Genomic DNA, 55,828 nt, shown 5'->3' with positions numbered 1-55,828 from the left:
GCCGCGCCGGTTACCTGGTCAGCACTGCCGGCGACGGCAATGGCATGCGCCAGTTGCTGGAGCGCGAGCACGTCGATCTGATCGTGCTCGACCTCAACCTGCCGCGCGAAGACGGCCTGACCCTGTGCCGCGACCTGCGCGCGCGCTCGAGCACGCCGGTGATCATGCTCACCGCGCGCAGCGAGCCGATCGATCGCGTGCTGGGGTTGGAAATGGGCGCCGACGACTATCTGGCCAAGCCGTTCGAACCGCGCGAACTGCTCGCCCGCATCCGCAACGTGCTGCGCCGTACCGAGGCGCTGCCGGCCAACCTCGAGCCGCTGGCGATCCGCCGTGCACGATTCTCCAGCTGGATCTTCGATCTCGAACATCGCCATCTGGTCGATCCCGATGGGCGCGTGGTGGTGTTGTCCGGCGCGGAGTTCCGCCTGCTGCGCGTGTTCGTCGGCCACGCCAACAAGGTGCTCTCGCGCGAGCAGCTGGTGTCGCTGAGCAGTGGCCGCAATTACGAGTCGCAGGACCGCGCCATCGATCTGCAGGTCAGCCGGTTGCGCAACAAGCTGGCCGATGACGGCGGCAGCGACGGTCTCATCAAGACCGTGCGCAACGAAGGCTATGTACTCGCTGCGGCGGTGACCCTGGAATGAACCGCCTGCGGCGCTTTTTCGCCTCGATGGTCGGGCGGCTGTTCGTCATCCTGCTGCTGGGCATGAGCGTGGCCGCGGTCGGTGCCACCATGCTGGCCAGCACCAAGCGCCAGCAGGAGTTCGAACGGCAGAACCTCAACCGCATCGCCGACCGCCTGCAGGGGTTCGTGAACCTGCTCGATGGCAACCCGGAGCTGCGCGAGCGGCTGCTCGGCAGCGGTGGGCCGAGCGTGCGCCAACTCCCTGAGGGCGCGCGCATCGGCCGGCCTGATGCCGCGCTGATGGAAATCCTGGATGACCGGCCCGGCCCCGTCGCCAGCAGCCAGGTCGCCTTCACCTCGTTCCGTTCCTGTCTGCCGCGGCTGCCCGAACTGCTGCCGCCGCCGCCGCGCGACAAGGAAAAGATGCGGCATCCGCCGCGTGAGCGCGACCCGGCCTTCATCCCGCCCAAGTGCCGCGTGGTGACCCTGCAGCTGACCGACGGCACGCCGCTGCGGCTGGCGCTGGATTCCCCGGCCGTCGCACACAACGGTGTGCTCGCCGTCGACCCGCTGTTCCTGACCCTGCTGGTGATCGCGATCGCGATCCTGGCGTATATCGTGGCGCGCATGGCCAGTGCGCCGCTGCAGCGGTTGGCCGATGCCGCCGCGGCGCTGGGCGATGACCTGCAGGGCGCGCCGATGCCGGTGACTGGTCCGCTGGAAGTGCGCCGCGCCGCCGAAGCGTTCAACGCCATGCAGAAACGCCTGCAGCGCCACCTCGGCGAGCGCACCCAGATGCTGGCGGCGATCACCCATGACCTGCAGACCCCGGTGACCCGGTTGCGGCTGCGCTTGGAGAACGTCACCGATGAAGCCCTGCGCGAGCGTCTGATCGGCGATCTGGGGGCGATGCAGGCACTGATCCGCGAGGGACTGGAGCTGGCACGCAGCGCAGAGAGCGCCGAGCAGCGCGCCGCGCTGGATCTGGACTCGCTGCTGGAGAGCATCGTCGAGGACGCCGTCGAGGCCGGCGCCGATGTGCACTTTGAACAGCCCAGCGGCGCAGTGCTGATGCTGCGGCCACTGGCCATGCATCGCCTGTTCTCCAACCTGGTCGACAACGCAGTGATGTACGGCCAGACCGCGCGGGTGCGGGTGGAGCAGGCCGGGCAGGACGTGGTGGTGCGCATCCGCGACGGTGGTCCTGGCCTGGCCGAGGACGAGCTGGACGCGGTCTTCGATCCGTTCGTGCGGCTGGAAACCTCGCGCTCGCGCCAGACCGGCGGCGCTGGGCTCGGGCTGACCATCGCCCGCGCACTGGCCGAAAAGGACGGGGCGACGCTGCACCTGCGCAATCATCCCCAAGGGGGGCTGGAGGCGATCGTGCGCTGGTCCTCACCGGCACGTGCAGCGGCGGGGCCGCGCGGGGGCTGAGTCCAGCTCCCCCAAGGCGCCCGGTTTTGCCTACTATGGGCGTCTCTTTCCAGCGTCTCCCCCATGAGAGCGTACGACTCTGCCAGCCATCGCGCTGGTGCACGGCCGTTCCCCCCATGCACACGGCACCTGCCCAAGGCTGATCCACACGGATGAGCGAGCGGGGGGGCAGGATCCGGTGGCGGCCGGTACAACTGAGTATTCCAGGCATGCCAACCCTGCAGGCGGCCGCACTGTGGCTGTTGCTGCTGTGCGCGCTGCCGTGGTCGCTGTCGGCGCAGGACGGCCCACCGCCGTTGCGCGATTACGCCATCGACGTGTGGACCTCCCGCAACGGCCTGCCGCACAACTCACTGCGCGATATCGCGCAGACCCCGGAGGGCCACCTGTGGTTCGCCACCTGGGAAGGGTTGGTCCGCTACAACGGCCTGGATTTCACCGTCTTCGACCGCAGTACCACGCCGGGCCTGCGCGACAACGGGGTAGGCGGGCTGCTGGTCGACCGTAGTGGTGGGCTGTGGATCAGTGATTCGCGTGGCAACGTGACCCGGCGCGGCGCGGACGGGCGCTGGCAGGTCTGGGAGCACCGCGCCGATACACCGCAGGTGTTGATCCAGGCGATGCAGATGGACAGCCATGGGCGTCTTTGGCTGCTGTACGAAGGCAAGGGGATCGCCAGCCTTGGCCCGGACGGCCGCATCGACTACCAACCGCCACCGGCCGACGTGCCGCTGGCGATGAGCTTCACCAAACTGGTCGTGGATGCCCAGGACCGGGTCTGGGTCGGTACGTTGGATGGACTGGTTGTGCGTGACAACGATGGTGTCCTGCGCCGGGCGCCGGAGAGCTTCGGGCTGGGCCGTGGTCTGGTCTGGCCCTATCGCGCCCCGGATGGGGTGATGTGGGTGGTCGCCGGCGAGCGCATCTATCGCATGCAGGATGGCGTGCCGCAGTTGCAGCACCGTCTGCCCGGCGTGACCCATATCACCGCGATGCTGCAGGACCGGCATGGTGACCTGTGGCTGGGTACCGAGAACCAGGGCCTGCTGCGCTTGTCGCGGCATGGACTGGAGCGGCTGCCGGCCGGGCTGTCGCTACCCGGCGGGCGGGTGGTCAGCCTGCGTGAGGATGCCGAAGGCAGTATCTGGGTGGGGGCCAATGGTGGGTTGTACCGCCTGCGCGAAACCCTGTTCAGCAGCTTCACCGAGCGCGACGGACTCAGTGGCGATTACGTGCGCACCGTTTTCGAGGATCGCCAACGGCAGCTCTGGATCGGCAGTGCACGCGGCCTTGACCGTCGCGATGCCCAAGGGACGTTCATTCCGGTGCCACTGCGCAACAACGTCGGCAAGAGCCCCTCGGTGCTGAGCCTGGCCCAGGACCGCAACGGCGACCTGTGGGTGGGCACTTTCGGCGACGGCATCTTCCGGGTCGGCGAGAACGGACAGCAGCGACGTACGTATGGCAGCGCCGACGGGCTGCTCGGCGGCAACATCCGCGCGATCAGCATCGACCGCGACGGGGTGATCTGGGCCGGCACCCAGAAGGGCGTGGTACGCATCGTTGCGGACAAGGCCGAGCCGGTGGCCATTCCCGGCATGCCCACCGGCCTGACCACCGCGTTGGCCCACGATGCCGAGGGCGCACTGTGGATCGGCACCATCGAGGGCATCCGTGTACTGCGCGGCAACCGTGTGCAGGCGATCGATCTGGAGGCACTGGGCGGAGGCCGCAGTGTGTTCGGGTTCCAGCAGATCGGCGATGCGATGTGGATCAGCACCGATCGCGGGCTGTACCGCTACCAGGAAGGCACGCTGGCGCGGGTCGGCCTGGAGCAGGGCATGCCGGTGGATACGGTCTTCCAGCTGATTCCCGATCGCGTGGGCAATGTCTGGATCAGCAGCAACCGCGGCGTACTGCGGACCGACATGGCCATGCTCAACGCGGTCGCCGACGGTCGCGCCGCACGGGTCGAGGTGGAGCACTACAACGAGATCGACGGCATGGCCAACTCACAGGCCAATGGCAGCTCGGGGCCTTCGGCGATCCTGTGCCAGGACGGCACGTTCTGGGTGGTCACGGCTGGCGGTCTGAGCACGGTTGATCCCCTGCGCCTGCAGCGATTCCGCGAGCGCCTGGCGCCGCCGGCGGTGATCGAAAGCGTCCTGGTCGATGGCGCGCCGTTGCATTGGCAGGGCAGCAATCACAACACCATCCCGGGGGGCCGACGTCTCAGCGTGAGCTATGTGGGGCTGAGCTATCTGCTCTCCGAGCGTATCCGCTACCGCACGCGTCTGGAGGGCTTGGACAAGGGCTGGGTCGAGCGCGGGCAGCAACGCAGTGTGGAGTTCATCGGCCTGCCGCCCGGCGATTACACCCTGCATGTGTCGGCCGCGCATCCCGGCGGTGCCTGGAGTGATAGTGAAGCGGTGTGGGAATTCACGGTCGAACCGTTCCTGTGGCAACGGCACAGCGTGCAGCTGATCGCCGCGCTGCTGTTGCTGGCCGGGCTGGTCGCGCTGTACCGCTACCTGATCAATCGCTACAAGGCCAGCAACGTACGCTTGGCGCGGTTGGTGCAGGACGCCACGCTGGATCTGCAGGCACAGACGGTCAATCTGCAGGCCCTGAACCAGGAGAAGACCGAACTGGCTGATCGCCTGGCGGTCCAGGCCGAGGCGTTCGAGCGCCAGGCGCGCGAAGATGCCTTGACCGGGCTGCCGAACCGGCGTGCGTTCGATGAGGCACTGGCGCGCGATTTCGCGCGCTCACAACGCAGCCACCACCCCTTGTGCCTGGTGGTGCTGGACATCGATCACTTCAAGGAAGTGAACGACCGGCACAGTCATTCGGTGGGCGATGTGGTGCTGGTGGAAGTGGCACGGCTGCTGGCCTCGGCCTGTCGGGACTCGGATATGCCCGCACGCACCGGTGGCGAAGAATTCGCGCTGCTGCTCAATGACACCCGTCTGGATGAAGCGGCCCAGGTCTGCGCGCGGCTGCGCGGGCTGTTCCACGATCATCCGGACTGGGCAGGGATTGCGGGGCTGAAGGTGACCTTCAGTGCGGGGCTTGTCGAACTGGATGCTGCCGACCGCACGCCGATGCTGTTGTACCAGCGCGCCGACCGCGCCCTGTATCGGGCAAAAAGCGAAGGGCGCGACAGGACCGCTATCGGTTGACGATCTGCGCGCCAGCCGGCGACCGTGCGCCGCGGGTGCGCGGCCTCAGGGACGCGGCCAGCTGTTGGCGACCTTGCAGAACAGCTTGGCGGTCTGCTCGGTGTCGTACACCGCACTGTGCGCCTCGTCGGCATCCCAGCCCAGCCCGGCCGCCGTGGCCGCACGTGCCAGCACGGTCTGGCCGTAGGCGATACCGCCCAGGGTCACCGTGTCGAACACACTGAAGGGATGGAACGGGTTGCGTTTGTGCCCGGTGCGATTGACCGCGGCATTGACGAAACCCAGGTCGAAGTGGGCGTTGTGCCCGACCAGGATCGCGCGTTGGCAACCGTACTTTTTCATCGCCGCCCGGATCGGGGTGAAGATGTGGTCCAGCGCATCGCGCTCGACCTTAGCCAGCCGGAACGGGTGATCCAGGATGATCCCGGTGATCTCCAGCGACTTCGGATCGATCTCAAGGCCGTCGGCCGGCACCACGTGGGCGCTGGCGGTCTGTCCGGGATAGAGCAGACCGTTGTCGTCCATCTCGATGGGAACGGCGGCGATCTCCAGCAGGGCGTGGCGATCGGAGTCGAAACCACCTGTCTCCACGTCCACCACCACCGGCAGGAAGCCGCGGAAGCGGGTCGCCATCAGGCGTTGGGCAGCAGCGGGCGGTGCGTCGGCAGCTGCCGGCGCGTCGGAGCGGGGGAGGTCGTCAGTCATCGCGCCAGTTTAGCAGAGCGGCCTGTACGCCCCCGCGCTCAGGCCAGGGCAGGCGACCGCCCGCGCCCGCGGCGCAGCAGCTGATCCAGGCTCAACGGGCCGGCACCCTGCACGGCCAGAGGCAGCAGCATGGCCATGAACAGTAGTGGCAGTTTGAAGTTGCCAAAGCCCTGATCGGTAATGACATAGCCCATCGCCAGCTCGGCCAGTCCATTCCAGTGCATCGGCCAGTGCACCGCGGCGGTGGCGACCACGGTCAGCACCAGCAGGCAGCTGGCCGCCAGGCGGGTCCCCAGCCCCAACAGCAGACAGGCTGCGCCGACCAGCTCGAACCAGGTGGCCAGCTGCCAGTTGAGGGTGGCCGGCAGTTGGTCGAACGGAAACGGGAAGGCCTGCTGCAGGTCCTCGAACCAGTTCTGGCCGCGCAGTTTTTCGTGGCCGGATTCGAAATATTCCCAGCCCATCAGCAAGCGCAAGCCGAGCGGGGCCAACCACGGACCGAGACGATCCAGCCGGTCGCGCAGGGCGACCAGATGCAGTGACTTCATGGAGGTACTTCCTTGGTGGTGGGGTCAGGAAACGGGCGCAGCAGGCCCGATCACGCCGCTGTCGCGGAACTGGCGCAGTAGGGCGGCGCCGGGCAGGAGCAGCGCATCGGACGCCATGCCGTGCGCCTGCGCAAGCTGCTCCAGGTAAGTGGTGCCGGTACTGCCGGGATGCTGACCGATCAGCTCCAGCAGCTGCGCGGCCATCGGGCTGACCGCGGCGAAGCGGACCTGTCCATCGGGTTCGCGCCGGACCAGCAGCCCGGTCGGCTCGGGGCCGGGCTGCGCGGGCGCGTCATCGGTGCCGAGCCGGTGTACCGGCCAGCGATAGAGCAGTGGCCAGGCCAGGGGGGAGCGCTGCAGCGCCGCGTGCATCGGGTCCAGGCCGGGTGTGGACGGGAAGGGGGGCGCGTCCAACTGGTAGAGGGCCGTTTCCACCCACTCGTAATGGGCCAGTTCGGCCAGTGCCGGATGCGGCAGCGTGGGCTGGTGCTGCAACCACTGCACGAACTCGGCGGCCAGTTCGGTGAACAACGGCGTCTGCGCCGGGTGACTGGCAAGGAAGCGCCGGACCAGGGTGGCCCATGCCGCGTCCCCCAGCAACTGCACGCAGACCGGGAAGCCGTTGCCGATCACGCCCAATACGTTGTTGAAGACCAACCGCTGGTAGACGCCCAGCCGGCGCGGGTCCATGCCGTCGGGCGCGGCGAAACGGTCCGGGTCCCGCAGATGCGCGGTGAACGCTCTCTGCTGTGCGTGCAGGCGTGCCGGGGTGTCAGTCATGTCCGTTCCCGGCATGAGCGGCCATCAGCTGGCGGATGTGCTGCAGTTCGCCGCGCAGTTCGGCATATGGCGGGAAATTGAAATCACGCTCCAGCAGCGTCGGGCGGGCACCGATGCGCGCATAGGTGCGGGCGAGCAGGTCCCAGACCGGATCGATCACCGCGCTGCCGTGGGTATCGATCTTCAGATCGGGCGCCTCGTCCAGATGGCCGGCCACATGCAGGCAGACGATGCGCGCGGCGGGCAGCCCGGCGATGAACGCATCGGCGTCGTAGCCGTGGTTGCAGGCGTTGACGTAGACGTTGTTGACGTCCAGCAGCAGATCGCAATCGGCCTCGGCCAGCACGGCGTTGGTGAAGGCCAGTTCGTCCATGGCCGGTTCCGGGGCGAGGTAGTAGGACACGTTCTCCACTGCGATGCGCCGGCCCAGCAGGTCCTGCACGCGGGCGATGCGTGATGCGGTATGGCGTACGGCTTCGTCGGTGAAGGGAATCGGCAGGAGGTCGTAGAGGTGACCGTCATCGCTGCAGTAGCTCAGGTGCTCGCTGTACAGCGGCACGCTGTGCCGCGCCAGGAAGCGTCCTACCTGTTCCAGCAGCACGGTATCCAGCGGCGCGGTGCTGCCCAGCGAAAGTGACAGCCCATGGCAGGTGAGCGGGTGGCGCGTGGCCAGCTCGGCCAGCGCATCACCGGCCGGGCCACCCACGCCGATCCAGTTTTCCGGCGCGCATTCAAGGAAGTCGACATCGCCGGCAGGCGCATCGCGCAGGTCCTGCAGCAGGGCGCGACGCAAGCCAAGGCCGCTCGCCGCCGCATGCAGCGGCGACCGGCCCATGCCAGGGGTGAGTGCGTCAGTGCTTGGCACCGCACTTGCCTTCGCCGCACTTGCCTTCCGCCGCTTTCTTGTCACCAGCGGCCTTGACCTTCGCATCGGCGGCCTTGCCCTTGTCGGCGCCGCACTTGCCTTCCCCACACTTGCCTTCGGCCGCCTTGGCGCCGGCGGTCGCGGTCTTGCCGCCCGCGGTGGTAGCGGCCTTGTCGGCATGCGCACCGCACTTGCCCTCGCCACACTTGCCTTCAGCCGCCTTGCTCGCCGCTTGGCCGGCCACCAGGTAGCCCTGGGCCAGGTCGGTCATGCTCAATGCGGACGCCGAGGCGGTGACGCCCAGGCCCGCGGCCAGCGCGGTGGCCGCCAACAACGACAGCGATCGGGTGGGTGTGCTCATCGAGTGGATCTCCTTGGAATGGGCCGGGGCCCGGGATGGCTGCGTGGGGGCAGCAGGTGCGGCCATGGTGGCCCGGCCCGGCTCATCGAATCCTCACACAGGATTCAACGTTTCGTGAAGTGCAGCGCGTCATTCCCGAAGCGCCCGGACGCCCCGGCAATAAAAAAGCCGCCACCCGAAGGCAGCGGCTTTGCTTTCCGTTTTTGAAGCACGCGCTCAGACGTGATCGGTACTGCTCGTCTCGTCGCGCTTCTCGCGCGGCGGCAGCGCCTGCTCGCCATGCACCAGGAACCACACGTTCTCGGCGATGTTGGTGGCATGGTCGCCCACGCGCTCCAGGTTCTTGGCCATGAACAACAGGTGCGTGCACGGGGTGATGTTGCGCGGGTCTTCCATCATGTACGTCAGCAGCTCGCGGAACAGCGCGGTGTACTGCGCATCCAGACGGGCATCATCGTCGCGCAGCTCCAGCGCCGCGGCGGCGTCGTTGTCGCGGTAGGCCTCGATCGCGCGGCGCACCTGCTGTGCGGCCAGCCGGCCCAGGGCGCGCAGCCCCTGGATCTGCGGCAGCGGCGGCACCTTGCTCAGGGCGATCGAGCGCTTGGCCACGTTCGCCGCGTAATCGCCGATGCGTTCGATATCGGCCGGGATGCGCAGGCCGGCCAGGATTTCGCGCAGGTCGCGTGCCATCGGCCCGCGCAGCGCAAGGCGCATCACGTCGTGGCTGATGTGCTGCTCAAGCTGGTCGATGGCTTCATCGTTGGCGATGATGCGCTGGGCGGCGTTCTCGTCGCGCTTCTCGATGACGTCCATGGACGCTTCGAGCTGGGCGACGGCCATCTCGCCCATGCGCACGATCTCGGCCACCAGGCGCTGCTGTTCTTCGTCGTAGCTCTTGACGATGTGGTCGTTGGGAATGCTCATGCTGTTCTATCCAGGGTTCGTGGGCCGGAATCAGCCGAAGCGGCCGGTGATGTAGTCTTCGGTCTGCTGCTTGGTGGGCTGCGAGAAGATCACTTCGGTGCGGTCGTGCTCGATCAGGTCGCCCAGGTACATGAAGGCGGTGTAATCGGACACGCGCGCGGCCTGCTGCATGTTGTGGGTGACGATCACGATGGTGTAATCGTGCTTGAGCTCTTCGACCAGCTGCTCGATGCGGCTGGTGGAGATCGGGTCCAGCGCCGAGGTCGGCTCGTCGAGCAGCAGCACGTCCGGGCGCAGGGCCACGGCGCGGGCGATGCACAGGCGCTGCTGCTGGCCACCGGACAGGCCCAGCGCGCTCTGGTTGAGCTTGTCCTTCACCTCGTCCCACAGCGCGCCCTGGCGCAAAGCCTGCTCGACGCGGTCGGTCATCTCCGACTTGGAGAGCTTCTCGTGGTGGCGGATGCCGTAGGCCACGTTCTCGAAGATGGTCATCGGGAACGGCACCGGCTTCTGGAACACCATGCCGACCTTGCTGCGCAGGCGGTTCATCGGGTACTTCGGCGAGAGGATGTTCTCACCATCGAGCAACACTTCACCGCGCGCTTCCAGCTTGGGGTACAGCGCATAGATGCGGTTGAAGATGCGCAGCAGCGTGGACTTGCCGCAGCCGGAGGGACCGATCAGCGCGGTGACGCGCTTTTCCGGAATCTCCAGGTCGATGCCCTTCAGCGCATGGAACTTGTCGTAGTAGAAATCCAGCCCGCGTGCGGCCAGCTTGATCGGCGCCGGGGTGTGCAGGTTTTCATGCGAGGCCGGGACCACGATGCGCTGCATCGGCACGGCGTTGGAGAGATCGTTCATGGCGATGTCCGTGGAAAGGTCAGTCATGGGAGATACGGTTGCGCAGCAGGATGCCGCGCGCGGAAAGGCTGACCAGCAGCACGAACACGGTCAGCACCAGCGCGCCGGCCCAGGCCAGCACCTGCCAGGATTCGTACGGGCTGCCGGCGAACTGGTTCATCACCACCGGCACCGAGGCCATCGGCTGGAACACGTTGCTGTTCCAGTATTGGTTGCCGAAGGCGGTGAACAGCAGCGGGGCGGTCTCGCCGGAGATTCGGGCCAGGGCCAGCAGGATGCCGGTCACGATGCCGGCGGCGGCGCTGCGGTACAGCACCTGCACCGTCACCTTCCACTGCGGGATGCCCAGCGACAGGGCCGCTTCACGCATCTGCGAAGGCACCAGGCGCAGCATTTCATCGGTGGTACGCACCACCACCGGCAGCACGATGAAGGCCAGCGAGAGTGCACCGGCGAAGGCGGAGAACTGCCCGCCGGTCTGCATCACGTACAGGGTGTAGACGAACAGACCCAGCACGATCGACGGTGCCGAGAGCAGGATGTCGTTGACGAAGCGCACCACCGTGCCGGCCTTGCGGAAGTTGCCGTACTCGGCCAGCCAGGTGCCGGCCAGCACGCCCAGCGGGGTGCCGATCGCGATCGCCAGGCCACACATGACAGCGCTGCCGAAGAAGGCATTGGCCAGGCCGCCTTCCTGCATCGGCGGCGGTGTCATCTTGGTGAACAGGTCCAGATTGATGCCGGCCAGGCCCTTGGAAGCCAGCGTCCACAGGATCCAGCCGAGGAAGAACAGGCCGAACAATGCGGTCAGGCAGGACATCAGCAGCGCGACCACGTTGACGATGCGGCGGCGCAGGTACAACGGTTGAGCGTTGGCGGTGGACATCAGTTGCCCTCCTTGCGGGCCAGGCGCATCAGCATCAGGCGGGCGATCGCCAGCACCACGAAGGTCACGATGAACAGGACGAAGCCGAGCAGCAGCAGCGCCGAGCGGTAGGTTTCAGTGGCTTCGCCGAAATCGTTGGCGATCAGCGCGGCAATGGTGGTGCCCGGCTCGAGCAGCGAAGGCGACAGGCGTACGCTGTTGCCGATCACGAAGGCCACCGCCATGGTTTCACCCAGGGCGCGGCCGAGGCCGAGGAAGATGCCGCCGATCACCGCCGAGCGGGTGTAGGGCAGCACGATGTCCCAGCTCACTTCCCACTTGGTGGAACCCAGTGCATACGCCGATTCCTTCAGGCGGGTCGGCACGGTCAGGAACACTTCGCGCATCACCGAGGAGATGAAGGGGATCACCATGATCGCCAGCACGAAGCCGGCGGTGAGCACACCGATGCCCAGCGGCGGGCCCTGGAACAAGGGGCCGATGATCGGCATCGTGCCCAGGTGATCATTGAGGAACGGAGTGACGTACTCGGTCATCACCGGGACCAGCACGAACAGGCCCCACATGCCGTAGATGATCGAGGGGATACCGGCCAGCAGTTCGATGGCGGTACCGACCGGGCCACGCAGCCAGCGCGGGGCGACCTCGGTCAGGAAGAAGGCGATACCGAAGCTCACCGGGACAGCGATGACCATCGCGATCAGGGCAGTGACCAGGGTGCCGTAGATCGGTGCGAGCGCACCGAATTTGTTCTCGACCGGATTCCATTCGGAGGAGTAGAAGAAGCTCAGGCCCTGCTCCTGCAGGGCATGGCGGCCGCCCCACAGCATCGAGAGCGCGGCGCAGGCCAGGGCGACCAGCACCAGGATGACGGTGGCGATCAGTACCCAACGGAACAGTTTGTCGTTGCGGGCATCACGCAGGTCGCGAAGAGACGGTGCGGGAACAGGCTGGGCGATGGCATTCATGGCTGAGGCGGGGGCCCGAGAAGAGAAGAGGTAGTGCCGGGCGATGCCCGGCATCACGTTCGGAGCGTGGTGCCGCCGGGCAGGGCCCGGCGCTAGGATCGGTCAGGCCCGCGCCAGGCGCGGGCCTGCCTGGTTCACTTGAACTCGCTGGTCCAGTACGCCTCGATCTGGGTGACCAGCTCGGCCGGCAGCGGCACGTAGTGCAGTTCGTTGGCCTGGGCCTGGCCCTTCTCGAAGGCCCACTTGAAGAACGCCAGGGTGTCCTTGCTGCGCTGGGCATCCTTGGGCTGCTTGTGCATCAGCATGAAGTTGGTGGCGGTGATCGGCCATGCCTGGTCGCCCGGGGCATTGGTGATGACCAGGTTGAAGTCCTTGGCGCTGGCCCAGTCGGCGCTGGCGGCTGCCGCGGCGAAGGTTTCCGCGCTCGGCTGCACCCAGTTGCCGGCGGCGTTCTGCATCGAGGCGTACGGCATGCCGTTCTGCAGCGCGTAGGCCAGCTCGACGTAGCCGATCGAGCCCTTGATCTGCTTCACGTACGAGGCCACGCCTTCATTGCCCTTGCCACCCACGCCGTCCGGCCACTGCACCGAGGTGCCTTCGCCGACCTTGCTCTTCCAGTCCGGGCTGACCTTGGACAGGTAGTTGGAGAAGTTGAAGGTGGTGCCCGAGCCATCCGAACGGTGCACCAGGGTGATCTTGCCGTCGGGCAGTTTGACGCCCGGGTTGGCAGCGACGATCGCCGGGTCGTTCCAGGTCTTGACCTTGCCCAGGAAAATGTCGGCCAGCAGGGCGCCGCTCAGGCGCAGCTTGCCGGCTTCCAGGCCGTCGATGTTGACCACCGGGACCACGCCGCCGATGGCCGACGGGAACTGACCAAGACCGGCCTGGGCAAGTTCTTCGCTGCTCAGCGGCTTGTCGGAGGAACCGAAGTCAACGGTGCCGGCCTTGATCTGGGCGATGCCGCCACCCGAACCGATCGACTGGTAGTTGATCTTGGCGCCGGTGGCGGCGTTGTAGTCGGCCGACCACTTGGACACCAGCGGGAAGATGAAGGATGCACCGGCGCCGGAAATCTCGGCGGTGAGGCGGTCGCCAGCCGCCGGGGCAGCGGCTGGCGCGTCGGTGGCCGGCGCGGCGGCCTGGCCTTCAGCGCCTGGCTTGCAGGCGGAAAGGCCCAGCGCGATGGCCAGGGAAAGGGCGGCAATGCTGGCCGTGTGCAGTTTCATGCGTCACTCCATAGCGGGATAAGAGCCGGTCTTTCCGGCGACGCGACTATGAAATGATGTTTTTGTTACAGCTTGATGACGCCGTGACCGGGCGCACGCAAAGCCTTGCGGCACAAGGGGAAGGCGTGCGGGGGCGGGCAACAAAAAGGCGCGGAACCTTGCGGTCCGCGCCCGATGGCGCCGGAAGGGGGAGAGAGGTCCCTCCGGCGCCATTGCCTCGTTGTGCGTACCGACCAAGGGTCGGTACCTACCGCCAGTTCACCACCGTGGGTGGTGGCTTCCTCAATACTTCAGGTTCTGCGACCAGTAGGTCTCGATCTGCTTGACCAGGGTGTCCGGCAGCGGCACGTAGTCGAGCTGCTTGGCCTGGGCATCGCCGCTCTTGTAGATCCAGCGGAAGAATTCCTGGGTGGCCTTGGCGTTGGCGACGTTCTTGGGCTGCTTGCGGACCAGGATGAAGTTGGTGGCGGTGATCGGCCACGCATCGGCGCCCGGGGCGTTGGTCATGACCAGGTAGAAGTCCTTCGAGCTGGCCCAGTCGGCGCTGGCGGCAGCGGCGGCGAAGGAGGTGTCGCTCGGCAGCACGATCTTGCCCGAGGCGTTCTTCATCGCAGCGTAGGACATCTTGTTCTGCAGTGCGTAGGACAGTTCGACGTAGCCGATGCCGCCCTTGATCTGCTTCACGTAGGCGGCGACGCCTTCGTTGCCCTTGCCGCCGATGCCGACCGGCCACTGGACCGAGGTGCCTTCACCGACCTTGGTCTTCCACTCCGGGTTGACCTTGGAGAGGTAGTTGACGAAGTTGAAGGTGGTGCCCGAACCGTCCGAGCGGTGCACGACGGTGATCTTGCCGTCGGGCAGCTTCACGCCCGGGTTCAGCGCGGCGATCGCCGGGTCGTTCCAGGTCTTGATCTTGCCGAGGAAGATGTTGCCCAGGGTCGGGCCATCCAGCTTCAGCGCGCCCGGGGCGATGCCGGCCACGTTGATCACCGGGACCACGCCGCCGATGACCGACGGGAACTGGGCCAGACCGGCCGCAGCCAGTTCTTCCGGCTTCAGCGGGGCATCGGAGGAACCGAAATCAACGGTCGCGGCCTTGATCTGGGCGATGCCACCACCGGAACCGATGGACTGGTAGTTGACCTTCTTGCCGGTCGCGGTGCTGTAGTCGGCCGACCACTTGGACATGACCGGGTAGATGAACGAGGCGCCCGCGCCGGTCACATCGGCGGCATTGGCGGCGAACACGGACGACGCAGCGAGGACGGCAACGGCGGCGCGCGATTTGAAGGCGTGGATCACGGGGTGGCTCCTGGGATGGATGAAGGTGCGGGGTGTCCCGCCCGGTGCTCATTCCATAACCATTCGATGACAGCGCAGCGACTGTCATATGACTGCCTTGTGACATGCATCCTGGGATGCGCGTCACAACGGCTGCAGGGCCTCCGGAACCGCATAACGGCGCCCGTCATAACGCAGCACGTGGCGCTGTGCGTCCACCGGCGTGTCCTGGTCGCGGCACTGCTCGCCGTCCATCCAGCTGTGCGTGGTGACCCGGCGTTCGCGCAGGATGAGGTCGGCCAAGCCGTGTCTGCCCGTGGGCCCCACGGCGACGGTGCGCGATACGTCGATGGATTCACCCGCGCAGCGGGTGTCCCACTCGGCCTGGAAACGACGCAGCACCATCGGTGGGCCAAGCGTGCGCAGCGTGTCTGCCTGCACCGCCAGCAGATGCAACTGTTCTTCGCTGAAAGGATTGGGCCCGGAACCATTGCGCCGCTGCACGCGCAGGCCGAACGCGAGGGTGTCCGGCGCAAGCTGGTAGCGCGCGGTATCCAGGCGCATCCCGTCGAAGAAGACCGCGTCGCTGTCGAGTGCGCCGGACAGCACCGTCCACGCGCGCGTGGCGAGGGTGTCGCTGTCGATCACCAGCACCTCCACGTCGCCATCGCGGGCGTCGTGGTCGCCGCCGTCGCGCCAGACCGGCGTGGCCACCAGGGTCAACTCCGGGCGTGCCGGCCAACGCCGGCAGACGCTGGCGGCAGTGTCACGGCTGTAGCCGGGGCGATCGGGCAGCGCATTGTCCGCCCGCACCACGTAGGCCTCCTGCGCGGCCGCCTGGGCATCATGACAGTCCTGCGCCTGGGCGGGCAGGGCGCCGGCACCGCAGGCGGCGGCCAGCAACAGCGACAGTGCGATACGCATCAGGTTCCATCCATGGGGGCAAAGGGCGCCCCAGCATACCCGCGCATGGGTGTAGCCCCCCCCGATGGGGCACGAAAAAAGGCGCAGCCGAAGCTGCGCCTTTGTGTCACACGCGTGTTGCAGGACTTACCAGAAGAACTGCAGGCGCGCTTCGAGGATATTCGGGTCGTCGTTGACGAAGGTACGGGCGGTGGAGCTGTACTTCTTGCTGTCCACCATCACGTAGTTCAGCGCGAACTTCGTGTTGGAGCGCCAGTAGTAGTTCACGCCCACGGTCCAGATGTCCATCTTGCCGCCCAGCACGCCATCGACGATCGGCGCGCGACCGGCCACCGGGTTCGCGCGCAGGTTGCCGTCGTTGAGGTCCATGTGGTCGTAACGTGCACCCAGCTGCCACATGCCACGACCCGGCTCGTCCGGCAGGCCGGTGGTCGGGGTGCCGCCCTTGTAACCCCAGGTTTCGCCGGTGATGTTCCACAGGCCGCTGACGTAGTAGCCGTCGCTGGTGTAGTTGTCGCGGGTGTAACGCTTGGCCTTGCTGGTGTAGTACTCGGCCTGGGCCTTGAACGGGCCGCCGATGTACATCGCTTCGGCACCGATCGTGCTGACGCGGTCGGTATCAACCAGGTTGCCGCTGTCCACCAGCCGCACCGTGGCCAGATCGGCGTTCGGACGGGCACGCACCCGCAACGTGTCGGCGTCGGTGTCGTAGTCGACGTAGCTCAGGCCGAAGTGCAGGACCTGGCCCTTTTCATTGATCGGGGCCCAGGTGCCGCGCGCGCCGTAGCCGCTGCCATGGGCGAGGTTGCGGGTCAGCTCGCGGCCGAAGGCGCTGGCGGTGACGGACCAGTTGTTGTCACCGATGCTGTACGCACCACCGAGGCGACGGGCCACGGCGTAGGTGTTGGTGACCGCGGCCTTGGAGATGAAGTCGTTGTTTTTGGTGCTGGACAGTTCTTCCAGGCTGTTGGGCTGCTTGAACTGGCCGAACTGCACGAAGTGGTTGGCGTTGCCGGCCAGCTTGTACTTCAGGTTGGTGTCCAGGAACTTGTCGGCCTTGGCGTCGTAGCCCACCACCCATTCCACGTTGCCCGGGCCCTTGCCCTTGAGCACCAGCTCGGCACGGCGCAGCTCGAATTCGCTGTTCTTGCCGTTGGCCGCATCGCCGCCGTTGAGGTCGGCCACATCGTTGTCGAACCAGTTGCCGTCAGCCTGGACCAGGCCTTCGAACGTGATTTCCGAACCGCCGATCACATCAATGGCCACTTCAGCGTGAGCGGCCGGAACGAACAGCGCAGCCGCCACGGCCGCAGTAAGAAGTTGGCGATGCAGTTTCATGGAAGGAGCCTTGCAGGCAGGTGGGAAGATGCTGCGCAGGCTAATTAGTGAAGATTGCGTAAATGTGACAGTTTCGGACAAACCGTCATCGCCCGCATCCCAAGCGGCGTCAGGGGCTGCTATTGATGCCCGGCGCAGATGACCGGCGGGTTGCGTCCATATGGCAGTCCGCCCCCCGTTCAGGCGGCGGTCTTTTCCTTGAAACGGCACAGGTCGCGGATCACGCATTGCGGGCAGTCCGGCTTGCGTGCCTTGCACACGTAACGGCCATGCAGAATCAGCCAGTGATGCGCGTCGAGCAGGAACTCGGCCGGGATCACCTTGACCAGCAGATCCTCCACCGCACGCACGTCCTTGCCCGGCGCCAGGCCGGTGCGATTGGAAACGCGGAAGATGTGGGTATCCACCGCCATCACCGGTTCACCGAACGCGGTGTTGAGCACGACATTGGCAGTCTTGCGACCGACACCCGGCAGCGCCTCGAGCGCGGCGCGATCGCGCGGCACTTCGCCGCCGTGCTGTTCCACCAACATCGCGCAGGCCGCAATCACGTTCTTCGCTTTGGCGTTGTAAAGACCGATGGTGGCGATGTACTTCTTCAAGCCGTCTTCACCGAGAGCGAGGATCGCCTGCGGGGTATTGGCGACCGGGAACAGTTTGCGCGTGGCCTTGTTCACGCCCACGTCGGTGGCCTGCGCGGACAGCGTGACGGCTACCAGCAGCTCGAACGGCGAGCTGTACTCGAGTTCGGTCCTGGGGTGCGGATTGAGTTCGCGCAGGCGCGTGAACATTTCGATCACCTCGGCCTTGGGCATGCGCGCGGTGCGTGCGGCGGGTTTGTTCATCGTAGCCATCAGGACGTGCGGCCCGCGGCCTTGGCCTTGGCGCGCGCGAGGATCGCGGCAGCGGCCGAGGGCAGGGCGGGTTTCTGGATCTCCGGTGTGGGGGGCGGTGCGCGGCGTGCATCGCGCTCGGCGGCGCGGCGTGCGAGCCGCTGCTGGCGCTGGCGGTAGCGCTCGCGTGCGGCCCAGGCGCGCTGCAACTGCTGCTGCGCATTCTGCAGGCGCAGGGGCAGTTCGGGATGGTCGGACACTAGTTGCTCGTCGCCCGGCTGCGGGACGTAGTCCATCAGCCCAGCCGCCAGCGCGGCATCCCATTGATCATCGAGGATCAGTGCCAGCAGCTGCGCCGGCGAAGCGGTTTCGGAAGGCGACATGGCTCAGCGGTTCTGGAACACCGGCGGGCGGCGCGCCAGGAACGCGCTGGTGCCTTCGCGCATGTCCTCGGTGGCGAACATCAGGCCGAACTGCGCACTTTCATACTCCAGGCCTTCGCCCAGCGGACACTCGCCGCCGATATGGATCGCATCGAGGATGCCGCGTAGCGCGAGAGGCGCGGCCGAGGCCAATTGCGACGCCAGTGCGCGCACGCGGGCATCCAGTTCCGCAGCCGGAACCACCTCATTGACGATGCCCAGTTGCGCGGCACGCGCGGCGGTGATCGGGGCGCCCAGCAGGCACAGCTCCAGCGCGGCGGCGCGGCCGCACAGGCGCAGCAGCCGCTGGCTGCCGCCAAAGCCAGGAATCAGGCCCAGATTGATCTCCGGTTGCCCCATCCGGGCGGTCTCCGCGGCCACCCGCAGGTGGCAGGCCATGGCCAGTTCCAGCCCACCGCCCAGCGCAAATCCGTTGATCTTGGCGATCACCGGCTTGGGCATGCGTTCGATGCGGCGCATCAATTGCTGGCCGACCAAGGAAAAATCACGACCCTGAACCGCGCTCAGGCCGTTCATTTCAGCGATGTCGGCCCCGGCCACGAAGGCCTTGGGACCTGCGCCGGTCAGCACAACCACGCGCACGGCCGGGTTCGCGGCGGCCTCCGAGAACGCGGTATCCAGGGCTTCCAGGGTCGCCCGGTTCAGGGCGTTGAGTTTGTCCGGGCGGTTGACCGTCACGGTGCGCACGGCAGCATCGTCCATAATCGAGATAAGGGCGTCGGCCACGGCAGGACTCCTGAAAACGTTAAAAAAAAGTGATTGTTGAACTCTTGAAACGAAGTCAGGTCAGAGCCTGCGTCGTTAGTGGCGGTTCAACGTTGCGGCGGCTATCCTAACCCGTCGCCTCAGGGCGGCCCAACGCGTCCTGAGTTACCACCCCTGGAGAAAAGTTTGATGAAGTTGCGTTCTATCGCGGTCGCCGTCGCGGCCCTGGCCCTGACGGGCAATGCCTTCGCCCAGGACACTTCGTCCGAAAAGGGCAAGCTGAGCTATTACTTCGGTTACGACTACGGCAACAACCTGGCTGAACTCACCGCACGCGGCGAGCAGCTGGACATCAACTCGGTGGTGAAGGGCCTGCAGGATGCCTACGCCAAGAAGCAGCCGTCGATCACGGCCGAGCAGTTGAAGCCCGCCGTCGAAGCCTTCCAGAAGCGTGAGCAGGGTCGTGCGCAGGCCGCCAAGGCTGAGTACGACAAGGCTGCCGCCGAAAACAAGACCAAGAGCACCCAGTTCCTGGCCGCCAACAAGGCCAAGGCCGGCGTGCAGTCGCTTCCGAGCGGCGTGCAGTACCGCGTGATCGAAGCCGGCAAGGGCGCCAAGCCGACCCAGGCCAGCACCGTGCAGCTGGAAGTGGCCGGTCCGTACCCGTTCGGCACCCGTCCGGCCGAAGCACGTCCGGCGCAGCAGATTCCGGGCATCAAGGTCAGCGAAGTCGAAATGAAGGCCATGCGTGAAGCCCTGCTGCAGATGCCGGCCGGCTCCAAGTGGGAAGTGACGCTGCCGCCGGATCAGGCCTATGGTGCCGATCCGCGCACGCCGTTCCCGCCGAACGTCGCGGTGCAGTTCGAAATCAAGCTCGTCAGCGTCAAGTAATTGCTGCAACATCAAGAACGCGCCGGTGGAAACACCGGCGCGTTTTTCGTTTCCGTGCAATCGCGCTACTGTTGAGCGGTCCAATCGATGGAACATTCCCCGCATGCCGTGCCCACTCCCTGCACCGGAATCTGCGCACTGGACCGCGCCGGTGTCTGCACGGGTTGCCTGCGCACCATGGATGAAATCACCCGCTGGCGAACCATGAGTCGACCCGAACAGCATCACGTGATGCAGCACACACTGCCGCTGCGCGAACAACTGCGGCAATCCCTGCGCGGTTCGCTGGCCGAACATGAGCGCCTGCTGCGCGCGCTGCATCCGCTGGACCAGCCGCCGCCCGGCGATGGCTGGAACCGCAGCGAACTGATCGATCTGTTACCGCCCGGCCCCCCGGTTGAAGCGGCCGTGCTGGCCGGCATCATTCCGCGCGAGGGCGGCGCCCAGGTACTGCTGACCCGGCGGACCGATACGCTGCGCCATCATGGCGGGCAGGTCGGTTTTCCCGGCGGTCGCATGGAGCCGGAGGACCGCGATGCGGTCGCTGCTGCGATCCGCGAAAGTGATGAGGAAATCGCACTCAAACAGGACCAGGTGCAGGTGCTCGGATATCTGGATCCGTTCGTGACGATTACCGGCTACCGGGTGATGCCGGTGGTGGCCGTGATCGATCCCGCCTTCGTGGCCGTGCCCGAGCCGGGTGAGGTTGCCGAAGTGTTTGAGGTGCCGCTCTCCTACCTGATGGATCCGGCCAACCTGCACCACGTCGAGATCGACCATCGCGGGCGCATCCGTCACGTACTCGAGTACGGCTGGCCCGGGCAGCGGATCTGGGGCGCGACCGCCGCCATTCTCTACAACCTGCGTCGCCGCCTGGAGCAGACCGCATGACCACGCCGCTGATCGATGTCGCCACCCTTGCACACGTTATGGATCAGGGTGCGACGCGCCTCATGGATGCACGTGCGACGCCCAGTGCCTCGCCCGCGTTGCGGGTGATGGACGCACGGTTCTCGCTGGCCGATCCGCACGCCGGTGCACAGCTGTACGCGCAGGGCCATGTGCCCGGCGCGCTGTACGCCGATCTCAACCGGGATCTGTCCGATCTCGGCCGCACCGGCCATGGCCGGCACCCGCTGCCGGACAATGATGCATTCGCCGCCCGCCTGGGCGAGTGGGGCATCGGGCCGGATACGCAGGTCGTGGTCTACGAAGCGGGCGACGGCAGCATGGCCGCCGCGCGCCTGTGGTGGCTGCTGCGGCTGATCGGGCATGTGCAGGTGCGGGTGCTTGATGGTGGCTTCGCCGCCTGGCAGGCCGCTGGCCTGCCGGTAACGGCGGAGCTGCCGCAGGTGACCACGTGGCCGCCGTACCCCGGGCGTTTCGACCGCAGCCGGATCGCCTCGGTGGAGGAGGTGCAGGCGCGATTGAAGCACGCCCCGGGCTGGTTGATCGATGCGCGGGCCGGTGAACGCTTCCGTGGCGAAGTGGAACCGTTGGATCCGGTCGCCGGCCATGTGCCCGGCGCGGTGAACCGTCCGTTCGCGTTGAACGTGCACGACGGGCGGCTTCGCCCTGCGGACGATCTTCGCGCCGCACTGCAGCCGCTGCTCGGCACGCATGCACCGGACGAGGTCGTGCTGATGTGCGGCTCCGGCGTGACCGCCTGCCATCTGCTGCTGGCGATGGAAGCCGCCGGGCTGGAAGGGGCACGCGTCTATGCCGATTCGTGGAGCGGTTGGGTCAGCGACCCGTCGCGCCCCGTCGCCACCGGCTGATCATCACCCACGCAGTTCCTGCAGCGGCACCGCCGCCAGCACGCGTGGCCACGGGAACATCGGCCCCGGATCGCGCTTGCGTGGCACCCGCCGCTCCGGATCGTCGCTGGCCACTTCCTCGCGCGTATCCAGCCACTCATGGCCGGCGATATGCGCCAGTGCCGGCAGCGTCCCGCACAGGTGTTGCAGCAGGTCGATCAGCGCCGCGATCTGCGCATCCGGATAGGGCTCGTCCATCGCCTGGTGGCGGGAATCCCACCAGTGTGGGTAGCGTCCGGTGTTGACCAGTTCGATGCCGATCGAGCGCGGGTTATAGCCACTGACCTGATGCGCGACGCGGTCCAGGGACACGTACTGGACGATGCGCCCGTCGCGGTCGATGTAGTAGTGCCCGCTGTTGCCGGTGCCGCTGTCGTACAGCACCCGCTCGCCGTACTCGCGTGCCATCGCCAGGTCCGGCAGTTCGGTGCAGTGGATGACCACCAGATCGATCTCGTCGCGCGTGCGGGCCAGCAGCCTGTCCTGGTAGGGCAGGGGCTGTGCATCGATGGCGGGCGGGGCGCGGTCGGGCATGCGGCGATGCTAGCATTTGGGCATGAACGCTCCTATCGATTCCCGCGTGGTATGCGCATGAGCCGCGGCCACTGCATCCTCTCCCATGGCTTTGAAAGCGGCCCGGACGCCATCAAGGTGACCGCCCTGGCCGAGGTGGCCGAGCGCCTGGGCTGGACCCACGAGCGCCCGGACTACACCGATCTGGACGCCCAGCGCGAAATCAGCAGCCTGGGCGATGTGCGTGCCCGCCTGCAGCGATTGGTCACCCTGGCCACCGCCCGCGCCGCGCAGGGCCCGGTGGTGCTGGCCGGCTCCAGTCTCGGCTCGTACATCTCGGCCGTCGCCTCGCTGCAGGTGCCGGTCCAGGGCCTGTTCCTGATGGTGCCGCCGACCCGGATGGGACCGATGCCGGCGCTGGATGCCGCCCGCGTGCCGACCAGCGTGGTCCACGCCTGGCACGATGAGCTGATCCCGCCGGCCGAGGTGATCGCCTGGGCCCAGGCCCGCTCGGCGCGCCTGTTGATGGTGGACGACGGGCACCGCCTGACCGACCACGTCGAGGCCTCGAGCCGGGCCTTCGAGGAACTGTTGGCCTCGCTGTAACCGGGCGTTCCAGCCCACCTCACGTACAATGGCCCGCCGGACCCCGTGTCCGGCTGCTTGCCGTGCCCGTGGGCACCCCCTCTCCGCTGACCTGCGATACCGATTCCGTGAAATTCTTTGTTTCCTGCGCCAAGGGCCTGGAGTATCTGCTCGCCGACGAACTGTTGGCGCTCGGCCTGGACAAGGCCACCGCCACCATTTCCGGCGTCAATGCCGAGGGCGAGTTGGCGCAGGCGCAGCGCGTGGTGCTGTGGTCGCGCCTGGCCAGCCGGGTGCTGTGGCCGCTGGCCGAGTTCGAGTGCCCGGACGAGGGATCGCTCTACCAGGGCGTCTCGGCGATGGCGTGGGAGCAGCACATCAGCCCCGAGCTGACCCTCTCGGTGGACGCGCACGTGTCCGGTACCGAGATCACGCACGCGCGCTTCGCCGCGCAGCGGGTCAAGGATGGCGTGGTCGACAGCCTGCGCGCGCAGGGCCTGGAGCGGCCGTCGGTGAACGTGGAGTTCCCGGACGTGCGCATCAACCTGTCGCTGCGCAAGGGCCGGGCCACGATCTCGATCGATCTCGGCGGTGGCCCGATGCACCGCCGCGGCTGGCGCATGGCGCAGAACGAAGCGCCGCTGAAGGAAAACCTGGCCGCTGCCGTGCTGCTTCGCGCCAACTGGCCGAAGATCCACAGGGAAGGCGGTGGCCTGCTCGACCCGATGTGCGGCAGCGGCACGTTGCTGATCGAAGGTGCGCTGATGGCCGCCGACGTCGCCCCGGGCCTGCAGCGCCACGGCAGCATCCCGCCGAGCCGCTGGTTGGGCTTTGACCGCGAGAGCTGGAACACCCTGATGGCCGAAGCGCGCACGCGCGAAGAAGCCGGCCGCGGTGCGCTCAAGCAGGTCATCCACGGCAGCGATATCGACCCGCATGCGATCCGCGCGGCCAAGGAAAATGCCGAGACCGCTGGCGTCTCGCATGCGATCTGGTTCGGCGTGCGCGACGTGGCCGATGTGCAGGTGCCGCTGCAGGAAACCGGGTGCGTGGTCTGCAACCCGCCGTACGACGAGCGTCTGGCCGCCGATGCCCTGCTGTACCGCCGCCTCGGCGACGCGCTCAAGCGTGCGGTGCCGCAGTGGCGTGCCAGCCTGCTGTGCGGCAGCGCCGACCTGGCTTTCGCCACCGGCCTGCGCGCCAACAAGAAGTACCAGCTGTTCAACGGTGCCATCGAGTGTGCGCTGATCGTCTGCGACCCGATCGCGGTGCCGCAGCGCGAGAACGCCGGCCAGCCGCGCGAGCTCAGCGAAGGCGCGCAGATGGTGGCCAACCGCCTGCGCAAGAACATCAAGAAGTTCAAGACGTGGCGGGCGCGCGAGAGCATCACCTGCTACCGCGTTTACGATGCCGATCTGCCCGAGTACGCGGCCGCCATCGATGTCTATGAAGAAGACGGCGGTGCCCGCCGCACGTTCCTGCATGTGCAGGAATACGCAGCCCCGGCGACCATTCCGGATGTGGATGTGCGTCGCCGCCGCAACGAGTTGCTCTCTGCCGCGCGCGAGGTCTTCCAGGTGCCGGCCGAGCAGGTCGCGCTGAAGTCGCGCGAGCGTGGCAAGGGCGGCAGCAAGTACGGTCGTTTCGAGCAGCGCGGCGAGTTCGTGCTGGTGCGCGAGAACGAGGCGCTGCTGCGCGTGAATCTGTTCGATTATCTGGACACGGGGCTGTTCCTGGACCACCGTCCGCTGCGCTGGCACATGGCGCAGGAAGCCCAGGGCAAGCGTTTCCTCAACCTGTTCTGCTACACCGGTGTCGCCTCGGTGCAGGCCGCCGTGGCCGGTGCCGCGACCACCACCAGCGTGGATCTGTCCGGCACGTACCTGCAGTGGTGCGCCGACAATCTCGCGTTGAACGGCAAGGGCGGCAGCCAGCACCAGCTGATCCAGGCCGATGCGCTGGCGTGGCTGGAAGCCGAACGTCACCGCTTCGACGTGATCTTCTGCGATCCGCCGACGTTCTCCAACTCCGCCCGCGCCGATGACTTCGACATCCAGCGCGAACACGTGCGCCTGCTCCGTGCGGCCGTGGCCCGCTTGAGCCCGGAAGGCGTGCTGTATTTCTCCAACAACTTCCGCCGCTTCAAGCTGGACGACGAAGCGATCAGGGAATTCGCGGAGTGCAAGGAGATTTCGCCCGAGACCATCGGGGCGGACTTCGAACGCAACCCGCGCATCCACCGCGCATGGGAACTGCGCCGCTACGGCGCCTGACGGGAGGGGGCTGACATGGACGACAGCCAGCTCTACGCCGACGGACTGCTGCTGCGTCCGTTCGAGGATGCCGACGCCGCCTCCTTTGCGGCGGCGGTGCGTGAATCGGCCGAGGGCATGCGGCGCTGGATGCCGTGGAGTTCGGTCGACTACCGCGTCGAGCAGGCGCTGGCGTGGTTCCAGGCCTGCCGGGACGGCTGGGCAGCAGGCACCGCCTGCGAGTACGGAATCTTCGACCAGAACACGGCCGCCTTGGTCGGCGGCGCGGGACTGAACAAGATCCAGTACGACCCCCGGTTCTGCAATCTGGGCTACTGGGTGCGGCAGTCGTGCCGAGGCCAAGGCGTGGCGCCCCGCGTCGTGCAGGCGCTGTCCGTCCAGGCATTCGGGCCGCTGGGCCTGCATCGGGTAGAGATCGTCGTGGCCGTGGGCAACCTCGCCAGCGAACGGGTGGCGGTGAAGGCCGGCGCCCTGCGCGAGGGCGTGGCGCGCAACCGACTGGTCATCGACGGCCGTCCTGTCGCCGCGCACATGTTTTCACTGGTGCCCTGATCGGTGATCGCGATGCGGCTGCGAAGCTGCTCCCTCAGCGCGCGACCAGCGCCACCGCAAGCCCGACCACCGGTAACGCCCACGCCAGCGGCGCGATCCAGCGCGGGCGATACGGATACAGCCCGAACGCGATCAGCACTCCGCTGATCGTCATCGCACCCAGCCACAGCACCGGGCCGATCGCCCAGCCGTGGTCCAGCACGCACAGCGCGAACGCGACGGTCAGCAGCGTCCAGCCCGCCCAGCGCCATACCCGCATGCGCGCGGGACTGGCGCCGGCTTTGCCGTGCAGCTCCAGCTGGTGCTTGTCCATGGCCAGCGACAACGCAGTGAACGCCGAGAAGGTCAGCGTGATCGCCAGCAGCATCATGCCGTGGCTCCTGCGGCGGCCGCCTGCTGGCGGCGCTTCTTCTCGGCCGCGCTCAACGGGGGCTGCCAGCGCCGCATGCGATGGCCGCAGCAGGCCAGCATCGCGCCGAAGGCGAGCATGGTCAGATCGAACCCGGCCAGCACCCAGTCACCGGTGCGCAGGGTGATGCCCAGGTGCGCATGCGTGGTGACTGCGTTGACCACCGGAATCAGGGCGAACAGCGCGCCGCCCAGATACAGCTGCCACGTCCACATCATCCGCTTGGGCCAGAGGAAACCGGCCAGCAACGCGGCGGCCCAGGCATAGAAGAACGCATTGACCTCGGCAGAGGAGCGCTCGGCCATCTGGACCGGGAGCAGACGGTTGGCCAGGAAATAGGTGGCGAAGGCGATCGGCAGGCCGGCCACCGCGCCGATGTTGAGCGCATCGACCAGGCGCAGGCCGAAGCCGGTCTTGCCGGACTTGGCATGCTTCGGCCGTTCCTTCACCGCCCACAGCACCACGCCACTGGCGACCATCAGGCAGCCGATCAGCCCGGACAGGAAGAACAGCGCACGCAGGCCCCAATCGGCGAAGCGCGCCAGGTGCAGGCCGTACATCACGCCGCGGGTCTGGGTGGCACCGCCCGAGGCCGGGCTGGCCTCGAGCAACTGGCCGGTGATCGCATTGAAGCGCAGCGACGGGGTATCCACCGACAGCCGCTTTCCATCGCGCTGGGTGATGTCCACGATCGCGTTCGCCGCACCCGGGTGGTACAGGGTGAAGCCGGCCACATCGGCACCCTTCCATTCGGCGCGTGCGCTGTCCAGCAACTGCTGGATGGGCAGGGGTGCGGCGCGTCCTTCCGCCGGGGTATCGATCTCGGCCAGGCGCGCGAAGGCCTCGCTGAAGAACGCCTCCTCATCCTTGGGATAGGCCACGCTCACGCCCCATGGCAGGTACATGAACATCAACGTGACGATCCCGGTATAGGTGATCATCGCGTGGTACGGCAGCGCCATCACCGCGCTGACGTTGTGGAAATCCAGCCACGACCGCAGGCCCTTTTCCGGGCGGAAGGTGAAGAAGTCCTTGAAGATCTTCTTGTGCGTGATCACGCCGGTGATGATCGCCACCAGCATGAACATCGCGCAGAAGCCCACCAGGTAACGCGCCCAGTACACCGGGATGTAGTGCAGGTCGAAATGCAGGCGATAGAAGAAGTCACCGCCGCGGGTTTCGCGTGCGGCGATCTCCTCGCCGGTGTTCGGATCGACGGTGGCATCGCCGAAGCGGCCACCGCCGCGGCGGCGACGCTCGCCTTCCACCGGCGGCTTGACCATCGATTCGGGGTTGCGCCAGAACATGCGCATCGCCGGGTTGCGCGGGTCGGGCAGGGTGACGTTCCAGCTCTCGGCCTGCGGGGCCTTGTGCTGCAGGAAGGTCAGGGCGCGTTCGGCCGCCACGTCGGCGGTGACGCTGCTGCGCGGCAGCTCCGGGCGCATCCAGCGGCTGATTTCCTCGCGGTAATAGCTGGCCGTGCCGGCCATGAAAATCAGCAGCAGCAGCCAGCCCACCAGCAGGCCGGTCCAGGTGTGCAGCCAGGCCATTGACTGGCGGAATCCGTTCTTCATGCGACCCCCTGCAGCAGCCGGGTGCCGAGCCAGAACAGCGCGGTCGGGATCAGGATGCCGACCCAGGCGCGCAGCGCGGTACGGGTAGCGAACGCCCACAGCGCCGCGCAGGCGCACAGCACGATCGCCACCATCATCCCGGTCAGCACGGCTTGCCCACGCGCGATCGGCAGGGCGACGGCGAAGAACATCGAGCAGGTGGCGGCCAGTGCGTAGCCGCCGAAGATCGCGGCGAGCGAACGTGACAACACACCCAGCCAGGGGCGGGTGAAGAAGGAACCAAGACGGTTGAACCTGGCGCTGGCGTGCGGCGTGCTGTCCACGGAAACCTGCTGATCAATCGGGGAAACGGGCATCACCGGCCGCAGCCGGTGACGAGCAATAGTGGCCATCCCTGGCCGTGTTCACTGCGCGTCGCAGTAAGGCGACAGCACGAACGCGCAGCGACGCTGCCAGAGGAAGCAGGGCAGGCAAGGCAGAGCGGATCAGGGGGTGTACACGGGGCGTTGCGCGGGGAAGGCATGGTGCATCCGGGCGCCGATTGACCAAGCGTACAGCCGATCAGTGAATGATAGTCATTATCATTTCGTTAGACAAGCGCCAGGTCGGTGTCCGGGGCTGGTAAACGCCGTTCGCTGGCGTATGTGCGGCGGGCGAGAAGACCGTCGCCTGCGTGTCACTGCGGGGCAATATCGCGTCAACAGACTGTGAGGATGTCGTGACACGCCGTCGCGGCATCCCTCATCTGTTCGTTTGCGGAGTCGTCTGTGAATCGTTGTGTGCTTGCTGTAGCGGTGTCGTCCCTTCTCACCTTCGCCACGGCCGCCGATGCGCGTGCCGAGGCCGCCCCGGCAGGGACTGCCGCCGCCCCCGCCACCCTGGACACGATGATCGTCACCGGCACGCGCGGCAGCAACCGCACGCAGTTCGACACGCTGGCCCCGGTGGACGTGTTCTCGCAGGAAGAGATCCAGGCGATCGAGTCTTCCGACCTCAACGACGTGCTGGCCCAGTTGGTGCCGTCGTTCGTGGTCCAGCGCATGCCGATGAACGACGGCCTCGTGTTCGTGCGGCCGGCCACACTGCGCGGTCTCTCGCCGGATCAGACTCTGGTGCTGGTCAATGGCCGGCGTTTCCACCGTTCGGCGCTGCTGGGCGCGCGCGGTGCGCAGGGCCCGGACCTGGCGCAGATTCCGGTGCATGCGATCCAGCGCATCGAAGTGCTGCGTGATGGCGCGTCGGCGCAGTACGGCTCGGACGCCATCGCCGGGGTGATCAACATCATCCTGGATGACCGCGTCGGCGGGGAACTGTCGGTGGGCCTGTCCGAATACAGCGAAGGCGACGGGACCGGTCGCAAGATCGGCGGCCGGCACGGCTTCGCGCTGGGTGACAAGGGCAGCCTGTCGCTGTTCGCGGACTGGGACAAATCCGATGCGACCTCGCGCAGCCGCCAGCGCGCCGATGCGATCGCCTTCCAGAACGCTCATCCGGATCTGGTCGTGCCCGATCCCGTGCAGCGCTGGGGCCAGCCGGACCTGGAAAACCGCCATTTCGGTTTCAACCTCGACCTGGCCTTGAATGACAGCGTCGATCTGTACGGCTTCGGTCTGTACGGCCACGGCGAGGGCGTCAGTGATTTCAACTGGCGCAATCCCGATGGCACCGCCTCGGTCTACAACCGCAGCCGTGTGTTCCCCGGCTGGGATGCGCGCAGCCTGTACCCGACCGGCTTCAGCCCGAAATACGGCAACGAACAGGACGACCTGCAGGGCGTGCTCGGTCTGCGCGGCTACTGGGGCGAACGATGGCGCTGGGATGTGAGCGGCTCCTACGGGCGCAACCGCATCGACTACACGCTGGGCAATTCGATCAACGCCTCGCTCGGTCCGGACAGCCCTACCTCGTTTTACCTCGGCCGCCTTTCGCAGGAGGAGAAGAACCTCAACGCGGATATCGTCTACTCGCTCCCGGTCAGCGCGCTGGCCGCACCGATCAACATCGCCTTCGGTGCGGAAACGCGTGAGGAAACCTACGGCGTGGATGCCGGCGACCCGGCCTCCTATGCGATCGGCGCCGGAGCGGTGACCGGCCTGGCCGGCGGCGCCAACGGTGCCCCGGGCTTCAGCGCGGCCAATGCCGGGCGCTGGAGCCAGCGCAGCCGCGCGGCGTACATCGATGTCGAAGCGCCGTTGACCGCGCGCTGGACGGTCGGCGCGGCCACACGCTACGAGCACTTCTCGGCCTTCGGTGAGAGCGTGGACGGCAAGCTCTCCAGCCGCTTCGAGCTCACTCCTGACCTGGCCGTGCGCGGTTCGGTTTCCACCGGCTTCCGCGCGCCTACGCCGGGCCAGCTGTACACCCAGAGCACCCAGCAGGGCCTGGATACCGTGACCCTGCAGGTGTTCACCACCGGCCGCCTGTCGCCCAGCGATCCGCTGGCGATCCAGCTCGGTGCCCAACCGCTCAAGCCGGAGCAATCGCGCACCGCCTCGCTCGGCCTGACCTGGAAGAACGACCTGGGCTTCTCCGGCTCGGTGGACCTGTACGACATCAAGGTCACCGACCGCTTCAGCCAGTCGGCCTCGTTCGCGGTGCCGGCCGGCGTGCCCAACCCGCTGGCGTATACCTCGGTGAGTTTCTACACCAACGATTTCGACACCACCACGCGCGGCGTGGATGTGGTGGCCAGTCACACCACCGCACTCGGCGCGGGCCGCCTGAGCAGCACCCTGGGCTACAACTACAACCAGACCCAGGTCGACAGTGGCGCGACCGGCGTGGCGACCAATGACAGCCAGCGCCGCATCTTCGAAGAGCGCCTGCCGCGGCAGAAGGCCACGCTGAGCAGCACGTATGCGTGGGGTCGCTTCAGCGTGCTCGGCAAGCTGCGATACTACGGGGCATGGACAGACTCTTCGGGCAATGCCACGGGCGATATCTTCCAGCGCTTCGGGGCGATGAGCTTCGTCGATCTGGCGGTGAGCTGGAACGTGACCGAGCAGCAGACGCTGCGGATCGGCGCGGACAACCTGTTCAACCGCTATCCCGACGAGGCCAGCTTCCAGGCCAGCCGTGGCCTGATCTACTCGCGGAACGCGCCGTATGACACCGACGGCCGCAACCTCTACGCCGAATACCGGATCCGTTACTGATGGACCGGCAACGACGACACCTGCTGCGTGGCGCACTGGCCCTGCCAGTCGCCGCAGCACTGTCCGGTGCGACCGCCATGGGCGCTGAGCCGATGGCCCTGCCGGCAGTGGGCACGCGCACGCCGGGCGAGCTGGCCGCCGACGAAGGCTGGTGGGCACAGATCCGCGCGCTGTACGACCTCACCGACGAGGTCGTGATGCTGGACAACGGCTACTGGGGCGCGATGGCGCGCCCGGTGCTGCAGGCCTACCAGCAGGCCACCGCCACGGTGAATGCCGGCAATGCCTGGTTCGGGCGGCTCGGATTCCCGCCGCTGTTTGAGCAGGCCCGCGTGCGTCTTGCGCAGGTGCTGGGTGTGGAGACCGACGAGATCGTGCTCACCCGCGGTGCCACCGAGGCGATGCAGGTGCTGATCGGCAGCTACCGAGGGCTGTCGCCGGGCGATGCGGTGATGTACGCCGACACCGACTACGACAGCATGATCAGCGCGATGCAGTGGCTGCAGGCCCGGCGCGGTGTGCAGCCGGTGGCGATCACGCTGCCCGAGCCGTTCGACCACGACAGCATCGTGGAGACCTACCGCCGCGCGCTGGCCGCCAACCCGCGCGTACGCCTGCTGCTGCTGACCCACGTCAACCACCGCAACGGCATGCTGCTGCCGGTGGCCGAGATCGCCGCACTGGCCAGGGCGGCTGGCGTGGAGGTGCTACTCGACGCCGCGCACGGCATCGGCCAGGTGGACACGCCGCTGCGCGCGCTGGGCGTGGATTTCATCGGGATCAACCTGCACAAGTGGATCGGCGCGCCGGTAGGGGTCGGCGCGGTGTATGTCCGCCGCGGGCGGGTGCGTGACCTCGATCCTTACATGGGCGAGGAGGACCACGACGACATCCGTACCCGTGTACACACCGGCACGGTCAACTTCGCGGCCTACATGGCGTTGCCGGCGGCACTCGACCTGCACGAGCGCATCGGCGTGGCCAACAAGCGGGCGCGCCTGCTGCGCCTGCGCAATCAGTGGATGGACGCGTTGCGCGGCGACGAACGCCTCCAGCTGCTCGGCTCGGATGACCCCCGCCTGTCCAGTGCGATCGCCTCCTTCCGCCTGCGCGGACAGACCACGATGCGCGACAACATGGCCACCTCGCAGCGGATGGTGAAGCAGTCCGGCGTATTCGTGGTGCCACGCGAAGGGCTGGCCTCGGGCGCCTGCCTGCGGGTGACGCCGGGCATCTTCAGCACACCGGCGCAGATGGACGCACTGGTGGCGGCAGTGCGCGCGGTCGCGGGGTGACGCAGCCAACAACGCTGGCGGTGTTTCCGCCAGCGTCGTCGGCCGCCGCTGCGGTTATCGCGTTACCAGCGGAACCACACCGTCAGCGCATGCAGGATCACGCCGATCAGACCACCGACCAGGGTGCCGTTGAAGCGGATGAACTGCAGGTCGCGGCCAACACTCAATTCCAGCTGCTCGACCAGATGGCGTTCGTCCCAGCTTTTGACGGTCTGTGCGATGTGTTCGGTCACGCCGCTGCGCAGCCGCGTGGTCAGGCGCTCGGCACCGTCCATCAGGTGCTGGTTGAGCGCTTCGCGCAGTGACGGGTCGGCCTGCAGCGCCTCGCCCACGGAGGCCAGGCTGCGGCGCAGGTGACCGGCCAGTGCGGAGTCCTCGCTGGCCAGGTCGGCGCGCAGGCTGGCGTGGATGCGCGCCCACAGGCCCTGAACGTATTCCTGCACGGCCGGATGGTCGATCACCTGCTGCTTGAGCTGTTCCACCTTGTCGGCCAGGGCCGGATCTTCGCGCAGCCGCTGGATGTAATCGCTCAGCCAGGTTTCGTAATCGCGCCGCAGCGGATGCTCGGGCTGGGCCAGGATCTGCTGCAGTTCTTCCAGCACCGCATGCGCGAGGCGCTCAGCGAGGGTGTCGCCGATTTCATCGATCGGTTTGACCCAGTTGACCGTGCTGGCCAGCTTGGGCCACTCGCGCTGGATGTAGCCCACGATCAACGTGGACGCGCGATCTTTGACCTTCTCGTTGCCCAGCCATTCGCTGATCCGGGTCAGGCCTTCGTCCAGCACGCGCTGGTGGCGGTTGTCGGCCGTGAGCAGGCCGAGCAGTTCGCCCGCGGTGGCCGCCGCATTCCACTGCCGCAGCTGCTGGATCACAAAGCCCTGGATGCTGCGCCGGACGGCGGCCTCATCCAGGAAGTCCAGCGCCTGCAGTGCCCAGCCGCGCGCCATGTCGGCCAGCATGCGGGCCCGCGCGGGCTCGGCCAGCCAGCTGCCCAGGCGGCTGGCCGGATCGAACACCTGCAGCCGGGCCAGCAGCGCCTGCGGTTCCAGGAACTGGTCGCGCACGAACAGCGCCAGGCTGTCGGCGATGCGGTCCTTGCTGCGGGGAATGATCGCGGTATGCGGGATGGGCAGGCCGAGCGGGCGCCGGAACAGGGCCACCACCGCGAACCAGTCGGCCAGCGCGCCGACGGCCGCAGCCTCGCAGAAGGCCGAGACCCAGGCCCAGATGCCGCGTTCGCCGTGCCAGTGGCTGACCGCGAAGCCGGCCAGCATCGCCACCAGCATGGCCAGGGCGATCAGTTTGAGCCGGCGCAGCTGGGCGCGGCGCGGGTCGGGAGGGGAGGTGGGCGTCATCCCGTCAGTTTAACGACCCCGGCATGAGCAACAGGTAGTGCCGGCCGCTGGCCGGCAACCAGGCGTCAGGCGTTCGCATCCGACGTGTGTTCGCGTTGCCGGCCAGCGGCCGGCACTACACCGGATCAGGCGTCGGCCAGCTCGCTGTCCTGCACCTGCTTGCGCAGCGCGGCCAGTTGCTGACGCAGGGTGTCGTTCTCCAGGGTCAGCGCGATGATGCGCTGGCGCAGCTCGGCCGGGCCTTCGCCCAGCGCGTTGAGCGCGTCAGCAATCTCGGCGGCGCGGCTGGGGTCGGCCTCGGCGTCGCCATCGGCACTGTGCAGCACCTCCTGGGCGGGCTTGCGCGGCTTGCGCTTGGACTCGCGCACGCGCTTGGCGGCCTGCTTGAGCTCGTCCTTGCCGGCGGCGGCCGCGGCGCGCTGTTCGTCTTCGGGCAGGTCGGCCACGGCGGCTGCGGCGCTGATCGAGATCACCCCGGTCTTGACCGCTTCCACCAGTTCGGGCGCGGCCTGCTTGTGGATGCGCTCGATCATCGTCACCTGGCTGCTGCTCAGGCGCGCTTCGCGCGCCATGTCGGCGCGGCTGACCTTCGGCGCGGCGGCCCATGGCGGGTTGTCCTCGTCACCGGCATCGGCCGGGCCGCTGATCTCGCCATCACTTTCCTTCTGCAGCTGGGCCTGGTCGGCGCGGTGGCGCTCGGCCAGGATGTCGCGCTTGCGCAGCGCCAGCACGCCGCGCTGGAAATCGGAGACGCTGCGGCGGCCCAGGTGCTGTTCGATCATCCACAGGTGGACGTCGTCCATCGACTGGAAGCGGGTGTTCTGGATCGTCTGGAATGGCAGGCCGTGCTTCTGGCAGATGCCGTAGCGGTTGTGACCGTCCACCAGCACCTCGCCCCATAGCACCAGCGCATCGCGGCAACCCTCGGCGAGGATGCTGCGCTCCAGCGCGTCGTGCTCGTCCTGCGTCAGCGGGTCGATGTAGGCCTTGAGTTCTTCTTTGACGACAATGTCCATGCAATCCGGTACGCGAGCGAAACGTGACCGACCATTGTAAGGAACGGGGCGGTCGCCGTCGTCGCCGGTGGATTCAGACTCAGCCGGTGGCGCGGATCATCTCGCCCAGCACGTCCACGATGCGGTCGATGTGGCCGCGCTCCAGGATCAGCGGGGGCGACAGCGCGATCACATCGCCGGTGCAGCGCACCAGCAGTTGGCCGTCGCGGAAGCAGCGCTCGAACACCTCGTAGCCGCGGGCACCCGGAGCGTCCTTGCGGGGCATCAGCTCGACCGCGCCGATCAGCCCGAAATTGCGGATGTCGACCACATGCGGCAGCCCGCGCAGGCTGTGCAGGCGGTCCTGCCAGTAGTCACCCAGCTCGAGGGCGCGCTCGAACAGATGCTCCTCGGCGTAGGTATCCAAGGCGGCCAGCGCTGCCGCACAGGCCAGCGGGTGGCCGGAATAGGTATAGCCGTGGAAGAACTCGATCGCGGCCGGCGGCCCTTGCATGAACGCGCCGTGGATCGCATCGCTGGCCAGCACCGCGCCCATCGGTACCGCGCCGTTGGTCAGGCCCTTGGCCAGGGTCAGCAGGTCCGGGGTGACGCCGAAACGCTGTGCGGCGAAGGCGTTGCCGACCCGGCCGAAACCGGTGATGACTTCATCGAACACCAGCAGGATGCCGTGCTGGTCGCAGATCTCGCGCAGGCGCTGGAGGTAGCCCGGTGCGGGCAGGATCACCCCGGCCGAGCCGGCAATCGGTTCGACGAACACCGCCGCGATGGTGGACGCATCGTGCAGCGCGATCAGGCGTTCCAGATCCTCGGCCAGTTCGGCGCCGTGGCGGGGCAGGCCGGGGCTGAAGGCATTGCGCTCCAGATCCAGCGTGTGGCGCAGGAAATCGCTGCCGGCCAACAACGGCCCGAACGTTTTGCGGTTGTTGGGCAGGCCGCCGATCGACAGGCCGCCGAAGCCGACGCCGTGATAGGCCTTTTCGCGGCCGATGAAGCGGGTGCGCTGGCCCTCGCCACGCAGGCGGTGGTACGCAAGGGCGATCTTCATCGCGGTGTCGACCGCTTCAGAGCCGGAATTGGTGAAGAACACGTGGTTCAAGCTGGCTGGTGCCAGCGTGGCGAGGCGCTGGGCCAGCACGAACGGCAATGGCGAGCCCATCTGGAAGGGTGGCGCGAAGTCCAGCGTGGCCGCCTGCTGCTGGATCGCCTGCACGATCCGCGGCCGCGCATGGCCGGCGTTGCAGCACCACAGGCCGGCTGCGCCGTCCAGGATCGGACGGTCGTCGACATCGTGGTAATACATGCCCTCGGCGCGCACCAGCAGGCGCGGGGCCGCCTTGAACTGGCGATTGGCGGTGAATGGCATCCAGTACGCCTCCAGGTCCGCCGGCACACTGCTGGACAGGGTCGACAACGACGATTCGGGAAGAGGCATGAGGCACTCCGCAGGGGCGCGATGGTCACGACTTTATCGCACTCGCCTCACGTCATCCCGTGACGGTGGCGGGTATAACCGCCGTACCCGGATGAGTGAGCGAGGATGATGCCGATGACCACCGCACGCACCCGCGACGACTGGCAGCGCAAGGCCGATGCACTGACCTTCCAGGGTCAGGCCTTCATCGATGGGCGCTACGTCGATACTGCCAGCGGCGCGCGCTACGACTGCGTCAGCCCGATCGACGGGCGCGTCCTGGTGCAGGTGGCCGATGCTGATACGGTGGATGTCGACCGTGCGGTCGCGGCGGCGCGGCGCAGCTTCGACGCCGGCGACTGGTCGCGGGCCGCACCCTCGCACCGCAAGCAGGTACTGCTGCGGCTGGCCGATCTGGTCGAGCAGCATGCCGATGAGCTTGCGTTGCTGGAAACCCTGGACATGGGCAAGCCGGTGCGCGATGCGAGGCAGGGCGATCTGGCCGGCGTGTTGCGTTGCCTGCGCTGGACCGCCGAGGCGGTGGACAAGGTGTATGGTGAGGTCGCCCCGACCGCGCTCGACACGCTGGGCCTGATCACCCGCGAGCCGGTGGGCGTGGTGGCAGTGATCGTGCCGTGGAACTTCCCGCTGCTGATGGCCTCGTGGAAGATCGCGCCGGCCTTGGCGGCGGGCAATTCGGTGGTGCTCAAACCCTCCGAGCGCTCGCCACTGAGCGCCATCCGTCTGGCGGCGCTGGTGGTCGAGGCGGGTGTGCCTGAGGGTGTGTTCAACGTGCTGCCGGGCCACGGCGAGCGCACCGGCGAACCGTTGGCGCTGCACATGGATGTGGATGCACTGGCGTTCACCGGTTCCACCGCCGTGGGGCGCCGGCTGCTGCAGTGCGCCGGGAAATCGAATCTCAAGCGCACCTGGCTGGAGTGCGGCGGCAAGAGCCCGAACCTGGTGTTCGCCGACGCGCCCGATCTGGACAAAGCTGCGCAGGCGGCAGCCACCGCGATCTTCTACAACCAGGGCGAGGTGTGTACGGCCGGCTCGCGTTTACTGGTCCAGCGCTCGATCAAGGACGCGTTCGTGGCACGGGTGCTGGCGCATGGCCGGCATATGCAGCCGCAGCATCCCTTCGAGCCGGACGCCGCGATGGGCGCACTGGTCGACGAGGCGCATCCAGGCCGCGTGTTGGATTACGTAGCACGCGGTGAGGCCGATGGCGCGCGCCTGCTGCTGGGCGGCAAGCGGCTGGAGGTGGTGCCCGGTGGCAGCTACGTGGAGCCAACGGTATTTGACGAGGTCGATCCGCAGCACACCATCGCCCGCGAGGAGATCTTCGGGCCGGTGCTGTCAGTGCTCACCTTCGATCACGAAGACGACGCACTGCGCATGGCCAATGATTCGATCTACGGGCTGGCCGCCGGTGTGTGGACACGCGACCTTGGCCGGGCACATCGGGTGGCACGCGGACTGCGGGCCGGCAGTGTCTGGGTGAACCAGTGGGATGGCGGCGACATGACCGCGCCGTTCGGGGGCTACAAGCAGTCCGGTATCGGCCGCGACAAATCCCTGCACGCCTTCGACAAGTACACCGAACTCAAGGCGACCTGGATCCATCTGGGCGGGTAACGCCGGTCAGCAGTCCTGGTCTTGACGGATGAGTGACTCGCGCAGCAGGTCGCGGTCCATCTCATCCACGGCGTCGCGCAGATAGTCGATCTGCTGCCGGGTCAGGCGGCACTGGTCCACCGTGTAGCCCGGTGGCCAGGCGCCGATCAGCTGGAAGATGCCAGATGCGCAGGCCTCCGACCGGGTCACAGGCTGACAGTCTCGTCTGCAACCATCGCGGCAGGCATGGGGTGGCCGTGGCAGAATCCGGCAGCTGCCTCCTTCTGCGTACCCGATGTCCACACCTGCTGTCGCCCCTGTCGTGAACTCTCCCCGCCGCATCCTGCTGGCGAGCCTGATCGGCACCACCATCGAATTCTTCGATTTCTACATCTACGCCACCGCGGCGGTGCTGGTGTTCCCGCACCTGTTCTTCCCGGAGAGCAGCGATGGCGCGGCGATGCTGCAGTCACTGGCGACCTTCGCCGTGGCCTTCATCGCGCGGCCGGTCGGCTCGGCGGTGTTCGGTCACTATGGCGACCGCATCGGGCGCAAGGCGACGCTGGTTGCTGCGCTGCTCACGATGGGCATCTCCACCGTGGCGATCGGCCTGCTGCCCACGCATGCCAGCATCGGGCTGGTGGCGCCTGCGCTGTTGGCGCTGTGCCGCTTCGGCCAAGGCCTGGGGCTGGGTGGGGAGTGGGGCGGGGCCGTGCTGCTGGCCACTGAAAACGCACCGCCAGGCAAGCGCGCCTGGTACGGGATGTTCCCGCAGTTGGGCGCGCCGCTGGGTTTCCTGCTTTCGGCCGGTATCTTCCTCCTGCTGGGCCGTGCGATGAGCGACGCCGATTTCCTGCAGTGGGGCTGGCGCGTGCCGTTCCTGGCCAGTTCGCTGCTGGTCGGCATCGGCCTGTGGGTGCGCTTGAACATCCACGAGACCCCGCAGTTCCAGGCTGCGCTGGACCGCAACGAGCGGGTCAAACTGCCGATGTGGACGGTGCTGCGCGAGCATCCGCTGACCTTGGTGCTGGGCACATTGGGGGCGTTCGCTACCTTCGTGCTGTTCTACCTGATGACGGTGTTCACCCTGGGCCATGGCACCACCGTGCTGGGCTACTCGCGTGAGCAGTTCCTGCTGCTGCAGATGGTCGGCATCCTGTTCTTCGCCGCCGGCATCCCGATCTCCGCGCTGTACGGCGACCGCTGGGGCACGCGCCGCACGATGATCGTGGCCAGCGGGCTGATCCTCGCCTTCGGCGTCGTGTTCGCGCCGCTGTTCCAGTCCGGCAGCCCGTGGCTGGTGCTCGGCTTCCTGTCGCTGGGTCTGTTCCTGATGGGCCTGACCTACGGCCCGTGCGGCACCTTCCTGGCCGAGATCTACCCGGTCCAGGTGCGGTACACGGGCGCCTCGCTGTCGTTCAATCTTGCCGGCATCCTCGGTGCGGCCCCGGCGCCCTACGTGGCCACCTGGCTGGCCGAACGTTACGGCCTGGTCGCGGTAGGCTATTACCTGTGCGTGACCGCGCTGGTTACGATCGTGGCCCTGTTGGCGATGGGCCGGCGCGGCCGCTGATCAGCGGAAGAACCGCTTGAGCGTGCGGCCCAGCCAGCCGCCCTGCTGGTGCTCGCGCGCAAACTGGTTGAGGTGTTGTTTGACCTGAGGCGCGTAGGCCTTGTCATCGCCCCGGATATGGTTGAACAGCCAGCGCGAGAGCATCGTGCGCAGCTCTTCGGTAATGTCCTCTCCCGCCTGGAAGCGCAGCCGGTACTCGCTCACACGCTTACCGAAAATCTCGTGCACGCGCTTGTGTGCCGAGCAGAAGGGATAGCCAGCTTCCTCCATCAGCTCTTCTTCGAAGGCGAAATGGGACATGGTGTAGTCCACCAGCTCGTCGATCACCTCGGCCACGGCAAGGCGCTCCAGGCTTTTCTGAGCGACGTGCAGGTGGTTGAGCATCTCCACGATGCGCATGTGCTGATGATCGATGACATCGATGCCGATGTTCAGATCGTCCTGCCAGACCAGAAGTGCCATGGTGCGTTCCCCGCGCTGTTCAACTGGGGGCGACTCTAGGCACTCGAACCGGCGGCCGCGTTGATCTGGATCAAAGCACCGGTTCGGGCTCGCGGATCAGTGTGTTCGTGGTGACCGTCGCGCAGTGGACCCGGTTGCGGCCGCCAGCCTTGGCCAGATACAGCTGCCGGTCGGCTTCGGAGATCAGGCGGTGCAGCGAGTCGTGCTGCGGGCGCAGGCAACACAGCCCGATGCTGACCGTCATGTGCAGTGTGGCGTGTCCCACGTCCACCTCCAGCGCCGCGATGGCCTGGCGCAGCTGTTCGAAGTACGCCACTGCGCGGCTCTCGTCCAGGCCGGGCACCAGCAGGCAGAACTCCTCGCCGCCGAAGCGCGCGATCAGATCCTCATGGCGCGCATGCGCCGCCACGGCAGCGGCCACCGCGCGCAGCGCATCGTCGCCGGCCTCGTGGCCGTGGGTATCGTTGATGTGCTTGAAGTGGTCGATGTCGATCATCGCCACCGCCACCTGCTCGCCCTCCAGCTGCAGCTGCGGCAGCTGGCGCTGGCTCTGCTCCAGGAAGCAGCGGCGGTTGGGCAGGCCGGTCAGGAAATCGCGGGTCGCCAGGTCCTGCAGGGTGCCGATCAGCTCGAGCTGATCCACGTTCTGCGACACGCGACAGAAGAATTCCTCGCGTGAGAAAGGCTTGCGCAGGAAGTCGTTGGCGCCGTTCTTGAGGAAGCGGGGAATCAGCGAAGGGTCCGTGTTGCCGGAGATGCCGATCACCGCGAGCTTGTCGCGCGATCGCATCGTGCGCAGGCGACGGGTGAACTCCACGCCCTCCATGCCGGGCATTTCCTGGTCGACCACCGCCAGCCGGATGGCCGGGTGCGCTTCGATCGCCTTGAGTCCCGCAGCGCCGTCGGCCGCCTCGTATACGTCATGGCCGTACATGCGCAGCAAGGAGGCAGCGTACTTCCGCGCGGACATCGAATCATCCACCACCAGCGCGGCGATGCGCCGGTTGCGCTCCAGCCGCTGCACCAGCCACACCAGATAATCGATGCTGCCGGGCGTGTTCTTGAGCACGTAGTCGATGATCTGCTGCTGCAGCACACGCTTGCGCAGGTCCTCGTCGTACACGCCACTGACCACCACCGTGGGCAGCCCACGCGAGAGGAAGTAGTCCACCACGGTGTCGCGGTCGCCATCGGCCAGTACCAGCCCGGTCAGCACCAGGAACCAGCCCTGTTCCTCATCCAGCAACCGCCCGGCCTCGGTCAGGCTGGTCGCCACCGAGACCGGCAGCTCCAGCCGCTGCTCGATCGCCTCGCGCAGCATGCTGGTGAACGTGCGCGAGTTTTCCACCAGCAGGATCCGCTGGGGCAGGGCATCACCGGGGTCGCTGAGAACAGCGCCCTGCAACAGTGCCGGCATGAGGCGTACGCTCGGTTCCGAGGGGTCGGGACAGATAGCGGCGGTTTCACACGCAACTTTAGGGGCGAGGGGGTGCTGCGTACTGTCGCAGCCTCGGCCCGGGTGCCCGGTGGACCGTCTTGCTATGCCGGCGGCTCAGGCGGCCCGTGTAGATAGATTGACGGCCGCTTACGGTTACTATCGCTGAAGTTCCCCTCAACGTTTTAATCAGGAGGTAAATGTGCGCATTCCAAGGATTGTGGGTGTTGTGGGTATCGTGATTCTCGCGTCGTTTCCGATGGCTGGCATGGCGCAGTCAGATGATCACGGAGTCAAACTGGCGAAACGCGGGTTGGGACAGACGCAGCCATTGGCAGCGAATCTTAGCCAGGATTCGAATTGGCTGGTATATGGATTTGAGCGTGAGGGAATCACGTACTACCAGGTGAACGACCTTGCCGGCCGCGTGCACGTGATCATCGGAAATGCAGATGGCGTGTTCTGGGCATTGCCGGCTGGCGATGTTCCCGCGCGAGTGTCACTGCCGACGCTGCGCGTCCAGCCGCCGAGAGGCGCGAGGCGCTCCGAGGTGTACCGCGGCCCGCGCTTCTCGCTGGCGCTTTACGGGAGCGGCACTGATGCAGTCTGGTCGGTCGAGCCAGTGAACGGCAGCAACTAGGCCATTTGCAGCAGCATTAGGTGGAGTTTCATTGCCGCCTGGCACCCACCTAATCTAGGCCTCAGTTGATGGCTCCGTGGTGGGCCTGCGGGTGATGCGCTCACCTGCAGGTTCACGCTGCGGGGATATTCGCAGCTCACCCGCTGTTTCTCCAATGCAACTATTCCGCTGTGTTCGTCTGAAAGGCGATTGAGCCGCCGAGTCCGCAGGATGTCAGGTCAATGCCTGACTACTGCCGCGATCCGTCGTTTTCACGTATTCAACCGGGCTGCTATGCACGGCGTCATGGGGAGCGGTTCGCGGCATTTCCAGAAGCACCATCCTGACCCGATTGCGACGGCACTGCACAACACCGCCATAGGCAAGGGCTCGCCCCGCGAGACGTTCAACCGCCATGGACATGGTGGTTTCGGAAAGCGCATATGCGGCATCCAGCATTGCCACGGTGACTACGATTCCCCGATATCGCCCAAACCGCCCGCAGCGCGCGCGTACCTGGATCTGACCCGATTCAGTCTCCAGCAACAGTGTCACGGCATCGGTCATTGCACGGTAAGCAGCCAATTGCAGGCCAATACTCAATTGGCACGGATCCCCCTCCAGCCGGGGGCGGGTGACGCGATGGGTCAGCTCCCACGCTTCGCGTACGCCGCCAGCCTGCAGAGCAACATACAGGCCCAGGTGATCCAGGGCTGTCGGATAGACCATGCTGGTCTGCGCACGGAATTGCCGCGAATGCACGACAGCTGTGTGGAGCAATCCCCCGGCGATCTCGTGGTGCCCCTGCAGCTTCAGCCAGTTCACAACTTCATTGAGGGAGATGTCCATGCCATCCCCGATCTTTCTCAAGTGAAGCGCGCGTTCGCGAAGCCCCATTTCGCTTGCCACATGAGAGTTTCTAGCCAATTTGATCGCGTTCTTCTCGCCGTCGTCGCGAATCTTGTAGTGGTGGTAGTAGTGCGTGATGCGTGAGCCGAGGACCAGGAGTGCGACGCCCGCGATGGCCATGATCAGCTGCGTTGTAAAGGCATGAGGATCGAAAGACGATGGGTAAGGCTTAGGCGTAGTAAGGCCGATGATGAGGTTCAGCGTCGGTACCGCGATGGCAGCACCACGCCAACCTAATATGCACGTAAGCGCGATGGCCGGAAGCGCCATCAGCACCTGGAGGCTGGTTCTCGCGGTCGCTGAATCGGCAGGGAGGAACGCCGCAGAAACACCCAGTAACATCATCAGCCCGAGTGCCATGCCAGTAGGCTTGAAAAATCCCGCCGCCCAGTCTGACTCACTGCGCCGCCGTACCCAAAGCAATGCAAGGGGGGCTACCGTCAATATGCCGATGAAGTCGCCGACTGCGTATCGCGCTACAGTCGCGACAAAGGGGTTGTCCGGTGGTGTCGGCCAAAGGAACTGCGAAAAACTGCGGTTTAGCAGAGAAATGGCGACTGCGGAGGATGCTGCTACGGAAATCAGCCATACATTTGTCGTCGCTGCGATCATCTTGCGATGCAGGTGCACTATCAGCGCCACGATGGGCATCAAGAAGGCGGAGGCAAAGATGACCCAAGCCATGCCGTACTTGTCCACCATCGAGTAGCGCAGTTGTGCGAAATAGGCATATTCGCCGAGGATCAGGTAAGGCCACAGCCGCGGAGGGCACAGCAGCACCGCAGCAACACGTATGCCTGCTGGCAAGTAGAACTGATCAAGGGAGATTTGACGTGCGCCCCAGCACGCGAGTGCATAGATGACGGCAAGGACAAGCCCGATCGGCTCGATGCGCAGATTCAACTGAAGTCCATTTTTCCACCATTCTCCTCGCACCGGCTCCCCCTGTTCGTGCCTTCAACGTCCCTGTGTATCAATGCCGCGACCAGATTGGACGGTATATATCCGCGCCGGATTATGCAATTACGAAAGTGGTCGGGCGTGACGGCGACCACAGCGTGTGAGTTCACGAGCAGGCGTGTGCCGCGCTCATAGGCGTGACACATATCTCATTTCTATATGAAACTCTTCACGCTCGTCGTTGGGGGGCGTACTTGAGCTGCGCCGCGGAGATGCAGACGATTCCCGGTGGTCGAGGTATGCCCATCTCAGCGACCGCCTGCCTTGATATGACGCCTTCTCCCCACGTCGTTGCGCTGTGACACGCGGCGTGCTCAGCAAGGGGGGGCGCTCCACAGGGTCTGCTAGCACTGCCTGTTCTGGAGCTGCCCGGTGACGGAGCGCCCGCTTTCAGATGTCGCGCCGTGTCTCACTTTACCCGCGGTCGCCGAACGTCCCTTAAGCCCTCACCACAACGCGTCCCGCAGTTTGTACCAGGACATCGCCGCCACCAGCAGCGGCGTTCGCAGCATCCGTCCCCCAGGGAACGGCCGGTGGGGAATGCGTTCAAACACATCCAGGCGCTCGGCCTGGCCGGAGATGGCCTCGGCCAGCACCTGCCCGGCCAGCCCGGCAGCGGCTACGCCATGGCCCGAGAAACCCTGCGCGAAATAGACATTCGGCGTCAGCCGGCCCCAGTGCGGGGCGCGATTGCGGGTAATGTCCACGTAGCCGCCCCATACGTACTCCAGCTCCACATCGGCCAGCTGCGGGAACACCGCGCGCATGCGCCGGGTCATGACCCCGCGCAGACCCGGCGGAGGCAGGGCGGAGTAGCTGGCCTGGCCGCCGAAGAGCAGGCGGTGGTCGCGGCTCAGCCGGAAATAGTCCAGCGCCCAGCTGACATCGGCCACGGCCATGTCATTGCGGATCAGGGACTGTGCCCGCGCCTGCCCAAGCACCGCACTGGCGCCGATATAGGTGCCGACCGGCATGATCCGCGATTCCAGCTCCGGCGCGATGCCTTCCAGCCAAGCGTTGCCGGCGATCACCACATGGTCGGCGGTTACCGTACCGTGCGCGGTGCGCAGTTGCGGCCGCGCCCCACGGATCAGCTGCAGGACCGGGGACTGCTCGTGGATCACCGCCCCGGCACCCTCGGCCGCGCGGGCCAGGCCCTGTGCGTAAGCCAGGGGATGCAGGTGGCCGCTGTGAGGGTCGAACATGGCCCCGCGGTAGCGCGGGCTGTCGAGCTGACGGCGCAACTGTGAGCGGTCCCACCATTGCAGGGGATAGTCGTAGCGCTGGGCCAGATCGATCAGCCCGGCGCGCAACACGCGCTCCTGACGGGGTTTGATCGGCACGCTGGCGTGGCCATCGCGCCAGTCGCAGTCGATCTGATGCCGGGCGATGCGGTCGCGCAGCAGGCGCATGCCGTCGCGCGAAAACGCGAACAGCGTCCGCGCGTCCTCGGCGCCGACCAGGTGTTCGAGCGTGTCCACTTCACAGCCATAGCCGACGATGGCCTGGCCGCCATTGCGCCCGGAGGCGCCCCAGCCGACCCGGTGGGCCTCCAACAGCACGACGCGGTAGCCACGCTCGGCCAGGGTCAGCGCGGCGGACAGGCCGGTGTAGCCGGCGCCGAGCACACAGACATCGGCCTTCAGGTCACCGCTCAGCGGCGCGCGCAACGCAACGGCAGGCACGCTGTCGGCGTACCAGCTGGGCGCATGCGCCTCGCCGGCGGCAGTCATGCCGGGCACCGGCGGGAAGAGGACAGGACAACAATCATGGACAAAGAATGCCAGCAACCGGCGCGCGGGACAGGGGGCAGTCTGTCGCAGCGGCTGCCGCCTGCGTGTGAGGGACGCGCGCGGCGGGTGTGGCGCTGTGTTGCGCGACGTCTGCGCGCAGGCGTAACGTGGCTGCAGGTCATCCGAGCATGACGCATGGTCTCGCCCTCTTGGGTCGGCCTGCCCACCGACAGCACGATGCTGGGCCATCACCGCAGTGGCCGGCCGCCTGGATGGCCAGGCAACCGCCAGCATCGCTTGGCCGAGGGCCTGCAGATCGAGGCCGTCGCCGAGGATGGCCTGATCGACGACGCCCGCAGCGCCGCGCATCGTTTCTTGGTCGGCGTGCAGTGGCATCCGGAGTGGCGGGTGGCCGACAATCCGTCCTATCACAGCATTTTTCACGCTTTCGGCGATGCTTGTCGCCGCAACTCTCTTACAGCAGACCGGTCATGACCACCCGAACGCGTTCGCGCAAAGCCGCCGCCCCCAAGCCTGTTCCGCAGGAGAGCACGCTGCTGCGCTGGCTCAAGGACCGGCGCATCACCGAGGTGGAGTGCCTGGTGCCGGACATCACCGGCAACGCGCGCGGCAAGATCATTCCCGCCGACAAGTTCTCGCACGATTACGGCACGCGCCTGCCGGAGGGGATATTCGCCACCACGGTCACCGGCGAATTCCCGGACGATTACTACGAGCTGACCTCACCGTCGGATTCGGACATGATCCTGCGCCCGGATGCCGACACCGTCCGCATGGTGCCCTGGGCGACCGATCCGACCGCGCAGGTCATCCATGACTGTTTCACCAAAACCGGCGAGCCCCATGAGCTGGCCCCGCGCAATGTGCTGCGGCGCGTCCTCAATGCCTATGCCGAACTGGGCCTGCGCCCGGTGGTGGCGCCGGAGCTGGAGTTCTTCCTGGTCCAGAAGAACACCGACCCGGATTTCCCGCTGCTGCCGCCGGCCGGCCGCTCCGGGCGCCCTGAAACCGCGCGTCAGTCCTATTCCATCGATGCGGTCAACGAGTTCGATCCGATCCTCGATCTGATGTACGACTACTGCGATGCGATGAAGCTGGACGTGGACACGCTCATCCACGAATCCGGCGCGGCGCAGCTGGAGGTCAATTTCACCCACGCCAATGCGATGGATCTGGCCGACCAGGTATTCCTGTTCAAGCGCACCATGCGCGAGTCGGCGATGCGCCACGGGATCTATGCCACCTTCCTGGCCAAGCCGATGGAGAACGAGCCGGGCAGCGCGATGCACATCCACCAGAGCCTGCTGCGGATCAGCGACGGCAGCAACGTGTTCACCGGCGAGCATGGCGGTGAGGACTTCAGCCCGTTGTTCGGGCATTACCTGGCCGGCCTGCAGAAATACGTGCCGGCGGCGATGGCGTTCTTCGCGCCGAACGTGAACTCCTACCGCCGGCTGATGTTCGGCGAGGTCTCCCCGAGCAACGTGCACTGGGGCTTCGACAACCGTACCTGCGGGCTGCGCGTGCCGCTGGACACGCCGGAGAACATGCGGGTGGAAAGCCGGTTCGCCGGCTCGGATGCCAACCCCTACCTGGCGATCGCCGCGACCCTGGCTGCCGGGCTGCTCGGCATCCGCGAGCAGGGCTCCCCGACCGCGCCGATCAGTGGCAGCGCCAAGGAGCTCGGCTACGACCTGCCGCGCTCGCTGGGTGAGGCGCTGGACGGGCTGGAAGGCTGCCCGGAACTGCGCGAGATGCTGGGCGAGCGCTTCTGCCGCGCCTATGTGTCGGTCAAGCGCAAGGAATACGAGACGTTCTTCCGGGTGATCAGCTCCTGGGAGCGCGAGTTCCTGCTGCTCAACGTCTGACCCCGGGCGCACCTCCGGCATGGCCGTGAGGGCCGTGTGTGGGAAAATAGGGGCACGCCCGGTAGGCTGGCACCCGTTGCGCCGGTCCGGCCGGTTCCCCCCAACTCGCACCTGACCTGTGGAGAGTCCGATGAAGCTGCGAATCCTCACCCTCGGCATTGCCGTATCCGTGCTGACCGCCTGTGGCGGCGGTGACAAGCAGGACGACGCCAAGGTGCTGAACGTCTACAACTACAGCGACTACATCGCCGAAGACACCATCCCGAATTTCGAGAAGGCCACCGGCACCAAGGTGACCTATGACGTGTTCGACAGCGATGAGATGGTGGAGACCAAACTGCTGGCCGGCAACAGCGGCTACGACGTGGTCGTGCCGACGCTGAACTTCTTCGGCCGCCAGATCAAGGCCGGTGTGTTCCTGCCGCTGGACAAGAGCAAAATCCCGAACCTGGCCAATCTCGACCCGAGCGTGATGCAGCGCATCGCACAGCAGGACCCGGGCAACGAATACGGCGTGCCGTACATGATCGGCACCACCGGCATCGGCTACAACGTGGAGCTGCTCAAGCAGCGCTTTGGTGGCAGCACCGACATCGCCAACAGCTGGGATCTGATCTTCAAGCCGGAGAACATCGCCAAGATGAAGGACTGCGGGATCACCATCCTGGATACGCCGTCGGACATGATCCCGATCGCGCTGCACTACCTGGGCGAAGATCCGCACAGCCAGGACCCGGCCACGCTGGAGAAGGCCGCCGCGCTGCTCAAGACGATCCGCCCGTACGTGCAGAACTTCCACTCCTCGCAGTACGTGGGCTCGCTGGCCAACGGTGGTACCTGCCTGGTGGTGGGCTGGTCCGGTGACATCATCCAGGCCCGTGACCGTGCGGCCGAGGCGTCCAACGGCGTGACCGTGGCGTACTCGATCCCGCGCGAAGGTGCCCCGCAGTGGTTCGACATGCTGGCCATCCCCAAGGATGCCAAGCACCCGGAGGCGGCCTACGCCTTCATCAATTACCTGCTGGAGCCGAAGGTCGCCGCGGCCAACACCAACTTCATCCACTACGCCAACCCGGTGACCACGGCCACGCCGCTGGTGGACGAGGCGATCCGCACCGACCCGACCATCTACCCGCCGGCCGATGTGGCGGCGAAGATGTTCACCTACTCGATCAACACGCCCGAGGTGGACAAGCTCTACACCCGGCTGTGGACCGAGGTGAAAACCGGGCGTTGACCGCCTCTGCGACGCCGGCCTCGTGCCGGCGTCGTCGTTTCAGGGGGTAGCACATGACGCGGCCACCACCGGTAAAATGGCATTCTCCCCCCCCGTCCCGCCGCCGCTCCCGGAGCCGCTGACCATGCCATTTGAAGCCAAGCCGGAAGGCGCGGTGCTCCCGGTCCTGGAACCGGGCTACCTGTCCATCCGCGCGCTGCGCAAGGAGTTCGACGGCTTCGTCGCGCTCGATGACGTCACCCTGGATGTGCGCAAGGGCGAGATCTTTGCGCTGCTGGGTGGCTCGGGCAGTGGCAAATCCACGCTGCTGCGTTGCCTGGGCGGCTTCGAGACGCCCACCCAGGGAACCATCGATCTGGACGGGCAGCGCATCAACGCGCTGCCCCCGTACCAGCGCCCGATCAACATGATGTTCCAGTCCTATGCGCTGTTCCCGCACATGACGGTGGAGCAGAACATTGCCTTCGGCCTGAAGCAGGACGGCATGGCCCGCGATGCGATCAATCGTCGCGTCGGCGAAATGCTGGAGCTGGTGCAGTTGACCAAGCTGGCCAAGCGCAAGCCGCACCAGCTCTCCGGTGGCCAGCAGCAGCGCGTGGCGCTGGCGCGGTCGCTGGCCAAGGGCCCGAAGCTGCTGCTGCTGGATGAGCCGATGGGCGCGCTGGACAAGAAGCTGCGCTCGCAGATGCAGCTGGAACTGGTCAACATCATCGAGACCACCGGGGTGACCTGCGTGATGGTCACCCACGATCAGGAAGAAGCCATGACCATGGCTACCCGGATCGCGGTGATGGATGCCGGCTGGATCCAGCAGGTCGGCAAGCCGGATGAAATCTACGAGCAGCCGGCCAACCGGTTCGTGGCCGAGTTCATCGGCTCGGTGAACCTGTTCGACGGCGTGCTCGACGAAGACCTGCCCGAGTACGTCACCGTGCGCACGCCGCTGTTCCCCGCGCCGATCTATGTTGCCCACGGCATCACCGGCTATGAAGGCCAGCCGGTGGCGTTCGCACTGCGCCCGGAGAAGGTGATGATCGGCAAGGACGAGCCGGCCGGGGACACCAACAAGGCGCAGGGCGTGATCGAGGAGATCGCCTACTTCGGCAGCCACTCGGTGTTCCATGTGCGCCTGCCGAGCGGGGCCAAGGTGCTGTCCAACTTCGCCAATTCGCAGCGCTGGGCCAGCGATGGCCTGACCTGGGGTGACACCGTCTGGGTGCACTGGCGCGACAACGATGGCGTGGTGCTGACCTCATGACCGCGACCGGCTGGAAACGCTGGCTCCCGGGCACGCGCGCCGGCGTGATCGCCGCGCCGTACCTGTGGCTGCTGCTGTTCTTCGCGGTGCCGTTCGTGATCATCCTGATGATCTCCTTCGCGCGCACCCAGGTCGGCTCGCCGCCGTACACCTGGCTGCTGGAGTACGTGGACGGCGCGTTCTCGCTCAAGCTCAATCTGGGCAGCTATGCCGCCCTGGTCAACGACAACCAGTACATCCTGGCGTACCTCAGCTCGATCAAGATCGCGGTGATCTCGACCCTGCTCACGCTGCTGATCGGCTACCCGATGGCGTACGTGATCTCGCGGATGAGCCCGGCCGCGCGCAACGTGGCGATGATGCTGGTGGTGCTGCCCTCGTGGACCTCGTTCCTGATCCGGGTATACGCCTGGATCGGCATCCTGGACCGCAACGGCCTGCTCAACCAGCTGCTGCTCAAGCTCGGCCTGATCGATGCGCCACTGCAGATCCTGTATACCCCGACCGCCGCCTACATCGGCATCGTCTACTGCTACCTGCCGTTCATGGTGCTGCCGCTGTACGCCAACCTGGTCAAGCTGGACAACCGACTGCTGGAAGCCGCCTACGACCTCGGTGCCAAGCCCTGGCAGGCCTTCGTGCGGATCACGCTGCCGCTCTCGCGCACCGGCATCATCGCCGGCTGCATGCTGGTGATGATCCCGGCGGTGGGGGAGTTCGTGATTCCGGAAATGCTCGGCGGTCCGGACACGCTGATGATCGGTCGCGTGCTGTGGGGCGAGTTCTTCAACAACCGTGACTGGCCCACGGCCTCGGCGGTGGCGATCGTGATGCTGGCCCTGTTGCTGGTGCCGATCCTGCTGTTCAACCGCATGCAGCAGCGCGAGCTGGAAGGAAAGCTGGCATGAGCATGGTGCGCAGCAACCGCTGGCTGGGCTGGAGCCTGCTCGGGCTGGGCTTCGCCTTCCTGTATCTCCCGATCCTGTTGTTGATGGTCTACTCCTTCAACGCCTCCAAGCTGGCCACGGTGTGGTCGGGCTTCTCCACGCGCTGGTATGGCGAGCTGTTCAACAATCGCCAAATCCTGGATGCGCTGTGGATCAGCCTCAAGGTCGCCTTCTGGACAGCCTGCGCGGCCACCGTGCTCGGCACGATGGCGGCGATGGTGATGACCCGCATGCGCCGCTTCCCGGGCAAGACCGTGTTCGGTGCGTTGATCACCGCACCGCTGGTGATGCCCGAAGTGATCCTGGGCTTCTCGCTGATGACCCTGCTGGTGGCGATGGGCGGCATTCCCGGGTTCCCCAGCCGCGGTGTGACCAGCATCTGGATCGCGCATGTCACCTTCACCCTGTCCTTCGTGACGGTGGTGGTGTCCTCGCGCCTGCAGGAGCTGGACCGCTCGCTGGAAGAGGCCGCGATGGACCTCGGCGCGAGCCGGCTCAAGGTCTTCTTCCAGATCACCCTGCCGATCATCGCTCCGGCGCTGGTGGCTGGCTGGCTGCTGGCCTTCACGCTGTCGCTGGATGACGTGGTGATCGCCAGCTTCGTGGCCGGCCCGAACTCGACGACCTTGCCGATGAAGGTGTTCTCCTCGGTGCGGATGGGCATCAAACCGGAGATCAATGCACTGGCCACCTTGATGGTGCTGGCGGTATCGATCGCGGCGGTGGTGGGCTGGTACATCACCGCCCGCGCCGAGAAACGCCGCCAGCGCGATATGCAGATGGCGCTGCAGGATCCCGGCTGAACGTCATCCCGATCCGGCAACATCCGGATCACGTGGCCGGGCGCACACTGCGGGTCTGACTTTCGGAGACCCGCGATGACCACTGACATCATCAATCCCGCGACCGGCCAGGTCACGTATCGCCATGAACTGCTTACCGCCAAGGAGGTCGAGCAGCGCTTGGCCGCTGCCGCCGAGGCGTTTCCGGCCTGGGCGGCACGCTCGCTGCACGAGCGCGGGGCCATCCTGCGCGCCATCGCCGGCCAGCTGCGCCAGCGCAAGGACGACATCCAGCACGCGATGACCACCGAGATGGGCAAGCTCAAGGTGGAGGCACTGGGCGAGATCGAGAAATGCGCCGAGGCCTGCGAGTTCTACGCCGACCATGCGGCCGATTACCTCAAGCCGCAGCTGATCGACACCGAAGCCCAGCGCAGTTACGTGCGCTATGAGCCGATCGGCTGTGTGTTCGCGGTGATGCCGTGGAACTTCCCGATCTGGCAGGTGTTCCGTTTCCTCGCGCCGGCGTTCATGGCCGGCAACGTGGCCCTGCTCAAGCACGCCAGCAACGTGCCGCAATGTGCCGATCTGATCCTGGCGGTGTGCCGCGATGGCGGCCTGCCCGACGGCGTGTTCGATGTGCTGCACATCGACAACGACCAGGCGGCCGAGGTGCTGCGCGACAAGCGGGTCAAGGCGGTCACGCTGACCGGCAGCGAGCGCGCGGGGCGGTCCATCGCCGCCAATGCCGGTGACCAGCTCAAGAAGTGCGTGATGGAACTGGGTGGCAGTGACGCCTTCGTGGTGCTGGACGATGCCGATCTCGAGAAGACGGTGGCCGCAGCAGTGAAGTCGCGCTTCGACAACAGCGGCCAGACCTGCATCGCGGCCAAGCGTTTCATCGTGGTCGATGCGATTGCCGATGCGTTCGTGGAGAAGTTCGTCGCTGCCGCCGGCAAGCGCGTGTACGGTGATCCGCAGGACGAAAAAACCACGCTTGCCCCGATGGCGCGCGCGGACCTGCGTGACGAGCTGCACAAGCAGGTGCAGGACAGCATCGCCAAGGGCGCCACGCTGCTGCTTGGTGGTGAGCCGGTGGCCGGCTCACACGCGGGTTACCCGGCCACCATCCTGGACAATGTGACGCCCGGCATGCCGGCCTATGACGAAGAACTCTTCGGCCCGGCCGCCGCGATCCTGCGCGTCCGCGATGACGCCGAAGCGCTGCGCGTGGCCAATGACACCACCTTCGGCCTGGGTGGCAGCGTGTGGACGAGCGATGCGGCGCGCGGTGAGGCGATCGCCCAGCAGCTGGAATGCGGTGCCGCCTTCGTCAACGCCATCGTCAAGAGCGACGTCCGGCTTCCGTTCGGCGGCAGCAAGCGCTCCGGTTTCGGGCGCGAACTGGCCGAGCACGGCATCCATGAGTTCATGAACATCAAGACCGTTTACGTGGCTTGATTGCGCTTGGAGCCATAGCCCCCTTGGAGTTCAAGGGGGCGCGCCGACGGGCGCGGGGGTGTGGTGATGGTGAGCCGGGGCCCGCGGTTTGCGCAGCCGCGTTACCTACAGCCAGCGCGCGCGCTTGAACAGGCGGTACAGCCCCACGCACACCGCACCCACGCCGATGATCATCGCCGGGTAAGCCCACGGCTTGTCCAGCTCGGGCATGTGGGTGAAGTTCATGCCGTACCAGCTGGTGATCAAGGTCGGGGCGGCCAACAGTGCCGCCCAGGCACCCAGGCGCTTCACCGTTTCGCCTTGGGCCAGGGTCACCAGCGACAGGTTCACGCTCAGCGCGGTGCCCAGCATCTCGCGCAGGGTATCGATCACATCGCTGATCCGCACGACATGGTCGTGCACATCGCGCAGGTACAGCTTCACTTCGTCCGGCACCAGGTCGCCCTGGTAGCGCTTGATCTGCGAGAGCATGTCCTGCAGTGGCGCGACCGCCATGCGCATCTTGTTGAGTTCGCGCTTGAGCTCGTACAGCCGCACCACGGTGTGGCGCTTGTAGTTGTCGGAGAAGATGTCCTTCTCCAGCAGTTCCAGCGTGTCGCGGTAGCGCTGGGTGATCGGCAGGTAATTGTCGACCACGAAATCCAGCACCGCATACAAGCAGTACGACGGCCCCATCGTGCGCAGCAGCTCCGGCTCGCGCTCCACGCGCGCGCGCGGGGCAGCATAGGACAGCGACGCGCCATGGCGCACCGTGACCAGGAAGCGTGGCCCGAGGAAGGCGTGTGTCTCGCCGTACTGGATGCGCTCGTCCACCATCTGCGCGGTGGTCACCACCACGAACAGCGAGTTGCCGTACGCCTCCACCTTGGGCCGTTGATGGGCGTTGCGTGCGTCTTCGATGGCCAGTGAATGCAGGCCGAATTCTTCCTGCAGCTTCAGCAGCACGCTGTCCTGGGGCTCGTAGAGGCCCACCCAGACGAAGCCGTTGTCGCTGGCGATCACATCGCTGATCGCATCCAGGCTGATGTCGTGGCGCTTGCCCTGGTCATCGTAGTGAACGCAGTTGATGACGCAGGCGGGATTTTCGGGTGTGACGGTTTCCATGGCGGGCATCGTGCGTCAGCGGCCCGTGACGGGCAGGTCACGGCGGGCCAGCACCCACGCCAGCGCGACATGGATCGGCAGCAGCAGCACGATCCACTGCAGGTTGTACTGCGCCTGCAGCGTGAGCCAATGCAGGACCAGGCCGAGCAGTGACAGCCCGGCCACCGCCCACAACACCACGCCGAACCACGCGCGTGGCAGGCGGCCACGCAGCAGCGTGATCGCGCCGGGCAGGAGCAGCAGGCACAGCGGCGAGAGCTGCAGCAGGTTGCGGTTGGCCCAGGCGGCCTGGTGCGCACTGAAGCCCCACAGGTAGGTCAACAGCGCGCCACCGATCCCGCAGAACAGCCAGAACGGCAGCGCTAGGCCGCCGAGCAGGCGGCGCCGGCGACGCAGTGCAACCACACCGGTGGCGACGACCAGGCCGCACAGCAGCCACGGCCACCAGCGGCGGGGAGACTCGGTCGGTTCCGCTGCGATCCGGTGGGGCAGCAGTTCCTGCTCGGCCTGCACCAGCGGGCGGCCTTCACTGTTGCGCACCTGGCGCAGCGCATCGGCCAGGCGCATCGGCACGAAGGCTTCCTGCCAGCGTGACAGCGGCTGATCGGCGAACGGGCCCAGGCCGATATCGAAGCCCAGCCACATCCACGGCGACGGCGAGGCCAGACGCACCGATTCGCTGCGGTAGGTGTTGCCCCGCGAGCGGCCGGACAGCTGCGAATGCAGCCCGCCGCCGAGCGCGCCATCGATCGCATCGCGGACCATGGTGGCGCAGTTGGCAGTGTAGTAATCGTAGTGGTAACGCGCATTTTCCGGCTTGGCGCGCTCGGCCAGCGACTCGGCCAGGGTGCGCGCCTGCGCGGGCGTCAGGTCCAGCCACTGCACGCTCGCGCCGCGGCCGCTCTCCTGGTAGTACGACAGGTCCTGTCCGAGCGGCAGCGCGACCAGGTAATACATCATGTCGCCGCGCACGAAGTTGCCGATGAAATCGGACTCGCTCGGGTCGAAGTAACCGAAGTTGTAGGAGGTGGCGTCACCGGTGACCGGATCGACCACCACCAGTGCGTCATGCCCGAAGCGCTCGAAGAAAATCTCGCCCGGCTGCATGGTGACCACGCCGATGCGCGGTGCCTCGGCCGTGGGTGACGGGGCGGCAGTGACCGGCGCGGCATCCTGCGCGGCCAGCGCCCCAAAGGGCAGGCTGGCCATCGCAAGCAGCGACAGCACGAACAACAGGCGGCACAGCGACCACCGATTCAAAGGGGGCCGCATGGCGTGGGTCAATCCTCGTTGTGGGTGTCGGGCGGCAGCACGGTCACATGGAACGCCTGCACACGGCGGGCATCGGCACGCGCCACGCGGAATACGAAGCGGTCCAGGGTGAGTTCGTCGCCGGTTTCCGGCAGGTGCCCGATCGCTTCGGTGACCAGGCCACCGATGGTGTCGTAATCATCGTCCGGGAACGTCGCGCCGAAGCGCTCGTTGAAATCCTCGATCGCGGTCAATGCATCGACCACGTACTGGCCGTCGGCCTGGATCGCGATCTGCGAGGTGTGGTCCTCGGCCTCGTCGTGCTCGTCGTCGATCTCGCCGACGATCTGCTCCAGCACGTCTTCGATGGTGACCAGCCCGGCGACACCGCCGTACTCATCGACCACGATGGCCATGTGGTTGCGCGAGAGCCGGAACTCCTTCAGCAGAACGTTGAGCTTCTTGGCCTCGGGGATCAGTACCGCAGGGCGCAGCAGCTCACGGATGTTGGCCGGCCCGTTGTCGGCCACCACGCCGCGCAGCAGGTCCTTTGCCAGCAGGATGCCGAGGATGTCGTCCTTGTTGTCGCCATGCACCGGGAAGCGCGAATGGCCGGATTCGACCACCTGCTTCATCAGGTCAAGGAAGGGGGCTTCGACCGGCAGGGAGACCATCTGCGAGCGCGAGATCATCACGTCGCCGACGGTGAGCTCGGCCACCGAAATGGCGCCTTCCATCATGCGCAGCGTGTCAGCGGCAATGAGGCCGTCTTCGTGCGCGGTGTGCAGTACCGCCACCAGCTCGTCGCGGGTGTGGGGTTCGCCGGAGAAGGCAGAGGTCAGGCGTTCGAGCC

Annotated in this window: 52 protein-coding genes (2 of these 52 only partly in view); 21 read left to right on the top strand and 31 right to left on the bottom strand. The window is 66.6% G+C overall.

The features are described from left to right. The 3 genes from AC13F7_RS08020 to AC13F7_RS08010 all read left to right on the top strand — a co-directional run. A protein-coding gene (locus AC13F7_RS08020; RefSeq protein ID WP_123728792.1) for a response regulator crosses the window boundary here: on the top strand, positions 1-647 show its 3' portion. It extends 82 nt beyond the left edge of the window; the window shows 647 of its 729 coding nt (coding positions 83-729); its start codon lies off the left edge, out of view; its stop codon occupies positions 645-647. Then, complete coding sequence (locus tag AC13F7_RS08015; protein WP_481470462.1) at positions 644-2,062, top strand: ATP-binding protein; 1,419 nt, start codon at positions 644-646, stop codon at positions 2,060-2,062. The genes AC13F7_RS08020 and AC13F7_RS08015 overlap by 4 nt, the downstream gene beginning before the upstream one ends. Before the next feature lie 209 nt (positions 2,063-2,271). Beyond that, complete coding sequence (locus AC13F7_RS08010; protein ID WP_482999792.1) at positions 2,272-5,244, top strand: two-component regulator propeller domain-containing protein; 2,973 nt, start codon at positions 2,272-2,274, stop codon at positions 5,242-5,244. 45 nt (positions 5,245-5,289) lie between these two features. Here AC13F7_RS08010 and rnt read toward each other — a convergent pair whose 3' ends face one another. The 16 genes from rnt to AC13F7_RS07930 all read right to left on the bottom strand — a co-directional run bounded on the left by rnt (position 5,290) and on the right by AC13F7_RS07930 (position 18,889). Beyond that, positions 5,290-5,877, bottom strand: coding sequence for a ribonuclease T (gene rnt, locus AC13F7_RS08005; RefSeq protein WP_481470485.1), 588 nt, complete (start codon positions 5,875-5,877; stop codon positions 5,290-5,292). Positions 5,878-5,987: 110 nt separating this feature from the next. Further along, on the bottom strand, positions 5,988-6,497 hold the full coding sequence (locus tag AC13F7_RS08000; RefSeq protein ID WP_481470464.1) for an HvfX family Cu-binding RiPP maturation protein: 510 nt from the start codon (positions 6,495-6,497) through the stop codon (positions 5,988-5,990). Positions 6,498-6,521: 24 nt separating this feature from the next. Then, the gene (locus AC13F7_RS07995; RefSeq protein ID WP_482999791.1) at positions 6,522-7,277 is read right to left on the bottom strand and encodes an HvfC family RiPP maturation protein; all 756 of its coding nucleotides are present in this window, start codon (positions 7,275-7,277) and stop codon (positions 6,522-6,524) included. Next, the gene (locus AC13F7_RS07990; RefSeq protein WP_483000120.1) at positions 7,270-8,112 is read right to left on the bottom strand and encodes an HvfB family MNIO-type RiPP peptide maturase; all 843 of its coding nucleotides are present in this window, start codon (positions 8,110-8,112) and stop codon (positions 7,270-7,272) included. Before AC13F7_RS07990 ends, AC13F7_RS07995 begins: the two co-directional genes overlap by 8 nt. A gap of 16 nt (positions 8,113-8,128) precedes the next feature. After that, positions 8,129-8,503, bottom strand: coding sequence for an HvfA family oxazolone/thioamide-modified RiPP metallophore (locus AC13F7_RS07985; protein ID WP_481470466.1), 375 nt, complete (start codon positions 8,501-8,503; stop codon positions 8,129-8,131). Positions 8,504-8,719: 216 nt separating this feature from the next. Next, positions 8,720-9,427, bottom strand: coding sequence for a phosphate signaling complex protein PhoU (phoU, locus tag AC13F7_RS07980; RefSeq protein WP_070471813.1), 708 nt, complete (start codon positions 9,425-9,427; stop codon positions 8,720-8,722). A 30-nt stretch (positions 9,428-9,457) separates the two neighbouring features. Continuing rightward, the gene (gene pstB, locus AC13F7_RS07975; RefSeq protein WP_483000118.1) at positions 9,458-10,288 is read right to left on the bottom strand and encodes a phosphate ABC transporter ATP-binding protein PstB; all 831 of its coding nucleotides are present in this window, start codon (positions 10,286-10,288) and stop codon (positions 9,458-9,460) included. A gap of 19 nt (positions 10,289-10,307) precedes the next feature. After that, positions 10,308-11,174: a phosphate ABC transporter permease PstA gene (gene pstA, locus AC13F7_RS07970; RefSeq protein WP_019185893.1), complete on the bottom strand. Its 867-nt coding sequence runs from the start codon at positions 11,172-11,174 to the stop codon at positions 10,308-10,310. Beyond that, entirely contained in the window at positions 11,174-12,142 is a 969-nt protein-coding gene (pstC, locus tag AC13F7_RS07965) for a phosphate ABC transporter permease subunit PstC (protein WP_176989925.1), read from the bottom strand. Before pstC ends, pstA begins: the two co-directional genes overlap by 1 nt. 134 nt (positions 12,143-12,276) lie before the next feature. Next, positions 12,277-13,368 (bottom strand): phosphate ABC transporter substrate-binding protein PstS, encoded by a 1,092-nt coding sequence (pstS, locus tag AC13F7_RS07960; RefSeq protein WP_070471809.1) that lies wholly within the window; start codon positions 13,366-13,368, stop codon positions 12,277-12,279. Positions 13,369-13,650: 282 nt separating this feature from the next. Then, entirely contained in the window at positions 13,651-14,670 is a 1,020-nt protein-coding gene (gene pstS / locus AC13F7_RS07955) for a phosphate ABC transporter substrate-binding protein PstS (protein ID WP_046272026.1), read from the bottom strand. Between the two features lie 123 nt (positions 14,671-14,793). Beyond that, a complete protein-coding gene (locus tag AC13F7_RS07950) occupies positions 14,794-15,573 on the bottom strand; it encodes a PA3715 family protein (protein WP_482999790.1) in 780 nt (259 codons plus the stop codon). 126 nt (positions 15,574-15,699) lie between these two features. Beyond that, positions 15,700-16,911: an OprO/OprP family phosphate-selective porin gene (locus AC13F7_RS07945; protein ID WP_482999789.1), complete on the bottom strand. Its 1,212-nt coding sequence runs from the start codon at positions 16,909-16,911 to the stop codon at positions 15,700-15,702. 179 nt (positions 16,912-17,090) lie between these two features. Further along, positions 17,091-17,765 (bottom strand): endonuclease III, encoded by a 675-nt coding sequence (nth, locus tag AC13F7_RS07940; protein WP_482999788.1) that lies wholly within the window; start codon positions 17,763-17,765, stop codon positions 17,091-17,093. Continuing rightward, positions 17,765-18,127, bottom strand: coding sequence for a hypothetical protein (locus AC13F7_RS07935; RefSeq protein ID WP_482999787.1), 363 nt, complete (start codon positions 18,125-18,127; stop codon positions 17,765-17,767). The genes nth and AC13F7_RS07935 overlap by 1 nt, the downstream gene beginning before the upstream one ends. 3 nt (positions 18,128-18,130) lie before the next feature. Next, positions 18,131-18,889 carry an enoyl-CoA hydratase/isomerase family protein gene (locus AC13F7_RS07930; RefSeq protein WP_481470809.1) on the bottom strand — a complete coding sequence of 253 codons (759 nt, stop codon included), beginning with the start codon at positions 18,887-18,889 and terminating at the stop codon, positions 18,131-18,133. A gap of 192 nt (positions 18,890-19,081) precedes the next feature. On the opposite strand from AC13F7_RS07930, the gene AC13F7_RS07925 reads away from it, so the two are divergent. From AC13F7_RS07925 to AC13F7_RS07915, 3 genes are all read left to right on the top strand, one after another. Further along, positions 19,082-19,783, top strand: a complete 702-nt coding sequence (locus tag AC13F7_RS07925) for an FKBP-type peptidyl-prolyl cis-trans isomerase N-terminal domain-containing protein (protein ID WP_019185884.1) — start codon at positions 19,082-19,084, stop codon at positions 19,781-19,783. Positions 19,784-19,870: 87 nt separating this feature from the next. Continuing rightward, positions 19,871-20,674, top strand: a complete 804-nt coding sequence (locus AC13F7_RS07920; RefSeq protein WP_482999786.1) for a CoA pyrophosphatase — start codon at positions 19,871-19,873, stop codon at positions 20,672-20,674. Then, positions 20,671-21,561 (top strand): sulfurtransferase, encoded by an 891-nt coding sequence (locus AC13F7_RS07915; RefSeq protein ID WP_482999785.1) that lies wholly within the window; start codon positions 20,671-20,673, stop codon positions 21,559-21,561. The genes AC13F7_RS07920 and AC13F7_RS07915 overlap by 4 nt, the downstream gene beginning before the upstream one ends. A 3-nt stretch (positions 21,562-21,564) precedes the next feature. Here the strand turns inward: AC13F7_RS07915 and AC13F7_RS07910 are convergent, their stop codons facing one another. Further along, entirely contained in the window at positions 21,565-22,134 is a 570-nt protein-coding gene (locus AC13F7_RS07910; protein ID WP_481470802.1) for an N-acetylmuramoyl-L-alanine amidase, read from the bottom strand. A 57-nt stretch (positions 22,135-22,191) separates the two neighbouring features. Between AC13F7_RS07910 and AC13F7_RS07905 the strand changes: the two genes are divergently transcribed. The 3 genes from AC13F7_RS07905 (at position 22,192) to AC13F7_RS07895 (ending at position 25,523) form a co-directional block, all read left to right on the top strand. Continuing rightward, positions 22,192-22,719, top strand: a complete 528-nt coding sequence (locus tag AC13F7_RS07905) for a hypothetical protein (RefSeq protein WP_482999784.1) — start codon at positions 22,192-22,194, stop codon at positions 22,717-22,719. Between the two features lie 107 nt (positions 22,720-22,826). Beyond that, positions 22,827-24,971: a bifunctional 23S rRNA (guanine(2069)-N(7))-methyltransferase RlmK/23S rRNA (guanine(2445)-N(2))-methyltransferase RlmL gene (gene rlmKL / locus AC13F7_RS07900; protein WP_482999783.1), complete on the top strand. Its 2,145-nt coding sequence runs from the start codon at positions 22,827-22,829 to the stop codon at positions 24,969-24,971. A 15-nt stretch (positions 24,972-24,986) separates the two neighbouring features. After that, on the top strand, positions 24,987-25,523 hold the full coding sequence (locus tag AC13F7_RS07895; RefSeq protein ID WP_482999782.1) for a GNAT family N-acetyltransferase: 537 nt from the start codon (positions 24,987-24,989) through the stop codon (positions 25,521-25,523). 34 nt (positions 25,524-25,557) lie between these two features. Here the strand turns inward: AC13F7_RS07895 and AC13F7_RS07890 are convergent, their stop codons facing one another. The 3 genes from AC13F7_RS07890 to AC13F7_RS07880 are packed head-to-tail and all read right to left on the bottom strand — an operon-like array spanning position 25,558 to position 27,862. Continuing rightward, entirely contained in the window at positions 25,558-25,893 is a 336-nt protein-coding gene (locus AC13F7_RS07890; RefSeq protein ID WP_482999781.1) for a DUF3325 domain-containing protein, read from the bottom strand. Next, positions 25,890-27,506 carry a PepSY-associated TM helix domain-containing protein gene (locus tag AC13F7_RS07885; RefSeq protein WP_482999780.1) on the bottom strand — a complete coding sequence of 539 codons (1,617 nt, stop codon included), beginning with the start codon at positions 27,504-27,506 and terminating at the stop codon, positions 25,890-25,892. The genes AC13F7_RS07890 and AC13F7_RS07885 overlap by 4 nt, the downstream gene beginning before the upstream one ends. Then, complete coding sequence (locus tag AC13F7_RS07880) at positions 27,503-27,862, bottom strand: DUF3649 domain-containing protein (RefSeq protein WP_482999779.1); 360 nt, start codon at positions 27,860-27,862, stop codon at positions 27,503-27,505. The genes AC13F7_RS07885 and AC13F7_RS07880 overlap by 4 nt, the downstream gene beginning before the upstream one ends. A gap of 438 nt (positions 27,863-28,300) precedes the next feature. On the opposite strand from AC13F7_RS07880, the gene AC13F7_RS07875 reads away from it, so the two are divergent. Continuing rightward, positions 28,301-30,661, top strand: a complete 2,361-nt coding sequence (locus AC13F7_RS07875) for a TonB-dependent receptor plug domain-containing protein (protein WP_482999778.1) — start codon at positions 28,301-28,303, stop codon at positions 30,659-30,661. Then, positions 30,661-31,956: an aminotransferase class V-fold PLP-dependent enzyme gene (locus AC13F7_RS07870; protein WP_482999777.1), complete on the top strand. Its 1,296-nt coding sequence runs from the start codon at positions 30,661-30,663 to the stop codon at positions 31,954-31,956. Before AC13F7_RS07875 ends, AC13F7_RS07870 begins: the two co-directional genes overlap by 1 nt. Positions 31,957-32,018: 62 nt before the next feature. Here AC13F7_RS07870 and AC13F7_RS07865 read toward each other — a convergent pair whose 3' ends face one another. From AC13F7_RS07865 to aptA, 3 genes are all read right to left on the bottom strand, one after another. Next, the gene (locus AC13F7_RS07865) at positions 32,019-33,311 is read right to left on the bottom strand and encodes a DUF445 domain-containing protein (RefSeq protein ID WP_482999776.1); all 1,293 of its coding nucleotides are present in this window, start codon (positions 33,309-33,311) and stop codon (positions 32,019-32,021) included. A 125-nt stretch (positions 33,312-33,436) separates the two neighbouring features. Continuing rightward, positions 33,437-34,327, bottom strand: a complete 891-nt coding sequence (locus AC13F7_RS07860) for a ParB N-terminal domain-containing protein (RefSeq protein ID WP_482999775.1) — start codon at positions 34,325-34,327, stop codon at positions 33,437-33,439. A gap of 79 nt (positions 34,328-34,406) precedes the next feature. Next, positions 34,407-35,759, bottom strand: a complete 1,353-nt coding sequence (aptA, locus tag AC13F7_RS07855; RefSeq protein WP_482999774.1) for an omega-aminotransferase AptA — start codon at positions 35,757-35,759, stop codon at positions 34,407-34,409. Positions 35,760-35,873: 114 nt separating this feature from the next. On the opposite strand from aptA, the gene AC13F7_RS07850 reads away from it, so the two are divergent. Continuing rightward, positions 35,874-37,376, top strand: coding sequence for an aldehyde dehydrogenase (locus tag AC13F7_RS07850; RefSeq protein WP_482999773.1), 1,503 nt, complete (start codon positions 35,874-35,876; stop codon positions 37,374-37,376). A 6-nt stretch (positions 37,377-37,382) separates the two neighbouring features. Here the strand turns inward: AC13F7_RS07850 and AC13F7_RS07845 are convergent, their stop codons facing one another. Continuing rightward, positions 37,383-37,565, bottom strand: a complete 183-nt coding sequence (locus tag AC13F7_RS07845; protein ID WP_482999772.1) for a hypothetical protein — start codon at positions 37,563-37,565, stop codon at positions 37,383-37,385. Between the two features lie 85 nt (positions 37,566-37,650). Here AC13F7_RS07845 and AC13F7_RS07840 point away from each other — a divergent pair, with 85 nt between their 5' ends. Next, positions 37,651-38,928, top strand: a complete 1,278-nt coding sequence (locus AC13F7_RS07840) for an MFS transporter (protein WP_482999771.1) — start codon at positions 37,651-37,653, stop codon at positions 38,926-38,928. On the opposite strand, the gene AC13F7_RS07835 is transcribed toward AC13F7_RS07840, so the two are convergent. Continuing rightward, positions 38,929-39,390 (bottom strand): bacteriohemerythrin, encoded by a 462-nt coding sequence (locus tag AC13F7_RS07835; RefSeq protein ID WP_265310131.1) that lies wholly within the window; start codon positions 39,388-39,390, stop codon positions 38,929-38,931. It abuts the gene before it with no gap. Positions 39,391-39,460: 70 nt separating this feature from the next. Beyond that, positions 39,461-40,807: a diguanylate cyclase gene (locus AC13F7_RS07830; protein ID WP_482999770.1), complete on the bottom strand. Its 1,347-nt coding sequence runs from the start codon at positions 40,805-40,807 to the stop codon at positions 39,461-39,463. Positions 40,808-41,054: 247 nt separating this feature from the next. Here AC13F7_RS07830 and AC13F7_RS07825 point away from each other — a divergent pair, with 247 nt between their 5' ends. After that, positions 41,055-41,465 carry a hypothetical protein gene (locus AC13F7_RS07825; RefSeq protein WP_481470652.1) on the top strand — a complete coding sequence of 137 codons (411 nt, stop codon included), beginning with the start codon at positions 41,055-41,057 and terminating at the stop codon, positions 41,463-41,465. Between the two features lie 213 nt (positions 41,466-41,678). Here AC13F7_RS07825 and AC13F7_RS07820 read toward each other — a convergent pair whose 3' ends face one another. Both AC13F7_RS07820 and AC13F7_RS07815 read right to left on the bottom strand, forming a co-directional pair. Further along, on the bottom strand, positions 41,679-43,289 hold the full coding sequence (locus AC13F7_RS07820; protein WP_482999769.1) for an MASE1 domain-containing protein: 1,611 nt from the start codon (positions 43,287-43,289) through the stop codon (positions 41,679-41,681). Between the two features lie 470 nt (positions 43,290-43,759). Then, the gene (locus tag AC13F7_RS07815; RefSeq protein WP_482999768.1) at positions 43,760-45,046 is read right to left on the bottom strand and encodes an NAD(P)/FAD-dependent oxidoreductase; all 1,287 of its coding nucleotides are present in this window, start codon (positions 45,044-45,046) and stop codon (positions 43,760-43,762) included. Positions 45,047-45,241: 195 nt separating this feature from the next. On the opposite strand from AC13F7_RS07815, the gene AC13F7_RS07810 reads away from it, so the two are divergent. From AC13F7_RS07810 to AC13F7_RS07780, 7 genes are all read left to right on the top strand, one after another. After that, a complete protein-coding gene (locus AC13F7_RS07810; RefSeq protein WP_482999767.1) occupies positions 45,242-45,541 on the top strand; it encodes a gamma-glutamyl-gamma-aminobutyrate hydrolase family protein in 300 nt (99 codons plus the stop codon). Beyond that, the gene (locus tag AC13F7_RS07805) at positions 45,538-46,935 is read left to right on the top strand and encodes a glutamine synthetase family protein (RefSeq protein WP_123728825.1); all 1,398 of its coding nucleotides are present in this window, start codon (positions 45,538-45,540) and stop codon (positions 46,933-46,935) included. Before AC13F7_RS07810 ends, AC13F7_RS07805 begins: the two co-directional genes overlap by 4 nt. 130 nt (positions 46,936-47,065) lie before the next feature. After that, a complete protein-coding gene (locus tag AC13F7_RS07800; protein ID WP_123728826.1) occupies positions 47,066-48,172 on the top strand; it encodes a polyamine ABC transporter substrate-binding protein in 1,107 nt (368 codons plus the stop codon). Between the two features lie 124 nt (positions 48,173-48,296). After that, positions 48,297-49,430: an ABC transporter ATP-binding protein gene (locus AC13F7_RS07795; RefSeq protein ID WP_019185858.1), complete on the top strand. Its 1,134-nt coding sequence runs from the start codon at positions 48,297-48,299 to the stop codon at positions 49,428-49,430. Continuing rightward, complete coding sequence (locus AC13F7_RS07790; protein ID WP_481470648.1) at positions 49,427-50,338, top strand: ABC transporter permease subunit; 912 nt, start codon at positions 49,427-49,429, stop codon at positions 50,336-50,338. The genes AC13F7_RS07795 and AC13F7_RS07790 overlap by 4 nt, the downstream gene beginning before the upstream one ends. Further along, positions 50,335-51,180 (top strand): ABC transporter permease subunit, encoded by an 846-nt coding sequence (locus AC13F7_RS07785; protein WP_481470647.1) that lies wholly within the window; start codon positions 50,335-50,337, stop codon positions 51,178-51,180. The genes AC13F7_RS07790 and AC13F7_RS07785 overlap by 4 nt, the downstream gene beginning before the upstream one ends. A gap of 75 nt (positions 51,181-51,255) precedes the next feature. Further along, positions 51,256-52,620 carry an NAD-dependent succinate-semialdehyde dehydrogenase gene (locus AC13F7_RS07780; RefSeq protein ID WP_482999766.1) on the top strand — a complete coding sequence of 455 codons (1,365 nt, stop codon included), beginning with the start codon at positions 51,256-51,258 and terminating at the stop codon, positions 52,618-52,620. Positions 52,621-52,725: 105 nt separating this feature from the next. Here the strand turns inward: AC13F7_RS07780 and AC13F7_RS07775 are convergent, their stop codons facing one another. The 3 genes in view from AC13F7_RS07775 to AC13F7_RS07765 are tightly spaced (at most 15 nt apart) and all read right to left on the bottom strand, a layout consistent with a single transcriptional unit that may run on beyond the window. Beyond that, positions 52,726-53,724 carry a magnesium and cobalt transport protein CorA gene (locus AC13F7_RS07775; RefSeq protein WP_481470645.1) on the bottom strand — a complete coding sequence of 333 codons (999 nt, stop codon included), beginning with the start codon at positions 53,722-53,724 and terminating at the stop codon, positions 52,726-52,728. Positions 53,725-53,739: 15 nt separating this feature from the next. Continuing rightward, positions 53,740-54,996, bottom strand: a complete 1,257-nt coding sequence (locus AC13F7_RS07770; protein ID WP_482999765.1) for a lipoprotein N-acyltransferase Lnb domain-containing protein — start codon at positions 54,994-54,996, stop codon at positions 53,740-53,742. An 8-nt stretch (positions 54,997-55,004) separates the two neighbouring features. Continuing rightward, positions 55,005-55,828 carry the 3' portion of an HlyC/CorC family transporter gene (locus tag AC13F7_RS07765; protein ID WP_482999764.1) on the bottom strand. It continues 58 nt past the right edge of the window, so 824 of the gene's 882 nt are visible here — the last part of the coding sequence; the start codon falls outside the window, past its right edge; the stop codon is at positions 55,005-55,007.

The organism is Stenotrophomonas sp. K-6, from assembly GCF_056861555.1.
Note: the sequence above shows the minus strand (reverse complement) of the source record. Positions and strands in the feature narration are given on the sequence as shown.

What these genes read in the sequence shown, in the direction of transcription:
- AC13F7_RS08015 (WP_481470462.1), top strand. Translation starts at nt 644, where the DNA reads ATGAACCGCCTGCGGCGCTTTTTCGCCTCGATGGTCGGGCGGCTGTTC.
- AC13F7_RS08010 (WP_482999792.1), top strand. Translation starts at nt 2,272, where the DNA reads ATGCCAACCCTGCAGGCGGCCGCACTGTGGCTGTTGCTGCTGTGCGCG.
- rnt (WP_481470485.1), bottom strand. Translation starts at nt 5,877, where the DNA reads ATGGCGACCCGCTTCCGCGGCTTCCTGCCGGTGGTGGTGGACGTGGAG.
- AC13F7_RS08000 (WP_481470464.1), bottom strand. Translation starts at nt 6,497, where the DNA reads ATGAAGTCACTGCATCTGGTCGCCCTGCGCGACCGGCTGGATCGTCTC.
- AC13F7_RS07995 (WP_482999791.1), bottom strand. Translation starts at nt 7,277, where the DNA reads ATGACTGACACCCCGGCACGCCTGCACGCACAGCAGAGAGCGTTCACC.
- AC13F7_RS07990 (WP_483000120.1), bottom strand. Translation starts at nt 8,112, where the DNA reads ATGGGCCGGTCGCCGCTGCATGCGGCGGCGAGCGGCCTTGGCTTGCGT.
- AC13F7_RS07985 (WP_481470466.1), bottom strand. Translation starts at nt 8,503, where the DNA reads ATGAGCACACCCACCCGATCGCTGTCGTTGTTGGCGGCCACCGCGCTG.
- phoU (WP_070471813.1), bottom strand. Translation starts at nt 9,427, where the DNA reads ATGAGCATTCCCAACGACCACATCGTCAAGAGCTACGACGAAGAACAG.
- pstB (WP_483000118.1), bottom strand. Translation starts at nt 10,288, where the DNA reads ATGAACGATCTCTCCAACGCCGTGCCGATGCAGCGCATCGTGGTCCCG.
- pstA (WP_019185893.1), bottom strand. Translation starts at nt 11,174, where the DNA reads ATGTCCACCGCCAACGCTCAACCGTTGTACCTGCGCCGCCGCATCGTC.
- pstC (WP_176989925.1), bottom strand. Translation starts at nt 12,142, where the DNA reads ATGAATGCCATCGCCCAGCCTGTTCCCGCACCGTCTCTTCGCGACCTG.
- pstS (WP_070471809.1), bottom strand. Translation starts at nt 13,368, where the DNA reads ATGAAACTGCACACGGCCAGCATTGCCGCCCTTTCCCTGGCCATCGCG.
- AC13F7_RS07950 (WP_482999790.1), bottom strand. Translation starts at nt 15,573, where the DNA reads ATGCGTATCGCACTGTCGCTGTTGCTGGCCGCCGCCTGCGGTGCCGGC.
- AC13F7_RS07945 (WP_482999789.1), bottom strand. Translation starts at nt 16,911, where the DNA reads ATGAAACTGCATCGCCAACTTCTTACTGCGGCCGTGGCGGCTGCGCTG.
- nth (WP_482999788.1), bottom strand. Translation starts at nt 17,765, where the DNA reads ATGGCTACGATGAACAAACCCGCCGCACGCACCGCGCGCATGCCCAAG.
- AC13F7_RS07935 (WP_482999787.1), bottom strand. Translation starts at nt 18,127, where the DNA reads ATGTCGCCTTCCGAAACCGCTTCGCCGGCGCAGCTGCTGGCACTGATC.
- AC13F7_RS07930 (WP_481470809.1), bottom strand. Translation starts at nt 18,889, where the DNA reads ATGGACGATGCTGCCGTGCGCACCGTGACGGTCAACCGCCCGGACAAA.
- AC13F7_RS07925 (WP_019185884.1), top strand. Translation starts at nt 19,082, where the DNA reads ATGAAGTTGCGTTCTATCGCGGTCGCCGTCGCGGCCCTGGCCCTGACG.
- AC13F7_RS07920 (WP_482999786.1), top strand. Translation starts at nt 19,871, where the DNA reads ATGGAACATTCCCCGCATGCCGTGCCCACTCCCTGCACCGGAATCTGC.
- AC13F7_RS07915 (WP_482999785.1), top strand. Translation starts at nt 20,671, where the DNA reads ATGACCACGCCGCTGATCGATGTCGCCACCCTTGCACACGTTATGGAT.
- AC13F7_RS07910 (WP_481470802.1), bottom strand. Translation starts at nt 22,134, where the DNA reads ATGCCCGACCGCGCCCCGCCCGCCATCGATGCACAGCCCCTGCCCTAC.
- AC13F7_RS07905 (WP_482999784.1), top strand. Translation starts at nt 22,192, where the DNA reads ATGAGCCGCGGCCACTGCATCCTCTCCCATGGCTTTGAAAGCGGCCCG.
- AC13F7_RS07895 (WP_482999782.1), top strand. Translation starts at nt 24,987, where the DNA reads ATGGACGACAGCCAGCTCTACGCCGACGGACTGCTGCTGCGTCCGTTC.
- AC13F7_RS07890 (WP_482999781.1), bottom strand. Translation starts at nt 25,893, where the DNA reads ATGATGCTGCTGGCGATCACGCTGACCTTCTCGGCGTTCACTGCGTTG.
- AC13F7_RS07885 (WP_482999780.1), bottom strand. Translation starts at nt 27,506, where the DNA reads ATGAAGAACGGATTCCGCCAGTCAATGGCCTGGCTGCACACCTGGACC.
- AC13F7_RS07880 (WP_482999779.1), bottom strand. Translation starts at nt 27,862, where the DNA reads ATGCCCGTTTCCCCGATTGATCAGCAGGTTTCCGTGGACAGCACGCCG.
- AC13F7_RS07870 (WP_482999777.1), top strand. Translation starts at nt 30,661, where the DNA reads ATGGACCGGCAACGACGACACCTGCTGCGTGGCGCACTGGCCCTGCCA.
- AC13F7_RS07865 (WP_482999776.1), bottom strand. Translation starts at nt 33,311, where the DNA reads ATGACGCCCACCTCCCCTCCCGACCCGCGCCGCGCCCAGCTGCGCCGG.
- AC13F7_RS07860 (WP_482999775.1), bottom strand. Translation starts at nt 34,327, where the DNA reads ATGGACATTGTCGTCAAAGAAGAACTCAAGGCCTACATCGACCCGCTG.
- aptA (WP_482999774.1), bottom strand. Translation starts at nt 35,759, where the DNA reads ATGCCTCTTCCCGAATCGTCGTTGTCGACCCTGTCCAGCAGTGTGCCG.
- AC13F7_RS07850 (WP_482999773.1), top strand. Translation starts at nt 35,874, where the DNA reads ATGACCACCGCACGCACCCGCGACGACTGGCAGCGCAAGGCCGATGCA.
- AC13F7_RS07840 (WP_482999771.1), top strand. Translation starts at nt 37,651, where the DNA reads ATGTCCACACCTGCTGTCGCCCCTGTCGTGAACTCTCCCCGCCGCATC.
- AC13F7_RS07835 (WP_265310131.1), bottom strand. Translation starts at nt 39,390, where the DNA reads ATGGCACTTCTGGTCTGGCAGGACGATCTGAACATCGGCATCGATGTC.
- AC13F7_RS07830 (WP_482999770.1), bottom strand. Translation starts at nt 40,807, where the DNA reads ATGCCGGCACTGTTGCAGGGCGCTGTTCTCAGCGACCCCGGTGATGCC.
- AC13F7_RS07815 (WP_482999768.1), bottom strand. Translation starts at nt 45,046, where the DNA reads ATGACTGCCGCCGGCGAGGCGCATGCGCCCAGCTGGTACGCCGACAGC.
- AC13F7_RS07810 (WP_482999767.1), top strand. Translation starts at nt 45,242, where the DNA reads ATGGTCTCGCCCTCTTGGGTCGGCCTGCCCACCGACAGCACGATGCTG.
- AC13F7_RS07805 (WP_123728825.1), top strand. Translation starts at nt 45,538, where the DNA reads ATGACCACCCGAACGCGTTCGCGCAAAGCCGCCGCCCCCAAGCCTGTT.
- AC13F7_RS07800 (WP_123728826.1), top strand. Translation starts at nt 47,066, where the DNA reads ATGAAGCTGCGAATCCTCACCCTCGGCATTGCCGTATCCGTGCTGACC.
- AC13F7_RS07795 (WP_019185858.1), top strand. Translation starts at nt 48,297, where the DNA reads ATGCCATTTGAAGCCAAGCCGGAAGGCGCGGTGCTCCCGGTCCTGGAA.
- AC13F7_RS07790 (WP_481470648.1), top strand. Translation starts at nt 49,427, where the DNA reads ATGACCGCGACCGGCTGGAAACGCTGGCTCCCGGGCACGCGCGCCGGC.
- AC13F7_RS07785 (WP_481470647.1), top strand. Translation starts at nt 50,335, where the DNA reads ATGAGCATGGTGCGCAGCAACCGCTGGCTGGGCTGGAGCCTGCTCGGG.
- AC13F7_RS07780 (WP_482999766.1), top strand. Translation starts at nt 51,256, where the DNA reads ATGACCACTGACATCATCAATCCCGCGACCGGCCAGGTCACGTATCGC.
- AC13F7_RS07775 (WP_481470645.1), bottom strand. Translation starts at nt 53,724, where the DNA reads ATGGAAACCGTCACACCCGAAAATCCCGCCTGCGTCATCAACTGCGTT.
- AC13F7_RS07770 (WP_482999765.1), bottom strand. Translation starts at nt 54,996, where the DNA reads ATGCGGCCCCCTTTGAATCGGTGGTCGCTGTGCCGCCTGTTGTTCGTG.